A 56,868-nucleotide genomic window follows, 5' to 3' on the forward strand; every position below is an offset into this window, starting at 1 on the left:
ATCCACCCGGTCGACCACCGCGCCGCCCAATGGCGGCGCCAGCACCATCGGCAGCGCGAAGCTGAGGCCGAGCCAGCCAAGGTAGAGCGGGTTATTGCCGGTGAGCTTGTAGATCAGCCAGCTCTGGGCGACGTTCTGCATCCACGTGCCCATGTTCGACACCAGCAGGCCGCTCCAGATCAGCGTGAAGTTGCGATGCCGCAGCGCGGGGTAGCGCACCGGCCGGGCCGATATCGTCGACACAGGGCCTCCTTCAAGGCAAGCGAGAACCGCACTATTGTAGCTGATCGCGCCGCGCGCGCAACCTGCGGCTGGCGCCGATCGCCAAGAAGCGCTATCATGCGCAGCTTCAACGCCACCTAGCGTAGGAGGGCAACACGTATGTGCCGAAGTATCAAGCAGCTGCGCGGCGCGGGCCAGCTCGCGAACGATGCCGAGATCGAGGCGGCCGCGCTGCAGTTCGTGCGCAAGGTCAGCGGCTACCGCGCGCCGTCGCGCGCCAACCAGGCCGCCTTCGACGCTGCCGTCGCCGCCGTGGCGGCGGCCACGCGCGATCTGCTGGGCCAGCTTGGGCCTGGCCGCGCCGCCACGCCGGAGCAGCCATGAGCACGGTGGTCGAGCAGAATCTGCGCGTAGCGATGCGCCGCGAGACGCTCGAAGGGCTGGCGAGCTACGCGCTGCCGCCCGGCTACAGCGCCAGCTGGTACGCGCCCGGCGACGAGCACGCCTGGCTGGCGGTGCAGTCGCGCGCCGAGCGCTACCTGGCGATCGACATGGCGCTGTACCGCGCCGAGTTTGGCGGCGACGCCGCGCCGCTGAGCCAGCGCCAGCTATTCATCCGCGACGCGGCGGGCGCGCCGATCGGCACCGCCACGGCATGGTTTGGCGACGACCGCGGCGGCGAGACGGTTGGGCGGGTGCACTGGGTGGCGATCGTGCCCGAGCAGCAGGGGCGCGGCCTGGCCCGGCCGATGCTGGGGCTGGTGTGCCGGCGGCTGCGCGACCTGGGGCACACACAGGGCTACCTGGTTACGTCAACTGCACGCGTGCCGGCGATCAATCTATACCGCAGCTTCGGCTTCGCGCCCGACATCGCCACCCCCGAAGACGCGGCGGTCTGGCGCGCGCTGACGCCATTTCTCAAGCGCCAGCCGTGAGGCTACACCAGCAGCGCCGCCAGGCTCGCGCCAAGCACAGCCGCGAGGCACAGGTAGTCGGCGCGCGCCAGCGGCCGCTCGTGCAGGCGCGTCGGCGAGCCATCCGGCCGAAAGCCGCGCGCGTCGAGCGCCTCGGCCAGCTCGGCGGCGCGGCGCAGCGCGCCTGTATACACCGGCACGATCAGCGCTGCCAGGCTATCGCGGCGCTCGGCCAGCGAGCCGTGGGTGAAGCTGGCCCCGCGCGAGAGCTGGGCCTTCACCAGCTGCTCGACCTCGTCGGCGAGCGTGGGGATGAAGCGCAACGCCAGCAGCGCCATGAGGGCGAACGCATCGACCGGCAGGCGCAGGCGGCGCAGCGGGCCGAGCAGCAGCGTCAGCCCCTCGATCAGCGCCACCGGGCTGGTGCTGAGCGTCAGCAGCAGCGCCAGCAGGTAGAGCGCCAGGAACGCCACAAGCAGGCGCACGGCCAGCGCCACCGCCTCGTAGGTGACCGCCAGCGGCCCGATGGCGAATAGCGGCGCGCCGTCCGCCTCCAGCAGCAGCACGCCGGGCAGCGTGCCCAGCAGCGTCAGCAGCACCAGCCAGCGCATGCGCCGCCAGATCGGCCCGGCGCCCACGCCCGAGCAGGCCGCCGCCAGCAGCGCCAGCAGCACCAGCGCGATATACGGCGCGGGCCGGGCAAGCTGGTTCGCGGCGGTGGCGTAGCCCACCAGCCACGCCAGCGCCAGCAGCTTGGTGCGGGCGCGCAAGCGGTGCAGCAAGCTTTCGGCCGGGTAGTACACGCCCGGCGCAAACTGCTCGATCATTGGCGGCCCCGCAGTGCCTCGAATGCCTGCTCGAGCGTAGCCACGCCTGCTGGAACGGCAATCCCGCGCAAGCGCAGCTCGGCCATCAATTCGAACAGCGGCGGCGCGGCTAGGCCCCAGGCGGCCAGCGCCCCGGCGTCGGCGAACAGCTCGGCCGGGCGCGCCTGGGCCACCAGCCGCCCGCCGTGCAGCACCAGCGCCCAATCGGCCAGCGCCGCCACCTCGGCCATGTCGTGCGACACCAGCACCACCGTGGTGGCGCGGGCCTGGCGCACCGCCCGCAGGTAGCCGTAGAACTCGGCCCGGCCGCCGGCATCAAGCCCAACCGTCGGCTCGTCGAGCACCAGCACGGCCGGGTCGAGCGCCAGCACGCCCGCGAGCGCGGCGCGGCGCCGCTGGCCGCCGCTCAGGCCGAACGGCGAGCGCATGCCATACTGCTGCGCGGGCAGGCCCACCAGCTCGAGCGCGGCGGCGGCGCGGGCTGCAGCCGCAGGCTGGCTCAGGCCGGCGCGGCGCGGCCCGAACATCACGTCGGCCAGCACCGTCGGCGCGAACAGCTGGGCTTCAGGAAACTGAAACAGCATCCCGATCATCCGCCGCACTGCGCGCAGGTCGGTCGCGCGATCGGCCAGGTCGCGCCCGTTCAGCAGCACGCGCCCAGCCGAGGGCCGCAGCAGCGCGTTGAAATGCTGCACCAGCGTGCTCTTACCCGAGCCGGTCACGCCCACAATCGCCGTGCAGCTGCCGCGCGCGATCGAGAGCGTGATATCGCTCAGCGCGGGCGGACCGGGCGGCGCCGACGGGTAGCGGTACGTCAGCTGCTCAACGGCAATGATCGCTTCGCCTCGACTCACGCTTCGCGCGCCCTATTCTCGACAAGCGTACTCGAAAACTGAATATACGGGAAGCACTCGGGGATGTGCGAGTCCCAGGCGCCGTGCGCGCTCCAGGCCCAGCCGCTCGAGTCCTCGGCTGGCGGCGCCTCGCGGTACTGGTTGAAGCGCGAAAAATCCATGCGCCAGACATCGCCATCGCGCGGCGGCAGCGCGCGGCCGTCGGCATGCGCCAGCCAGCGCATGCCGGCCCACGGAAACGCCAGCTCCACCGTCCAGCCGCGGTCGCGGTCGGAATTGTCGTTGAGCGTGCCGTCGACGAACACTGCCGATTTGAGGCCGGGGAAATCCCAGTTCCAGAAGCCAATGCGCGGCCCGCGCGGGTGCGCGGTGAAGCCCACGCCGTTGAATGGCCGCGCGCCCGGCTGGTCGCGCTGGAACTCGGGCACGCCGGCGTAGCCGCCGCGCGCGTAGGCCTCTTCCCAGATAAAGAACACCTCGTAGATCGTGCCAAGCGCGTTGATCTCGAACTCGTAGTATGCGTCGCGGCCAGCGATAAACACCTCGACATCGTTATCGGTGTAGACAAACGCGTCGCGCTCGGCGAGCGTCGCGGCGACGTGCGGCTCATCGACCCAGAAGCCGACGTACAGGTTTTCGTCGTCCCACAGCAGCGCGGCGCGGGTATCGTGGATCGTCGGCCGGCCGCTGATCAGGTCGACAAAGCGCGGCGAGCGCGGGGCCATGCTCCAGGCCGGCTCGTCGAGCCGCCCGTCGATGGTTGGCGGCGTAGCCACGCGGTAGGCGGTGTAGCGCGCGATGCGCTCGTCGGGCCAGGGAAACTCCGACATGGACTTGGTGTACCTTTCACTCATAGAGCTTCGCGGTCGCCTTTCTTTTTAGCCAGCCGCGAGCATATTCGTGGCGCGACCAGTCAAAAAGAGTTTTCTGGGGGCGGCTTCGCCGCCTCCAGAACCCACCGCACCCTTCGTGTCAATTATACGGGCAGAACGATCCAATGCTTCCAAGGTACAGGACGGGCAGCCTTAGATATGAGCATGTGTCAGGTACTTAAGGATCGGCTCGAGCTGCGGAAGCCCGATCGCACATAGCATAGAGATCAGCACATTCACCCAGACTGGGCCAAGATAGAGCTCCAGATGCAGGCCGTTTTTGTACTGCACCTTGATGTGGAAGCGTGCCGCCTGTACAAGCCGCTCGCGCGAATGCTTGCCGCTGGACTTTGGCTTTTCTCCATCCGGTGCCGGCTTCACCGCGCTCAAACAGGTCGGCGCCTCGCGCTGCCTTTCCCGTGCCTTTGTTCTGGCCATAGTTGTTTCCTCCCAAAGCTCGGCCTCGCAGCGCGCTTGTGCGCAAGCATGCTCAAAGGCCGCGCGCTCATCCTGCGTCATTGCGTCAAGAATGGCCGCATGGTCGTTAACTGTTTGCTCGATCGTCTGCCCTAGTAGGGGCACGCCCGCCGCATTACAATTATTTGGGTAAGGCTGCCGCTGAGCCGGTACCGCTCGCACCTTTTTGCCCTCTGGCATCCCTTTGCCCTCCTATACGATAGGCGAAATAGCTTGCGATCGGGGTCTAGTTGGCGCTGCCCGTGCGAGAGCGATGTATGGACGGACAGTGCAGCTAGGCCACAGCGCAGCGACATACCAGGGCAATATGCGCTCGCCAGCACGGGAACCATTTTGGAGATACACGTATGAAAAACAAAGGACGATTTCGAGCAGCACCATTGCCACTACTATGGAGCGAAAGGTCGAGCAATGCATATCAGCCTCCTTGGTGTGAAAAACAAGGAAAGAAAATCACCAGAGCAACTACGCTCGCTGTTAAAACAGCATCGTTGCACTTTTTTCATAACGCGTCATTTTTCGCAAGAAATTGCGTTCTATATAGAGAGGATGGATTTTTAATGGACTGTAAGATATAAAAACAATAAGTAATAGCAAGCTTGGCCCTGCCTATGGGCAAGACATAGCCAAGTCATTATTCTTTTTGCCAGCATACAGAACAGGTAAAGACGTAATAGATCGGATGTTCTGGTTAAAATCATTATATTTGAAAAAGAACCGATTTCCTATCGAATTTAGAAGTTTTTTAGCGTCGGAGTACTAGGATTTTTTTGCACATGAGCAATTTTTGCGCTCCACGCTTGCGCGCTCTTTCGATCCCCGGCTCACCGGGGGTAGGATCGTCGATGAACATGATTCATGCCAAAACTGGCAACACGCGGAACTCTCTCAGACAGCACCCCGAGCTGCTCGAACATATTACCGACCTGAATCGGGTAATTCTCGACGCAATTGTGCAAGAGCAACACTACAACTCAGGCAGTATTATGTTCAAGCAAGGCGAACCAGCCAACTTTCTGCATATAATCGTCAAAGGTGTTGTGCTGGTCTATATGCAAAGCAACGGCAGCAGCCACACCCGCAGCAGAGCCCAGGACGCTGAGCAAGCACCTACTCAGCTGGTATCGTTTTTAAAGCCTGGCGAGCTGCTAGGCGAGATAGCCTTCATCGATAATTCCGAGCGCTCTGCAACGGCCGAGGCAATCCACGATACAGTGACGCTGGCAATGAGCAAAGAGCACTTCAAAACAATTCGCGCCAACTTTCCGGCGCTGGCGTTTGAGCTCGTAGTTGTCGAACTCGCCAAGCGAGTACGTACCGGCAATGTGCATGCCCAGGTGTTGATGAAGCGCAAGCCGCTGAGTCGGCTTGCGCGGTTTCTTCACGACATGGCGCAGCACCATGGTATTAGCGTGGATGGCGAGGATCTGGTGGATCTGTATGTGAGCCAAAGCCGACTAGAGCGTCTGCTGGGCTTCGCAAACACCAGCGTGAGCAAGATAATGGTTGGATTGAAAGATGAAGGCGTGATCGAGTCGCGGCCAAAGAATCGTGTAAGAATTTGCGACATGCCGAGGCTTGAGGAAATGGCCAACGGCGACGAGTGATGCCTATGCGGCCCCGCTCACCCGCGCCAGTTCGCCCGCGATCGCTTCGGGCGAAAGCGCGGCCGGGTCGATCGGCAGGCCCGCCGCGCGCAGCCGGGCCGCCAGCTCAATCGGCTCGGGCACGGCCAGCCGCAGCCGCCGCAGCCGGGCCAGGTCGGCGAACAGCGCGGCCGGCGGGCCTTCAAGCGCCAGCCGCCCATCCTCGAGCACAGCCACCCTGTCGGCCTGGGCGGCCTCTTCGAGCAGGTGAGTGACGTGGAGGATCGCGATGCCGTGCTCGCGGCACAGCTGGCGCAGCAGCGCCACCAGCCCGCGGCGGGCCAGCGGGTCGAGCATCGAGGTCGACTCGTCGGCGATGATCGCGGCAGGGCGCAGCGCCAGCGCGCCCGCAATCGCCAGGCGCTGGCGCTGCCCGCCCGAAAGGCGCTGCGGCGCGCGCTGGCGCAGGTCGGCAATACCCAGCGCGCCCATGGCCCAGGCGACCCGCTCGCGGATACGGTCGGCCGGCCAGCCGCGCGCCGCCAGCCCCCAGGCCACATCGTCTTCGGCCAGCGTGGCGATAATCTGGTTGTCGGGATTCTGGAAGATTATGCCGACGGCGTCGCGAATAGCCGAGCGCGCCGTCGGGTCGGCGGTATCGTGGCCATCCACCAGCACGCGCCCGGCGTCGGGCAGCAGCAGCGCGTTGCACAGCCGCGCCAGCGTGCTCTTGCCGCTGCCGTTGTGCCCCAGCACCGCCAGGTATTCGCCGCGCGCGAGGCTCAGGCTCAGGCCGCGCAGCGCCGGGGTAGCCGGGCTAGCCTGGCTGCGGCCAGCGCGGGCCGGGTAGGTGAACCCGACGCTCTGGATGTCGATCAATGGCTCGAGCATAGTGCAAAGGCTGCGTCAGGGAGCGCGGCGGCGGCGCAGCCGCAGCGGCAGGCGCGCCAGCCAGGCCATCGCGCGCTCGGCGCGCGCGCCGGGGAACGGCCGAACGTCGTAGCCCAGCAGCCGCGCGGCCATGTTCGTCGTAGTGTACATCAGCACCACCACCGGTGCCAGCGAAAGCCACAGCGCCAGCGGAAACATGGCCCACCAGTACTGCAGCGCCCAGCCAGCCAGCGCGTCGAGCGGCGGGCGCGCCGCTTCGCGCCACCACGCGCCCAGCCCCAGCAGCCCGGCCAGCCAGCCGGCCAGCGCGGCGACGCCCTGGTAGGCGTTCGCAAGCTCGCGGGCGAACGAGCTGAGCGGCAGCCCGGCCGCCAGCGTCAGCAGCACCAGCAGCGCCAGCACCGTAGCGCCGCCGCCGGTCATCCCCAGCACGATCAGCGCGAGGTGTGGCAGGCGCCAGCGCATTGCCGCGCCGAGAAACAGGCCGGCGCCGCACGTCAGCGCCAGTGGCAGCGCGAATGTCAGCCCGGTGAGCGTGCTGACGATAAAGCCGGCCACCGCCGCGCCGAGCAGCGCCACACGAAGGCCCCGCCGCAGCACCAGCACGGCGAAGATCAGCGCGATCAGCAGGCGCGCCGCAAGGTCGAACGGCGGCAGGTACACAGCCACCAGCTGCGCCAGCACGGCGAGGTCGGCCAGCAGCGCGCCTTCGGCGATCTCGATGGCGGAAAAGTGTCGCGACATGCGATCAGGAGTATACCACCAACGCCGCGGCCCCCTCGCTTTCCGGCGAGAGGGCCGCTGGCAACGGTATACTACGCTGTTCGCTTGATGACTGACACTTTGGTGGGGGTTTGGGGGCGGCTTCGCCGCCCCATTTCGTATTGTGTTGCACGACGTGGCGAAGCCACGTTGTGCAACACAATCTCTACGTGATCAAGCGAACAGCGTATACCAACCAGGCGCAGCGCAGGCTACTTCTGGGCCTCGCTCGGCACGATCAGGCCATAGTTGCCATCCTCGCGGCGGTACAGCACGTTGATCTCGTTGCTGCCGGCGTCGCGGAACACAAAGAAATCGTGGCCCAGCAGCTCCATCTGCTCCACCGCCTCGTCGCTGAACATTGGCTTCACCTGGAACTCCTTGGTGCGCACGATCCGCGGATTGCGCGCCTCCTCGGTGGGGGCTGCGGCCTCGGGCAGCGCCTCGACGATCTCGTTGCCCTGGCGGCGCAGCTTGCCCCGCCGCCAGTGCTTATCTTTATAGCGCTCGATCTGGCGCTGCAGGCTGTCGTGCACCACGTCGATCGCCGTCGTCAGGTCGGCCGCGCGCTGCTCGGCGCGCAGCAGAATGCCATGCTCGCCCACCAGCGTCACCTGGGCGCGGTGGGTATTATTGTCGGTGCGCCGCTGTTCCTCCGCGACTTCTACCGTCACTTTGCTAATCTTGTCGAGGTAGCGCTCGAGCTTGCCCAGCTTCTCCTTGATGTAGACCTGGTGGCGGTCGGAGACCTTCCCTGTTCGACTCTTGACGATCAGCTCCATGGTCTTGTTCCTTCCCGCCCGGCCAATGGGCGTTGACCGGGCCTGTGCGGCTACGACAAGCGATATTGCCTCGCCCGATGCACAAAGCCCTCAACCGCGCGGGCGGCCGAGGGCTTCGGAAAAAGCAGTGGTTGTGCGCCATAACCACGATAGCTGCAAACGATGGTTGCCATTCGTTCGCCCTTCTCCAAGCGCGGGGCCGGCGTCGGTGCCAGCGCTGCATGGGTGGCTTATGGTTGTATGGGCATTGTACTATGTGGCCTTGCGGCATGCAAGGGTTATCGGTATAGGTTTGTTAACGTAAAAGATGCAGCTCGTGCACCTGGGTTCGCAGCATGGCGCTGCGTTGTACCGCATCCGGCCAAGCGGTTGGTGCACGTCTGCATCTTCTGTATGCGGTTGCTTCCGCACGCCGCGCGCCCATCGTGCCATTCAAAGTGCAGCCGCATGCTGCGGCGCAAGGCGTGCTGGCCGGCCGCAGGCTGCAGCTCCAGGTGTGCAAGCGACGCCAGCGGGAAGCGGCGCACATTCGCCGCCCCAAGCCAGCCTTCGCCCAGCACCAGCTCGTGATCGGTCAGTATCAGCAGCCCGCCGTGCACGCGCGCCTTCAGCAGCCTGGCCGGGCGCGAGCGCTGCTGCCTTGGCAGAAAAAACTGCGCCACACGCCCCAGTGGCCTCGACACATTATGCTGAGCCGCCATAGGTCACTTCATCAGGGCTTACGCAGTTGGCGTGCTCAGCCTTCGGCAGAGCGGTACTTTCTTTTTGGATGTGTCCATTTTTTGCGCGTAGCGCGGAAAATGGACACACGATGATCAAAAAGTACCATGCTGCCGCAGGCACTATGCACGGCTTTGGGAAGTCGAACAGCGCCAACTGCGTAAGTCCTAATTGTGTTGCACTACGCGAGATGAGCTGGGCTTTTCGAGTCGCTTATCGCTCCACACGCTGCCAGCAGCCAGCGCGGGCGGCCTCGCGCCAGAGGCGCTACGCGTCGGGCAGCACGTAATCCTTGAAGCGCTCGCGCAGCACCTTCTTGTCGAACTTGCCGACGCTGGTTTTCGGCACCGCCTCGATGAAGATCACCTCGTCGGGCAGCTGCCACCTGGCCACGCGCGCGCTGAGGAATTCGAGGATCTCGCCGGGCGAGAGCGTGCCCTGGGCATCGGGCTTGGGCACCACGCAGGCCAGCGGGCGCTCCTGCCAGCGCGGGTGCGGCACGGCGATCACCGCGGCCTCGAGCACCTGCGGGTGCGCCATGATCGCGTTCTCGAGATCGACGGTCGAGATCCACTCGCCGCCGCTCTTCACCAGGTCCTTGGTGCGATCGACGATCTGAATGTAGCCCTCGGCGTCGATCGTCGCGACGTCGCCAGTGCGAAACCAGCCATCCTGAAACGAGTCGGCGCTGCGCTCGTCGTTGTAGTAGCTGCGGATCACCCACGGGCCGCGCACCTGCAGCTCGCCGAAGCTCTGGCCGTCCCACGGCAGCTCGCGGCCGTCGACATCGACCACGCGCGCTTCGACGCCGGGCACGGTGGTGCCCTGGCGGGCGCGCACGGCGAACTGCCGATCGAGCGGCCACTCGCGCATGTGCTGCTTGAGCTGCGAGACGCTGCCGATCGGCGAGAGCTCGGTCATGCCCCAGGCGTGCAGGATGGGTGCGCCAAACTGCTGGTGGTAGCGCTCGATCATGCTCTGCGGCGCGGCCGAGCCGCCCACGGGCATGCAGCGCAGGCTGGAAATATCGTAGGATTCCTTTTCGAGCACCTGCAGGAGGCCCATCCAGATCGTCGGCACGCCGGCGGCCACAGTCACGCGCTCGCCGGCGATCAGCTCGGCCAGGCTTTTGCCATCGAGAAACGGCCCGGGCATGACCTGCTTGGCGCCTACAAGCGTGGCGGCGTAGGGCATGCCCCAGGCGTTGGCGTGGAACATCGGCACCACCGGCAGCACCGTGTCGCGCTCCGAGATGGCTACGGTATCGGCCAGGCACGCCATCATCGAGTGCAGGAACATGCTGCGGTGGCTATACACCGCGCCCTTGGGGTTGCCGGTCGTGCCCGAGGTGTAGCACATCGCGCAGGCGCGATTCTCGTCGAGCGTGGGCCAGGCGTACTCGGGCGACTCGCGGGCCAGCAGCTCTTCGTAGTCGATCACATTCGGCAGGCTAGTGGCCGGCAGCGGGCCATCGGCCATCACCACATAGTGCTTCACCGTGCCGAACTGCGGCGCCAGCTTCTCGAGCGCCGGCAGCAGCGAGGCGTCGACAAACACCACCTGATCTTCGGCGTGGTTGGCGATATAGGCCACCTGCTCGGGGAACAGGCGAATGTTCAGCGTGTGCAGCACGCGGCCCGAGCACGGCGCGGCGAAATACAGCTCGAGGTGGCGCGCGGTGTTCCAGGCGAAGGTGGCCACCCGCCCGTCGCCGCCGATGCCCAGCCGCTCGAATGCGTTGGCGAGCCGCCCGACGCGCTCGTACAGCTGGGCGTAGCTCTGGCGGCGCAGGCCGCCCGCGGTTTTCGTGACGATCTGGTTGCCGGGGAACAGCCGCCGGCTCCGCTCGAGGATGTGCGTCAGCGTCAGCGGGTAGTCCATCATCAGGCCCTGCATGGTATCCTCCTCATTGATCGATACACGGGGCGTCTTTATCGCACCATCGTGCGCTATAACTATGGCTTTGGCATAGCTCAAACATACTCGGGCTTACGCAGCTGGCGTGCTCAGCCTTCGGCAGAAGTGTATGCGGAAAACCTCACGCAGACGAGTGAACCCTGCCTCACCCCGTACGAGGCGCGCCGCGCGCCGTCTGCTCGAGCAGCTTCACGCAGGCGTATAGCGCGTCGATGCGCGGCGTAGGCACTCCAACCAGCCGGCCCAGCTCGGCCACCGCGCCTAGCAGCGCATCGGCCTCGGTAGCGCGGCCAGCCTCAATATCCTGGAGCATCGAGGTTTTATGCGCGCCGACCTCGGCCGCGCCGGCGATGCGCTGCTCGATCGATACGCCAAACTCAACCCCGAGCTGCCCGGCCACCGCTTGGGCCTCGAGCATGGCATCGCGCGCCAGCGCGCGCGCCAGCGGATGCGCGCCGATCTCGGCCAGCGTTGCGCGCGCCAGCGCGCTGATCGGGTTGAACGCCAGGTTGCCCCATAGCTTCACCCAGATCTCCGAGCGGATGCGCGGGCGAATCGGCGCCTTCAGCCCCGCGCTGTTGAACAGCCGCGCCACCTGCTGGATGCGCTCGGTCTTCGCCCCGTCGGGCTCGCCCAGCGAGAAGCGGTTGCCCTCGATGTGGCGCACCACGCCCGGCGCGGCTAGCTCGGCAGCTGGGTACACCACGCAGCCGATCACCCGCTCGATCTCAATATGCGCGGCCAGCAGGCCATCAGGATCAACCGACTCGATCCGCCGGCCCTCGTGGGGGCCGCCGTGTTTGGAGAAATACCACCAGGGGATGCCATTCTGCATGGGCAGCACGGCCGTGTCGGCGTGAAAAAGCGCGCGCATAGCCGGGGCCAGCGCCGGCAAGCTCTGGGCCTTCACTGCGGCGATCACCAGGTCGTGCGCGCCAGCTGCGGCCATGTCGTCGGTGGCGAGCGCCGGGTGGGCCACCTCGCGCGCGCCCTCGGCCGACTCAAGCGCCAGGCCGCGCTCGCGGATCGCCTGGAGGTGCGCGCCGCGCGCGATCAGCGTCACCTCGGCGCCGGCAAGCGCCAGCCGCGCGCCGGCATAGCCGCCAATCGCACCCGCGCCGACGATACATATCCGCATGGGTTGCTCCAGCCGCACTTTACAATTCGCTCAGCCCCAGCTGCTTCGCCAGGTTGATCCGCTGCGGCTTGCCGGTCGCGCCGCGTGGGATCTCGTCGAGAATATGGAACTGGCGCGGCACCTTGAACTCAGCCAGGCGCGCGGCGCAGTGCTCGCGCAGCTCGGCCGGGCTGGCCGGGGCCTTCAGCACCACTGCGGCGTGCACCTCCTCGCCCAGCGTCGGGTGCGGCACCGCGAAGGCCAGCGCCTCGGCCACGGCCGGGTGGCGCAGCAGCACATCGTCGATCTCGAGCGGGGCAATCTTCTCGCCGCCGCGGTTGATCAGCTCCTTCAGCCGCCCGGTAATCGCCAGGTAGCCGTCGGCGTCGATCTCGCCCTGGTCGCCGGTGCGGAACCAGCCGCGCACGAACGCGCTGGCGTTGGCCTCGGGGTTGTTCTCGTAGCCGTCGATCACATTCGGGCCGCGGATCACCACCTCGCCGCGCTGCCCCGGCCCAAGCAGCTCGCCCGCGGCGTCCATGATCGCCAGATCGACGCCCACGCCGTAGCCGACGGTGCCGGGCTTGTGCGGGCGCGGCGGCAGCGGATTCGAGGCCATCTGGTGGGTTGCCTCGGTCATGCCGTATGCCTCGAGCACCGGCGCACCAAACGTGGCCTCGAGCCGCTCGAGCACCACGGGCGGCAGCGCGGCGCTGCTCGAGCGGATGAAGCGGAACGGGTGGGCGGCGATCAGCTCGCGGTTGCGGTCGGCGCGCGCCAGCAGCAGCTGGTGCATGGTCGGCACCGCCGAGTACCAGGTCGGGCGGAACTGCTCGACCCAGCGCCAGAACTCGAGCGCGCTGAAGCCTTCGGGGCACACCACCGTGCCGCCCGAGGCCAGCGTCGCCAGCATCGACGCGACAATGCCGTGGATGTGAAACAGCGGCATCACGCACAGCGCGGTGTCGGCCGGGCCAAGGCGGTAGGTAGCGATGATATTCGCGGCCGAGGCGGCCAGGTTGCGGTGGCGGATGGGCACGCGCTTGGGGCGGCTGGTGGTGCCGCTGGTATGTAGGATCATTGCCACGTCGTCGGGCTGCGCCAGCTCGGCCGGGCGCGCCGGGAGCGCGCCACGCTCGCAGGCAAACGCCAGCACGCCGTCGTCGCCCGGCACGGCCGCGATGATCGCCATATCGGTGGCGGCGGCGCGCGCCAGCGGCATGCTCTCGGGCAGCGTGATCAGCGCCCTGGCGTGAATATCGCCGTAGTAGAACGCGAACTCGTCCTGCTTGTACTTGGGGTTGAGCGGCGCGGCGGTGCCGCAGCTGGCGGCGGCCAGAAACGCCTGGATCAGCTCGGGGCCGTTGGGCATGGCGATGGCGATCCGGTCGCCGCGGCCAAGGCCTAGGCTGTTCAGCTGGGCGGCCAGGCCGGCCACGCCCGCGCGCAGCCGCCTGTACGTCAGCGTTGGGCGGCCGGGCGCCACCAGCGCCGGCTGATCGTCGGCGCCGGCCAGCAGGCCGAGCAGCGTTTTCTCCAGATGGTTGGGCATGTCCCGCCTCCAAGTAACACAGCAGGCTTTATCCTCAGATTTCACAGATTAACGATCGCCGAGCAGCATTCACAGGCAGTTTCTGTGAGGCCTGCATCATCTGTGGCTGCGAACTCCTATGCCGGGGCAATCGCCAGCACCCGCAGCGGGCTGCCGCTGCCGTCGACGATCTTGAGCGGCGCGGCGATCACGACCGCCCCGGTGGCTGGCAGCTGGTCGAGGTTGCACAGGCTCGCCAGCCCGAACTTGCCCGCGCCGTGCATGATCGTATGGTTCGGGAACGGCGGGTCGAACGTGCCGGCCTGCCCTGCGTCGGTGCCAACCGTCTCGACGCCGACGCCGAGGATGTCGCGCTCGGACGCCAGGAACTCCGAGGCCGCCTTGGCGAAGCCTGGGCTGTGCGGGCCATCGGCGCCGACATTCAGAAACGCGGCTGGGTCGGTGCGCTTGCTCCAGTCGGTGCGCAGCAGCACCCAGGCGCCGGTCGGGATGCGGCCGTGCTCGGCCTCCCACGCCAGAATGCGCTCGGGCGTCAGCAGAAAGTCGGCGTCGGCGGCCGCATCGGCGCTCACATCGATCACGCAGGCCGGCCCGACAAACCGCCGCGCCGGAATGGTGTCGCAGCGATTATCGGGCAGGTCTTTGCCGGTGACCCAGTGTACCGGAGCATCAAAATGCGTGCCAGTGTGCTCGCCCAGCTGCAGCGTGTTCCAGTACCAGCCCGGCCCCGGCGCGTCGTAGCGCGAGATCTGCTCGATCGTCACGCCCGGCGACGAGGCGAAGATCGGCGGCAGGCCGATCACCGGCGTGTTTGGCCCAAGCGGCTGCGTCAGGTCGACTACCTTGAGCGTGCCGGCCTGTAGCTCGGCGACAAGCTGGCTCAATAGCTGCGACATCCTTGTTCTCCTTGGCAATAACAGGGCTTACTCGGTCGCCTGCGATCTCGGCTTGCTCTGCCTGCGGCAGCAGGGTACTTCGCTTTCTTTTGTGCTGAGAAGTTGTTTGAAAAGGGTGGTTTGGAGGGACGAAGTCTCTCCAAGTATCCACTTGTTCTGGCGGGTGGCGGCCACATTCGTGGCCGCCACCCGCCAGAAGGAAGTGCGAGGGCATAGCCCTCGCGCACCTTTTCAAACAGGCTCTGAGATGTTGGCGCTTTGCGCCAACATCTCAGCACCATAACCTGAAAAAGTACCGCTCTGCCGAAGGCAAAAACGCACACCGCGTAAATCCTGGGTTATAACAGCAGTTACGCGGTGGCCCGCACTGTACGCCGCACATCCGACTGATCACGTGCTCTATGGTGGGGGTTCGGTGGCGGCTTCGCCATCCTCGAATTTCTTTTGGTATGCCCTGCCGGGCGAAGCAGGGCAGGGCATACCAAAAAGAAAGCAATCACATGGAAGCAGCGCTCAATGTGCGTTCAGCAGCGCCACCGGCGTGTACACCTGCGGGCTGAGCACCGGCGGCGGCCCAACCGTCCAGCCAATGTCGGTGAAAATACCAAGCGTGATCGGGCCGGGGTCGTGGTTCGACTCGCCCATGTCGAACTGCGGAGTCATAAGCGAGTTAGGGTCGCCAGCCGGGTAGGTCGCCTCGTCGAGGTGCGAAAAGCTCGATCCCTGCTCCCAGCTTGCCGGCGCATACAGCTGCGGCGGCTCATTGTTGTTGGCGGCAATGGCGTTCGCGCCGTTGAAGAACAGGTTCTGGCTGGTGAGCTGGGCGGCCAGACCGGCCGAAGGGTTGGCAAACAGGTTGGTGTCGATCAGCAGCTCGCTATTGCCATTGATGCCAAAGCGGTCGTAGGCCAGCGGGCGCACCGGCACGCCCTGCCCAAAATCGCCCCAGCTGCCGATGCCCTGGCTGTCGACGGTCATCGAGCCGGTGAAGCCCAGGCCATGCCCAAGCTCGTGTAGCACCACAGTGACGAAATCGTACTCGCCGGCGGGGGTATTGCCGTCGGTGCCAAAGTACCAGTTCGGGAACACGCTGCTGAAGTTCGCGTCGATATCTTCCTTACCAGGCGCGAGATCCTCGCCGGCCAGCTTGTTCGCCAGCGCCACCGGGTACCAGGTGTTTGCCGCCGGGGCGTTGGGAAAGCCGCTAAAGAAAGTGGCCGGCCCGGCCGAGCCCAGCACACCGGTGTCGAGCGGCTTCCACACCGCGCGCACCTCAATCGGCACCGACGAGCTGATCCGGCCCGACCAGATATCGACGGCGTACTGGAATGCCGCCTGGGCGGCGGGCGAGAAGCCGGTGTATGTCACGTTGATCGTCGCCGTCTGCACGCGCGCGCGACCCGGCGGGAAGCGCGGCGGCACGCGCGTCAGCGAGACATGCGGGCTGGCGCGCAGCACCACCAGCCTGCCGGGAAGCGATTGGAGCCCTGAGGTCGCCGGGCGCTCGTGGCCCAGCGCCGCCGCCGGCAGCAGCAGCGCGAGCACGATCAGCAGTTTCAGCCATACTGTGCGCAACATGTGCATCTTCCTCCGCTGGCGCACACAGGCGCCAGCCATCACACCACCACATACTCAGCCTTTCAGGCCGCGCAGGTGCCGCGCGAACTGAAAGCGATTCTCAAGCATCGACAGGTCGGTCAGAAACACTGGCGGGCCCTTGGCTTCGACTTTAGCCACCAGCGTGGTCAGCTGGTCGGCGGCCAGCGCCGCGCCGAACGCCGCGACAAACTCGCCGATCGTGCCGACGGTAGCGGCGCGCGGCACGCCCGCAGCCCGCGCGATCGCCGCTAGGTCGCTGCCGGTTGCGGTGGCGGTCGGGAAGCCGCCAACCGACAGCAGGCTCTCGTTGTCGAACACCACGTGCGTCAGGTTCGGCGGCCGGTAGCGCGCCAGCGTCGTCAGGCCGCCCAGGTTCATCAGCAGCGATCCGTCGCCGTCGAGCACCACCACGCGCAGCTCGGGGCGGCTGAGCGCGATGCCCAGGCCCATCGACGAGGCCAGGCCCATGGCGTGCTGCAGGTAGAAGAAGCCGGGGCGGTGGCCGATCGACTGCAGCTCGGCCGACACCGCGCCCATGATCGTCACCACGACGCAGCGCTCCAGCCGCTCATAGATCGCCCGCAGCGCGTCGATACGCAGCATATATCCTCCCGTTGCACATTGGAACATTTGAACGTTGCAGGTTATTGGCGCTGTCGTGCGAGAAAATACGAACGTTCAACGTGCTAGCTTGCTAACTGGCTTCTTCCCACATCAGGTCGCGGCAGAGCAGCAGCGCCACCGGGCGCAGCGCCGACTCGGCTAGGGTTTGGGCCTTGTGGATGCGCTGCGCGACGTGCGCCGGGTCGTCGAGGCGCTGATAGGGGATGCGCAGCGCGCCGAGCACCGCCTCGGTCACGCCGCCGCCTTCGGTCTGCCACGGGTCGCGCTCGCCAAACTCGCCGCGGTAGCTGATCAGCATCAGCAGAGGAATGCGGTAGAGCTGCGCCAGCGACACAATGCCATTGACGCTTTGCAGAAAGCCGTGGTTCTGCATAAGCATGGCCGACTTGACGCCGGCGAAGTGCGCGCCGGCCGAGATGCCGACGCCCTCCTCTTCCTTTGCCAGCCGCACCAGCGTCACCTCGGGGTCGTCGTCGGCCATGCGGATCAGGTGCACCAACCATGTCTCGGGCAGCGCCGAGATCAGCCGGACATCACAGGCGCGCAGGGCATCGTAGATCAGGCGCGAGTGCGCAACCGACACAGGCATAGGCTGGGTTCCTTTATATCGCGGCGCGGGGTCACTGGGCTAGCGCGATTCTACATCGGGATGCGGGCGCGGTCAATGATCAGGTTGCCCCGCCAGGGCTGATGCGCAGTCACTGGCTTTCGACCCCACCCCTGCCGCTGCCACCTCTTCCGCGTGCGTGAGAGAGGGCAGGAACAGAAGAATCTCAGCTCCGGGATTGTATCGAGCACAGAGCGACGAAAGATATATGCTACCCCGCCGCGAAAAGCCGAATTCGGCCGATGCGGGTTCATGCATACCAGAACGTAACGCATTGTGTAATCAGAACGTCCTCGCTCTATGTATGCGCCAATGACAATTACTGCGTATTGCTCCGCGATCGAACAATATCGCAACAATCTCCTTCTAGCCAAATCAAAAAGTAGTGATACAATAGAGATTGCACCCGGCGCAAAATAGCTACGTCGGCCGCCGATCAGCCGCTATGTTGCTCTTTTGCGGGTTGGTTGCAGGTAACGGAACATTTCGCGTATTGTAAACCGATTGAATTGGAGGCGAGGATGCCCAGCTTTCGCAAGCTCAACCCGGACGATCTAGGAACACCAAAGCAACGCCCTCTTTCGGATCGCGCCCGCGTGGCGCAGGAGTACGACAACTGCCTGGCCGACTTCGAGATCGGCGATTACGGCCGGGTAGAGCTAGAGGCTGGCGAGCGACGCGCAGTTGTGCGCCGGCGCCTCCAGGCTGCGGCGCGGCGCCGCGGCTTTCTGCTACGCTTTCGCCCCGGCCCCGGCGAAGCCTTGATCTTCCGCACCGAAGAAGCGCGCGCAGCCGCACCCAAAGCTAGCGCCGTGGCCAAACCCGCACCAGCGCCCCAGGCGAGCGGCCGTGCCACAGCGTCGGCCGAGCCAAAGCGGCCAGCTGGCAAGCGCCAGCCAGCCGCCAGCCGCTACGAGAAGGTGCTGCCCCGCTGGATGCGCGATGGCGCTGTGGCCGCTCCCGGCCGCCGCCGCACCGGCGAGTCGCGCCGCGCCAAGTAGCGCAGCCGCACAGCTTGGGCCAGGCACACAGCGCGCTTGCTGTTGAACGAGGTATGGGCAATCTGAAGCCCATACCTCGTTTGGCGTGCGCTAGTGCCCGACGTCGGGTGTGCCGCGGCCAACCGCAGTGCCGCCGCCGCCACCCAGAATGTCGTCGGCGTGGTGCGGCGTGCTGGCTTTCTGGTAGTCGGCCAGCAGGTCGGCCAGCAGCGCGTCGCGCTGGTCGTACAGGCGCTTGAGCGGCCGCGCGCCAACCAGCTCAAGCGCATACGCCGACAGGATAGGCATGGCGATTGTGCTGTCGGCGTAGCAGACGATCGTATCGGGCAGCTGGTCGGGGTCGACCTTGCCCCAGGTCATGGCCTCGCTGGGCGTGGCGCCGCTGAGCCCGCCGGTGTCCGGGCGCGCGTCGGTGAACTGAATGAAGTAGTCGTGGCCTTTCTCGGATATGCCCATGATCTCCTGCAGCTGCGGCTCGGTCTGCAGAATAAAGTTCTTGGGCGAGCCGCCGCCGAAGATCAGCACCGCGCTCTGGCCGCCGCTCTTTTTGGCGCGGTGGACGATCGCGGTCGTCTCGTTCACGTCGCGCTCAACATCAAACTTCAGCTGGTTGCCGGCGAGCGCCAGCGCTGCCACGTTCATGCCGATCGTCGAGTCGCCGGGGCTGGAGGTATACAGCGGCACGCCGCACTCGTACGCGGCGGTGAGGATCGACACGTAGTCGGTGCCGATCGCCTTCTCGCGCGCCTGGGTGTAGCGGCCAAGCAGGTAGTGCAGCTCGGCGGTGCTCATGCTGCGCTGGAACTCGGGGCCGCGAATGCACTGGCGCAGAAACTCATCCGACTCCAGCAGCACGTCCTGGTCGAACAGGATGTCGTAGATGCGGATGATATGCTTCTCGCGCAGCTCGCGGTCGTCGGTGAACGGCGTGGTGCCCCATAGCTCAAACCCCAGCGACCGGTGCATGTCGTGGTACAGGTTCGCCCCGGTGCTGACAACCCAGTCGACCAGGCCGGCGCGGATCAGCGGCACGAGCGCCGCGGTGCCCAGGCCGGTGGGCGTCAGCGCCCCCGAGAGCGTCACGCCGATCGTTACGTCGGGCTGGGCGATCTTGCGCGCGAACAGCTGGCATGCCTCGCGCAGCCGCGCCGCGTTGTAGGCGTACAGGTGGTGATCGACCAGATCGCGCACGCTTAGCCCCGGCCCGATCGGGCGCGGATCGAGCTTGACACCATACGACATAGCGGTTCTCTCCTTGTGCTTCAAACGGTGGTAGGCTTTGCCACGGCGGGCCGCGGCTGAACAAGCGGCAGCAGCACCTCGAACGTCGTGCCCTGGCCGGGGCGGCTGCTCGCACCAATGCTGCCGCCGTGCTGCTCCGCGATCTCGCGGCAGATGAACAGGCCCAGGCCGGTGCCCTGGAAGCCCTGCTCGCTGGCATTCGCGGCGCGGTGGAACCGATCGAAGATCTGCGGCACATCGGCGGCGGGGATGCCAATGCCCTGGTCGCTCACGCTGATGCGCGCCTGCTGGCCTATGCGCTCGACCGCCACCTCGATCGCGCCGCCGCCGGGGCTGTACTTGATTGCGTTCTCGAGCAGGTTGTCGAGCAGGTGCTCGATCTGCACCGAGTCGCACTCGGCGTGGAGCGGCGCGGGCGCCCTCAGCCTGCAGGGATGCGTGGCCGTGGTGTGGCGCGCACACACGGCGCCCGCCAGCGCCGCCAGGTCGGCCAGCTCGTAGCGCAATGCCGCGCGATCCTCGGCCGAGTCGAGCAGGCCCAGTACCAGGCGCTTGAGCCGCTGGCCCTCGCCAACCAGCACCTGGATGCTCGCGAGGTCGGCGGGCGCCTCGGGCTGGCGCCGCGCCCGGCGCAGCTGGAGCTCGGCGCGGCCAAGCACGATCGTCAGCGGCGTCTGCAGATCGTGGGCCACAGCCGCCAGGAAATCTTCTTTCAGCCGCGTGGCCTCGCTGTGGGCGCGCACTCTGGCGGCCTGCTCGATCAGCGCGTGGTTCTCGAAGATCACCGCCGCCTGGTCGGCCAGCAGCTGGAGCAGCGCCAGGTCGTCGCCGGCGAAGATCGGCATGCGCTCGGCCAGCACCACCAGCACGCCGATGCGGCGCTCGGCAACCGCCACCGGGGCGAGCAGCGCTGCGGCCACCTGCGCGCCCGGCGCCAGCGCCGCCAGGCCGGCATCGGCGCCCAGGCCTTGCTCGGCAAAGCTGGCCTGGCGCGTATGCCAGGCGCGCGCCAGCACGCCGCCGCCGTCTACGCGGCACACCAGCGGCGGGCTCGCGCCGCCAAACACCAGCGCCTCGGCGGCGGCATCCCATAGCCCCAGCGCCGCGACGGGGGCGCCAAGCGCGCGGGCAACGCCGCGCTCGAACTCGCGCGCAATCGCCAGCGTGTCGGGCAGGCGCGGCAGCTGCGTCGCACGGCCCAGAAACGCGCGCAGCTCGGGCTCCTGCCAGGCGCGCCGCACCACTCGCGGCGGCGTGAACCCCACGAAATAGCATAGCCCCGCCGCCAGGCCCAGCGTATCGGCCAGCAGCACCAGCACGTCGCGCAGCGCCGGCACCAGCAGCGCCGGTGCCGCCACAGCAAATGTGCCAAGCAGCAACAGCGAGCCAAGCGCCACCACCTGCAGGCGCCGCCGCGTCACCCCGCTGGCGAGCCGGGCGGTGCGCAGAAACGCGAGCGCGCCATAGCTCAGCAGCCCAAACGCCGTGGTCACGCCTACGCCGCCGAGCCAGGGCGCGCCCGGCAGCGCCACCAGCAGCAGCGCCACCAGCAGCCCGGCCGCCCCAATGCCGCGCCGCGCCCACGCGCGCACAATCACCACGTCATCGACCAGGCGAAACAGCAGGGTGGCGATCAGCAGCAGCAGCGCCAGCGAAATGCGGCCAACCGGTATATTCGCCGGCAGCGCGCCCAACGTGCGGGCCAGGCCGAACAGCGCGCTAGCCGCCGGCACGCCAAACAGCAGCGCGACATCGATATTGACGCGCCACGGCCGCCGGATGGCCTCGGCCAGCACCCGCACGAACAGCACCAGAAATACCGACCAGTTGAGGTACAGAACCAGCGTGTTCGCGGTCATTGGCCGCCTGCCCTACTGCCCTGCGATCGACCGCGCTATTATAGCAGATGCCGATCGGCAAAAGCTTGCGCGGCGTGGCGCCGCGCCGCGCTGTGCTACAATAGCCCACGCTCGCCGAACCATAGCAAGAAAGAAACTCGCATGAAATCCGCACTGATCGTCTGGGGCGGCTGGGAAGGCCACGAGCCGCGCGCCTGCGCCGAGCTCTTCGCCCCGTTTCTGCGGAGCAACGGCTACCAAGTGGCCCTTAGCGATACGCTCGACGCCTACCTCGACCCGGCGCTCGACCAGCTGAATCTGATCGTGCAGGTCTGGACCATGGGCACGATCGCCAAAGAGCAGGAGCAAGCGCTGCTCGCCGCGATCGAGCGCGGCGTGGGCTTCGCCGGCTGGCACGGCGGCATGGCCGACTCGTTCCGCAATAGCCCGAACTACCAGTTCATGGTCGGCGGCCAGTGGGTCGCCCACCCCGGCAATATCATCGACTACACCGTCGATATCGTCGCGCACGACGACCCGATCACCCGCGGAATGGCCAGCTTCCGCATGCACTCCGAGCAGTACTACATGCAAGTCGACCCGGCCGTCGAGGTGCTGGCCACCACGACCTTCGGCGGCCAGTACACCCCCTGGATCGACGGCGTGGTGGTGCCGGTGGTATGGAAAAAGCGCTGGGGCGCCGGCCGCGTATTCTACAGCTCGCTCGGCCATGTCGCGCGCGATTTCGACGTGCCCGAGGCGCGCGAGCTCGTGCAGCGCGGCATGATCTGGGCCAGCCGCTAGCTAATAGACTTTATCGGAAACAGGGGAGCCGGAGGGGCTTTGCCCTCCAACCTCCTGGTGGGGCTTGGATGGTAGCAAAGCTACCATCCAAGCCCCACCAAGAGAGGATTCGGGGGCCGCAGGCCCCCAAACCCCCACCATTGTTATTTCCAATAAAGCCTAATGGACGAAAGCGCGGCGCCGTGGTAGCATGAGCCTGCGCGAAAACAACGCGAAAGTCGGTGCAATGATGAACCAGCAGAGTGTCGAGCGGGCCGCCCGGTTGCTCGCCGGCGCCCAGCGCCTCGTGGCGCTTACCGGCGCGGGCTTCAGCCGGCCATCCGGCATCCCCGACTTCCGCAGCGACGCGGGGCTGTGGCATCGGCACGACCCAAGCGCCGTGGCGTCGCTGCGCGGCTTCAGCGCCGACCCGCGCCAGTTCTTTAGCTGGTTCCTGCCGCTCGTCGACGCGATCCTCGCCGCCGGGCCGAACCCGGCCCACCTCGCGCTGGCCGAGCTGGCGCGGCAGGGCAAGCAGGTGGCGATCGTCACCCAGAATATCGACGGCCTGCACCAGCGCGCCGGCTCGCGCGAGGTGTTCGAGCTGCACGGCCATATTCGCTCGGCCAGCTGCCTGCGCTGCGGCAGCCAGGTTCCATCCGCCCCGCTGGTGCCACGGGTGCGCCGCGGCGAAGTGCCGCGCTGCAGCTGTGGCGGCCTGCTCAAGCCCGACGTCGTGCTGTTCGACGAGATGCTGCCGCGCGGCCTGTACTGGCTCTCCGAGCGCGCCACGCGCTGCTGCGACGCTATGATCGTGGCCGGCACGGCGCTCGAGGTGGCGCCGGCCTGCGAGCTGCCGGTGCTCGCGCTCGACCACGGCATACCGCTGATTGTAATCAACCAGAGCCCAACCTTTGTCGACGATCGCGCGACGGTGGTGCTCCACGAGGATGTGGCTGCGGCGCTGCCGGCGATCGTGCAGAGCATGCAGCCTGCGGCAGGCCACGCCGAGCTCGTGGCCCATTGATACGCTGTTCGCTTGATCACGTATAGGCTTTCACGTATAGATTGCGTTGCACTCCGTGGCTTCGCCACGGAGTGCAACACAACAAGAAATTTGGGGGCGGCGAAGCCGCCCCTAAACCCCCACCAAAGTGTCAGTAATCAAGCGAATTTGGTATGACACAACGTATATTCCAAATCCGCCAGGGGCAAGTGCGCCCGGCACACACCATCGCGTCAGCTATTTTGGGAGAGTGATTGTGGAAACAGTAGATCTGGAGGCCCTGCGGGCGCGCTTTGCCAGCGTCCGGGGGCGGCTTTGACCTCGCCGACAAGCAGCGGCAGATCGCCGAGCTCGAAGAGCGCTCGGCCGACCCGACCCTTTGGAGCAACCCCCAAGAGGCCCAGCGCACCATGCAGATGCTCACCCAGCTGCGCGCCGAGCTCGACCGCTGGGCCAACCTCGAAGGCCAGATCGACACGCTGATCGAGCTGCAGGCGCTGGCCGACGCCGAGGACGATAGCTCGCTGCGCGACGAGATCGCCGCCGAGTACACGCGCGCCAGCCAGGCTATGGATCGCCTGGAGGTCGACGTGCTACTCAGCGCGCCCTACGACGACCGCGACGCGTTTCTGTCGATCAAGGCCGGTATGGGCGGCACCGACGCTCAAGACTGGGCCGCCATGATGCTGCGCATGTACAGCCGCTGGGCCGAGCGCCGTGGCTATAAGGTCGCCCTGGTCGATCAGAGCGAGGGCGATGAGGCCGGCATCAAAAGCGCCACCCTCGAGCTGCGCGGCCAGTACGCCTACGGCTTCGCCAAGGCCGAGGCCGGCGTGCACCGCCTCATCCGGCTGTCGCCGTTCAACTCGGGCAATACCCGCCAGACATCGTTCGCGCTGATCGAGGTGCTGCCCGAGGTCGACGACGCACCCGAGGTAGCGATCAAGCCCGACGACCTGCGCGTCGATGTGTTTCGCGCCGGTGGCCACGGCGGCCAGGGCGTCAATACCACCGACTCGGCCGTGCGCCTGACATACAAGCCCGGCACGCCCGAGCAGATCGTCGTGACCTGCCAGAACGAGCGATCGCAGCTTCAAAACAAAGAGACGGCCATGCGCGTGCTGCGTGGCCGCCTGCTCGAGCGCGAGCTGCAGCGCCAGCGCGACGAGCGCGCGCGCCTCAAGGGCGAGCACCGCTCGGCCGAGTTCGGCAGCCAGATGCGCACCTACTACCTGCACCCCTACACGCTGGTGAAGGACCACCGCACCGACCACGAGACCAGCAATGTCCAGGCAGTGCTCGATGGCGAGCTCGACCCGTTCATGGAGTCGTACCTGCGCTGGAGCATCGGGCGCGACGGCGAGGGTTGAGAGAGCAAGCAGGCAGGCGGGCGACGAGCTAGCTGCGCTGGTCTCCCCGCCTGCTTGCCGCGCGTCTTGCGGAGGGGTTTGTATGCAACGCGCCTGGCCGGTCTTGCGCGATTACCTGCTGATCACCATTGGCGCAGTGCTGGTAGCCGCGTCGGTGAATATGTTCCTGACGCCAAACCGCGTGGTGATGGGCGGGCTCACCGGCGGCGCGCAGCTGCTCAACACCTTTCTCGGCACGCCGATCGGCCTGGTCACGCTGATCGCCAACATCCCGCTGTTCGTGATCGGCTTCCGCTCGCTCGGCGGCTTCGTCTTTGGCGTGCGCACGATCTACGCAACCGTGGTCATGTCGCTGGCGATCGACTTGCTCGCGCCATACATGCGGCCAGTCACCGCCGACCCGCTGCTGTATACGCTCTACGGCGGCTTGCTCGATGGGCTGGGCGTGGGGCTGGTGTTTCGGGCGCGCGGCACCACCGGCGGCGTCGACATCATCGCGCGGCTGCTCGAGCGCCGCTTCGCGCTGCGGCCCGGCCGCAGCATTCTGGCGATGAACCTGGTGGTGTTCGGCCTCGCGCTGTTCGCCTACGGCCCCGAGAATGTGCTCTACGCCCTCCTGGTGGCGTTTATCGGCAGCGTCGCGCTCGACTACGTGCTGGCGGCGGGCAGCGGCGCGCGCCAGGCGTTCATTATTACCACGCAGCCCGAGCCAATCACCCAGGCGCTGCTGCACGACCTAGGGCGCGGCGTGACGCTGATCGAAGGCCAGGGCGGCTACACCGGCGCGCGGCGCGCGGTGCTGCTGTGCGTGGTCGCCCGCTCCGAGATCAGCTTCCTCAACGCGCTGGTCAGCCGCGTCGACCCTCACGCTTTTGTGGTGATCGGCGAGGCGCAGGAAGTGGTTGGCGAGGGGTTCGTGCAGCGCGGCTAGTTGCCTTTGGCCGCGCGCTCGGCGATCGTGCGCGCCTGCTGGCGGATCTGCGTGAGGTCGGCGGCGCGCGGCGCCATGCGCGCGTAGCGCTCGAGATCCTCCAGCGCGCCGTTGAGCTGGTTGAGCCGCGCGCGCAGCAGCCCGCGATCGCGCACTTCTTGCGCCTGCCCCGGCTCAATCAACACGATCCGGTCGGTCGCGGCCAGCGCCTCGGCAAAGGCCCCGCGCTCGAGGTACACATTCTTCAAGTTGCGCAGAATCCGCGCCAGTACGGCGCGCAGCGGCGGCGGCTCGAACGCCTGCGCCGCCAGCGGCGGCGTGGCCGCGCCATAAAACGTGGCGATCTGCGTCAGGCACTCCTCACGGCTCCACAGCCGCCCGCGGTTGAATGGGTCGATGAATAGATCTTCCTCCGGGTCGGCGTAGCGCACCAGGAAGTGCCCCGGCAGCGCCGCGCCGCTGAGCGGCAGCCCCAGGCGCCAGCCGACCTCCAGGTACACCACCGAGAGGGTGATCGGCAGCCCGGCGCGGCGCTCGATCACGCGGTCGAGAAAGCTATTCGCCGGGTCGTTGTAGTTCCAGGTGTTGCCGCGAAACCCAACCTCGCCAAACAAAAAGCGGTTCAGCGCCAGCACCACCTCGCGCGCAGGCTGGCCCACCGGCAGCCGGCCGCGCACCGCCGCCGCCAGCCCGTCGAGCTCGCGCAGCGCCGCCAGCGGGTTGCCTACCCCCTGGTCTTCCCAGGCAATATAGAGCGCAGCCTCAGCCAGGCTCTGCTCGGCCACAGGCCGGCGCAAAAGCAGCCGCAGACGCGCGCGGGCTGGATGAATCGTCGGCATGCGCCCATCATAACACAACTATATTCTCACACGGCACGCTCCATGCTATAATCAACAAAGCGCCTGCGAACACCGCCGGCATCGCGGCCGAAGGCCGCAGGCCACGGCTCAAGCAATGAATGGCAAATCAGTGCGGCAGACAATCAAGCGCACCGAGCAGCCGAACGCCGACGAGGCTATGCGGCGCGCTCAGGTGCTCACGAATATACTGCATGTCTCGACTCACCTGATCTCGCTCCTCGACCCGAACGAGCTCATTCTGACGCTGGTCGAGCGGATCGTCGAGGTCATCCCCGATATCCAGGCCGGCATGCTCTGGCTCCCCGATCAGCAGGGCGCGCTGCAGATCCGCTCGCACTATGGCCTCGCGCCACCGCCCGCCCCAGCCCTGCTGGCGCGGCTGCGGCTGCGCCCCGGCGATGGCCTGGTCGGCGCACTCTGGCAGCGCGGCGACGCGCAGATCTTCGAGAGCCGCAGCCAATATCTCGAGCAGGCCGGCCGCGTCAGCCAGCGCGCCCACGACGATATGCGCCAGCTGCTCGCGCACATCCCACGCGACGCCACCATCGTGCTGCTGCCGCTGCGCATCGGCAAGCAGATCATCGGCGTGCTTGAGCTGCTGCAGATCGGCACGCCGTCGCTCCACCCGCCCGACCTGGAGGTGCTCCAGATGTTCGGCAACCTCGCCGCCGGCGCGATCAATAACGCCCAGCTGCACGCCAAAATGCAGGCCCACCAGCACCGCCTCGAAGCCCTCGGCGCTATCGGCACCGTGGTGAGCATGGCCGCCGACCTCGACGAGCTGCTCAGCAATGCGCTCGATGTCATCCTGCGCGTGCTCGAGACATCGGCCGGCATGCTGCTGCTGCACGACCTTTCGACCGCCGAGCTTACCAGCACGGTGCAGCGCGGCCTGCCGCGCCGCTTCGTCGCGCTGCACGACCGCATCGGCGTCGCGCACTCGCCCTACGAGGAGACGGTGCGCTACGGCCAGGCGATCGCCCGCCCGCTGATCGCCGAGGACGGCGAAGAGCTGCTGATCGAGGCCGGCTTCGGCAGCTGCGTCTACCTGCCACTGCTGGCCGGCGGCACCGTCGTCGGCGTGATCAATGTGTACGGCGACGATCTGCTGCGCGAGCGCGTCGATGTGCCCGCGCTGATGACCATGGGCAGCCAGCTTGGCCTGGCGATCGCCAACGTGCGGCTGTACCAGGATACCCGCACCGAGCGCCTGAAGCTTGCCGCCGTGATCAACAGCATCGCCGAAGGCGTGGTGCTGTGCAACGGCGACGGCCGGCTGGTGCTGGCCAACCAATCGGCCATGGAGCTGCTCTCGATCGAGCGGCTGCCGGTCGAGCAGTCGATCAACGAAATGCCCGACTTCTACGCCATCCGCGACCTCGACGGCAACCCGCTGCCGGTTGAGCGGCTGCCGCTGGCGCGCGCGCTCTCGGGCGAGGTGTTCCACGATCACCGCGTGCTCTCGCGCGGCGCAAGCGGCCAGGATACCGTGCTGAGCTTCAGCGGCGCGCCGGTGTACGACGACGAGAATAATGTCGATGGCGCCGTCACGATCTTCCGCGATATCACGACCAGCCAGAAGCTCGAGCGCGCCAAAGACGATTTCCTCGCAGTGGCGGCGCACGAGCTGCGCAGCCCGCTGGCGGCGGTGCGCGGCTATACCGATCTGCTCGTGCGCCGCGAGCAGCGCCGCGGCGACGAAGACTCGCCCGAGCTGCGCGGGCTCACTGTGCTGGCCCAGCAGGTCACCCACATGCTGCGCATGGTCGATAACATCCTCGATGTTTCACGCATCGATGCCGGCCAGGTGAGCCTGCAGGTGCAGCCCGTCAATCTGGTGGCGCTGGCCCAGCAGGTGATCGAGCAGCAGCGCCCGCTTGCCGGCGAGCGCCAGCTCGAGCTCGACAGCGACGGCGCCGAGCTGAACGTCTCCTGCGACTCGCTGCGCATCCGCCAGGTGCTTACCAACCTCGTCGGCAATGCCATCCGCTACAGCCCCAACGGCACCCGTATTGGCGTGCGGCTCTACACCTGCGCCGCCAACGCCATCGCGGCGCGCCACCCCGCCTACGCCGCGCTGGCCGGCGCCGACACGCACAGCATGCACGCAATGGTGATCGTGGAAGATCAGGGCGCTGGTATCTCGGAAGAGCAGCTCGGCCGGCTGTTCCGCCGCTACGCGCGCGGCAGCGAGCGGCGCGGCGAGGGCCTCGGCCTGGGGCTGTATCTCAGCCGCGAGTTCGTGGCACGCCACGGCGGCCAGATCTGGGCCGAAAGCCGCGAGGGCCAGGGCAGCGCCTTCTTCTTTACGCTGCCGCTCGAAGCCGAGCAGCAGCTCGGCCTGAACGAGCAAGCTTAGCCCAACGAGCAGCTGCCGCAGACGCACATCTCGCCATCGCGAAGGTTCTCGCTTCTGCATAGAAGGATCCTCATGCACTTCAAAGATTACATCGCCACGCTGCCGCCCTACAAGCCGCCCAAGCTCATCCGCAAGCAGCCCGCCGGGGTCGTCAAGCTCTCGTCGAACGAAAACCCGCTCGGCCCGTCGCCGCGCGCGCTGGCTGCCATCCAGGCCGCCGCCAGCCAGGTGCATCGCTACCCCGACGCGGGATCGCTGGCGCTGCGCGAGGCGATCGCGGCGCGCTTCGAGCTGGCCCCCGAGATGGTGCTGTGCACCAATGGCTCCGACGAAATGGTGTTCCTGCTGGCGCTGGCATTTCTGCGCGAGGGCGACGAGGCGATCATGGCGCAAGGCTCGTTCATCAGCTACTACCTGCGCACAATCGAGATGGGCGGCCAGGCGCTGCGCGTGCCGCTGCGCGATTTCGCCCACGATCTCGAGGCCATGGCCGACGCGATCACCGAGCGCACCCGGCTGCTGTTCCTGTGCAACCCTAATAATCCCACCGGCACCACCAACACCGCCGGCCAGGTGCGCCGCCTGCTGGCGCGCGTGCCCGACGACGTGCTGGTGGTGGCCGATGAGGCGTATATCGAGTTCGTCGAGCGCGCCGACTACCCCGATCTGCTGGCCGAGCTGCGCGGCGGGCGCCAGAATCTCATCCTGCTGCGCACATTCGCCAAGATCTACGGCCTGGCCGGCCTGCGCCTCGGCTACGCCTTTGGCCACCCCGACGTGACTGGCTACCTCGAGCGCGCTCGCCCGACCTTCAACGTCAATGCGCTGGCACAGGCCGCTGGCATCGCCGCGCTCGCCGACGACGAGCACGTCGCCCGCAGCCGCGCGCACGCCAACGCCTGCCGCGCGCGCTTCGCACACGAGCTGGCCGCGCTTGGCCTCGCGGCCATCCCCAGCGCGACGAACTTCATCGCCGTGGAGGTTGGCGACGATATGGCCGTGACCACCGCGCTCATGGATCAGGGCTTCACCGTCACTCCGCTCTCCGGCTGGGGCATCCCTGGCTATATTCGCATCTCGTTCGGCGCCGACGATGAGAATACGCGCTTTTTCGCGGCACTGCGCAATGTGCTAGCCCATTGATCTATCCGCACCCTGCGGCCAAATACCACCGGTATACGTCATGAAAGTAAACATGCCCGCAAAGAGGGGGTTCTTCCATGCCACAATGCCCAAACTGCCACGCCGAAGTGAAGCCCGAAGAGCGCTTCTGCGGCAACTGCGGCACGCGCCTGCCCGAGCAACCGCCACCCACGCCGCCGCGCCCCCTGACCGGTAAAGAAACTGTGGTGCTGCCGACGGTTCCCGAGCTTCCGCAGCAGCCCGCCGCCAGCACGCCCGATAAGACGGTGATCGCCGGGCCGTCGCCAATACCACCTTCGCAGTTTCCGCCAGCCGCGCAGCAGTACCCACAGACACCCCCGCAGCAGCTGCCAACCACGCCGCTGCCGCCGCCAGGCGCCTACCAGGCGCCAAATATTCCCGGCGCCAACTTGCCGCCCGGCGCAGCCGCCCCGCCGCCAAAGTCGGGCAGCAACCTGTGGAAGATCCTTGGCATCATCGCCGCGATCGGCCTGGTGGCCTGCATAGCCCTCGCGGCCGGCGTGTTTATCTTGTTTCGGCGCGCCTCGGATCAGGCCGGTAGTGTGCTGGCCACCGCCGCCGCCGGCGTCTCGACGGTGCAGGCATTCCCTACGCCCGAAGCGCTCGCTACGCTGGAGGCCTTCGCCACACCCGAAGACCTGGCCACCCCCGCGCCCGAGCCGACCGCCGTGGCCGAGCCGACCGCCGTGGCCAATGGCGATAGCGGCGCGGGCGGCGCGGTGCTGCTGCGCGACACGTTCGATAGCCCCAGCGGCAGCAGCTTCGACGAGGGCGAAACCGACAACGCGATCTACAAGTTTGTCGATGGCACCTACACCGTGCAGTGCAAGCAGCCCAAGCTGATCCTCTGGCAGACCATGCGCGGCGATTATGGCAATGCCGCGATCTCGGTCGACGCAACCCTCGACGGCCCGAAAGACAGCGCCACCGGCCTGATCTTCCACTATCAGGATGATAAGAATTTTTACATCTTCACCATCGCCGGCGATAGCAGCTACAGCCTCGATCTGTACAAAGACGACCAGCTGACCAAGCTGATCGACTGGACGAACTCGCCGACAATCAAGGGCGCCGGACAAACCAACACGCTTCGCGTCGAAACCGAGGGCGATACAATTCGCCTGTATGCCAACGATGAGCTGCTCGACGAAATCAGCGACGCCACGTTCTCTCGCGGTAAAGCCGCCATTGCCGTCAATACATTCGACGACCCCAAGCTCACCGTGACATTCGACAACCTGCTGATCCGGGCGATCAAGTAGCGCCCGGCCGCAGCCGGCACGCGATCGTGCGATGGCATGCAGCGCCGCAAGCGCTGCATGCCATCGCAGTCTTGGAGGAAGCACCAATGATGATCGAAAGATTAAGAAACTGAAAACTACCAACCTACATACATTAATATCTTTTCGGCCGGTTATGCGGTATCATGCTGCATGAGCGCGTTCGCAACCCCCTCAATGCCGATCGGGGACATCTAACATCAGCCATGGCGATGGCCCGATCACCTGCAGTGTGCCGCCCTAACGCTTGGCTTCGCCGCTAGATATCTCAAAAGGAGATCCAATGAAAATCATTGTTGCCGGTACTGGATTTGTAGGTTTGACTCACGCAGCTGTCTGCTCGGAGTACGGCCATGAAGTGTATGCCTACGACATCGACGAGCGCAAGCTGAACGCTTACCGCTCGGCCGAGGCTGATCAGATCAACCACTACGTGAACGAGCCTGGCCTGGCCGACATTATCGCGGAAAATAAAGACCGCTACCTGTTCTTCTCGAGCGACCTCGAGACGATTATCGAGGGTACCGACGCGATCTTTCTGTGCCTGCCGACCCCGCCAAACGTCGATGGCTCGTCGGATCTGAGCTACTACTTCAAGGCGGTCGACCATATCTGCACGCTGCTGGCCAAGCGCGCCGACACGCGCCGGATCGTGCTGGTGAACAAGAGCACCGTGCCGATCGGCACCGCGCGCCAGCTCGAGCGCAAGCTGCGCGAGTACGAGGTGCCGAACGCCGGCGTGGCCTCGAACCCCGAGTTCCTGCCCGAGGGCGATGCCGTCGAGAAGTCGCGCCGCCCCGACCGCGTGGTGGTCGGCGCCGATACCGAAGAGGATTTCCGGATCATCCGGCGGATCTACTCGCAGTTCGTCAACCACGTGCGCATCCGCTATATCGAAACCACCCCCGAGACGGCCGAGTCGATCAAGTATGTGGCCAACACGCTGCTGCTGACATATATCTCGTTCTGGAACGGCGTGGGCGCGCGCCTGGGCGAAACATTCTCGAACATCCGCATGGAAGACCTGAAGCGCGGCGTCACGGCCGACAACCGCATCAGCACCTGGGGCTCGTACGTCTCGAACGGCGCCGGCGGCTCGTGCTTCGGCAAAGACATCCAGTCGCTGATCTACCAGCTGAAGACCTCGGGCCAGCCGACCGATATGCTCCAGTCGGTGTATAACATCAACGAGTACCAGAAGACCTACCTGATCGACCGGGCCAGCCGCGAGGCCGGCGCGCGCTTCAACCAGAAAAAGGTCGCCCTGCTCGGCCTGGCCTTCAAGCAGCGCACCAACGATATGCGCGACGCCTCGTCGCTCAAGGTGGTCGAGACGCTGCTGGCGCGCGGCGTGAGCGAGATCCGCGCCTACGACCCGGTGGCGATTGACGAGGCGCGGCGCTTCTTCAACCCCGAGAACAACCACCTGTTCGAGAAGATCAGCTACCACAAGACCGCCAAAGACGCCCTGGCCGGCACCGATATGCTGTTCATCTCGACCGACTGGGAAGAGTTCCGCGGTCTCTCGCGCACGATCGAGCAGGCGGTGAAGCCGCCGTACCTGGTGCTCGACGGCCGCCGCATGATCCCCGACTACAACGAGCTGACTGAGCGCGGCTACGGGTATATCGCGGTCGGCTCGCCCTACATGCCGCCGAAGTAGGCCGGCCAGGCGCTTTTGCCCCCACGGCATCGGCGCGCACGAAGACGAAGCGGCGCGTGGCTTTGCCACCGCGCCGCTTCGTCTTCTGTTACCGGCGATGGCTTATCTCAACTCCGTCGAATCACTTTCGCGGCATTGCCACCCCCAAGCCCCCACCATACGGCACGTGACCCGCCGGATTTGGTATTATACCAACTCCGTTTGATTACTTGTGTTTTCAGGCGCCCGGCTTTGCCGGGCGCCGCACAAGAAAAAGAATGCGGGGCGGCTGGCCGCCCCCGAACCCCCACCATAATCCAAGCGATCAGCCGGATTTGGGATTACTGCGCCCAGGCCGGCCAGCGATCCTCGGCGCTGTTGTTCGTGAGCGCCGCCTGGCCGCTGCCGTCGGCGTTCATGACGTAGATCTCAAAGTCGCCGTCGCGGTTGCTGGCGAAGGCCAGCTGGCTGCCAGTGGCATTCCACGTCGGCGCCTCGTCGTCGGCGGGGCTGCTGGTGAGCCGTCGCAGGCTGCCGCCATTGGTGTCGATCGTGTAGATCTCGGCGTTGCCGTCGCGATACGAGGTGAAGGCAATCGTCTTGCCGTCGGGCGAGACGCGCGGGTAGCGGTTGTCGGCGCCCTGGTCGGTCAGCTCGCGCACATTCACCAGCGTGGCCCACACGCCGTAGCTCGCGTCTTCATCGTACTTCAGCTCGCCGCGCATCAGCGTGAACTTGCCGCCGCTGCACTGGCGCTCCCAGAATAGCGTGCGGCCGTCGGGGCTCCAGCTGGGGTACTGGCTCACGCAGCGGTCGCTCGTCAGCCGCGCAGGGGTGTTGCCGGCCGACCACATCAGGAATAGCTCGGGCACGCCGTAGCGATCCGACACAAACGCGACCTTGGTGCCGTCGGGCGACATGCTAGGGTTGTAGTCGCTGCCGGGCTGCACGGGGATGTCGGCCGGGCCGTTCGTGGCCGCTACGGGGGTGCTGTCGGTGATCGCCAGCCGGCTGGGCTGGCAGGTGTCCACGAATGAGCCCGAGAAGCCATAGGCCTGGATCGGCTGCTGATAGAGCTGGCGGTGCTGGCCGTCGCCACGGCGCGAGTCGAGCAGCACGCAGTTCTGGAGCGGATCGAAGCTGCGCCGCTGCGAGAACGGCACGCTCTCGGCGCCGCCGCGCGTGGGGTGCAGCATGTCGCCAGTGATCTGCGCGCTTCCGGTCACCAGGTAGACCCAAGCCTCGAGCTGGCTGCCGCTGAGCGCGTTCGAGGCGAATAGCAGCGACGGCTGCGGGTCGGTGGCGGCCCAGGGCTGGCCCATTGTGGGGTAGCGCCACTGGAAGTAGTGCTGGCCAACATTGCCCATCTCGACCTGGTAGCCAGCCGGGTTGTCGGGCACGTACGTCAGCACGCGCCGCTCAAACAGCTGCACCAGCACATCTTTCTCCGCCGTGCCGATCTTGGCGCGCGTCCAGTAGGCGTCGGTGATCGGCAGCCCCATGGCAAATAGCCAATCGACCACCGGGCGCGTGTGCACTGCGCCGCCCTCGACCACCGGCCCCTGCGCGGTCATGAAATCCCAGAATACCTTGGGGATATTGTGCCCGGTGAGCGTGTTGTACTGCACGATCGTCGTCTCCGGGTGGGCGTCGAATAGATCCTGGCGGAACGAGACGTTCGCGGCGCGGTCGAGCCAACTGCCGATGCGCTGGTTCAGGCGGTTGGCGTCGCGGTAGCCGTTGTTGTCGTAGGTCGCCAGGTTGGTAAATGTGGCGTACGATGGGCTGTTTGGGTTATCGGCACGCGGGTTGCCGGCCACCGGCACGTCGGCGGGCGTGCGCATGTCGAAGTCGTAGGGATCGTTGCCTTTTTTCAGGTGGCCCGACACCAGCTCGACCACCAGCAGGCCATTGGTGGCGCCGCCCTGAAAGCTGCGGTCGTTGGGGTTGTTGATCTCCATGCGCGCTTTGTCGAAGTACTGCACGGTGCGCAGGCCGTTGATGCCCTGGCGGTAGAACTCGGCGTAGTCGAACCAGGGCTGCGGGCCCCAGTACCACGTGCGGCCGCCGCGCACCTGCGGCGCGTCGGTGCGCGACCACACGCTGCCGAAGGCGGCGTCGGCGAACTGGGCGCGCCGGCCGTCGAAAGGCGCGGCCTGGGCAGGCAGTGCGGCAAGCGCCAGCGCCGCAAGGCCCACCAGCGCGGCCCCCAGCCGCGCGCCGCGGGTGAAAAATGTATGCCTCATCGCTGTAACCTCCTCGGTACCTCCGCTTGGCACGTCGATAGGGCAATTCTAAAACGCTCGCGGTCGCGGCGGAATGAAGCGCGTCTGAATGCGCAATGAGGCCAACGCGATAGCCGCGTGGCCGCACATCAGGCGGGCATCAGCATGGTGGAAGCTCAGCCGAAGATCGCCGCCAGCAGCGCCTCGGTGTCGGACACATCGGGCAGCGCGGTGTCGGGGGCGTGGGCGCGCAGGTCGTCCAGGCTAAATGGGCCGGTGGCCACGGCGATCGTGCGCGCGCCGACCGCGCGGCCGCAGTCGATGTCGTTGGGTGTGTCGCCGATCACCACCACATCGGCGTGCGCGAAGCGGTGGCCGTAGCGCTGCTCGGCGCGCGCCACCGCGAACGGCACCAGCTCGGCGCGGCGGTGGTGGTCGCTGCCATACGCGCCCACGCTCAGGTCGAGGAAGCGCGATAGCTCCATCAGATCCAGCTTGATCTTGGCGATCGGCTGGAGGTTGCCGGTGAGCACCGACTGCACCGCCGGGGCTTGCGCCAGCCGCGCCAGCGCCTGGGCGACGCCGGGCAGCACGCGGCAGCGCGCCAGAAACTCGGCGCGGCGGCTCGTCAGCTCGTCGATGTAGGTGCTGGTGAACTGGTCGAGCGTCGCGAGCAGCGCGTCGTGCCCGAGGTCGGCGAATGTCTCGAGAATAATCTGCCGGTCGGTCTTGCCGGCGTACGAGTGGCGCGCCTCGGTGGAGCTGCGGCCGTATACGCGCGCCATCGCCGCGCGCATGGCCTCGCCGGCGACGCCACCGCTGTACAGCAGCGTGCCGTCGACATCCCAGAGTATCAGTTTGTTCATGATTGTTGGGGGCATGCGCCAGCCAGCCTGCGGCGGCTGGCGCGCGCTTGCTACTTCGGAACCTGCGGCGGCGGCGGCTTCTGAACGTCGGGCAGATCGACTACGTCGCGCACCGGGTACACCAGCCGGTCGACGACATTGCCAAGGCGTTGGAACTGGGGCGCCAGCTCGGTGTCCTTCATCGCGATATCCACCGGCACGTTCAGCTTGATCGGGATCGTCACGGCGTCGAGCGGGATGTTCATCTTCAGCGCGATATTAAGCGGCGTGCCCCTGGGCAGCACCAGCGCGATATTCTGCGCGCGCAGCCGGTTGCCTGCGCCAAGGTCGATATCGGCGCCGGCCAGGTTCAGCGGCACATCGCTCGTCAGCGTCACCTGCGTCTCCTGGTCGACCGGCACCACCACGCCCAGGCCCTTCAGCGGCAGCGGCTGGTCGAGCGGGATGTTGGTGCGGATATGCGCGGCCTGGAGCTGCTGCACGACGTCGCGCAGCTCGGCGACATTGCCGCGCGCAAAGCCCTGGGCGTTCAGCAGCGTGCCGCCGAGCGTGGGCCGCCAGGCCAGCAGAAAGTACACCACGCCCACCAGCAGGCCGATCAGCAGCAGATTGATTGCGAAGGAGGTGATGATCATCGCCTTCCAGAGCAGCGGCAGCTGTACGAACAGCGGCTGTGGGTCGTTCGGCCCGGCCGAGTTGCGTGTAAACAGGCGCATTGGCGCGCGGCGCGCTTGGGAACTGGCCATGCCGGCCTCCTTGTGGTGCCCTCGTGCAACTGCTCAGCGCAGATCGCCGGTGGGGACGGGCGTATTCGAGCAACCCCTCGCAACCCTTCGATCGGTGCCGGATTCCGCGATTCGGCGGCATTGCCCCGCCGAACGGCACCGCGTACGCAGGCAGTATATACCACTGCCGGTGGTAATGCAAGACACTTTTTATTGCGGAATGGCTTCAGAACAGGGTTTGCGCGCGCTTGGTTGTCGGGCTAGGCGCCGCCGAAGTAGCGCAGCGCCAGGCGCAGGCGGTCCTCGATCGCGGCGGGCGCGTCGGCGGGGAGCGCGGCGATGGCGGCGTTGGCCTCGGCGGCGCTAAAGCCCAGGCTCACGAGCATCTCGGCCAGCTCGGCGTTGGCGGCGATTGCGGCCGGGGTGGCGCCAGCGAGCGGCACGCCGCCCTTGACATCGAGCTTGCCACGCAGCTCGAGCACCAGGCGCTCGGCGGTCTTCTTGCCGATGCCGGGCACGCGCGCCAGCCGCGCGGTGTCGCCGCCGGCAATCGTGGCGCGCAGCTCGTCGGCCGGCGACGACGAGAGCAGGCTGAGCGCGACCTTGGGGCCGATGCCGCTGACGCCCAGCAGCGTCTCGAACAGGTGGCGCTGGTCGGTCGAGGCGAAGCCGTACAGCGCCAGCAGGTCCTCGCGGATGTGCAGGTGAGTATACAGGCGCACCTCGGCGCCGATCTCGCCGAGGTTGCCCAGCACATTGCGCGGCGCAAAGATCTGAAAGCCAACCCCGCCGGTCTCGATCACCGCGTGGTCGACGCCGATAAACAGCAGCGTGCCGCGAACTGATGCGATCATGCCCGCCTCCTGTGGTGCGCTCGGTGCCAGCCGATTATATACGATCCTGCGGAACTCTGGCGAGGCTGCCGCGCCATTCGCCTTCCTCCCGCGCTTGGAGAGCGGGGAGTATTGCCGGCGTGGAAGGGCAGGAAGTTGAAAGGCTTTGCACAAGCCCTATAGCGCATCCAGGGTTTGTGCAACGTCTTTTGACCCCTCCCCTGACAGGGGAAGGGGAAACACATCTGGCTGTGTGGTGCGGTCGCGGCGGCGACCGCCGACTTTGCACGAGCCCTATAGCGCATCGCGTCATGTTGACGCGATGCGGCGGCGCCTGCTATAATCGGCCATTCCTCCGAAAACCTTCACTGAATGAGATAGCGCGAGCCGCACCCGGCCGCCACGAAAGGAACCCGACAATGGAGTACGAGCTTCCCGAAGACATTCAGATGTTACGCCAGGCCATTCGCGAGTTCGCGGCGAAAGAGGTAGCGCCGATCGCGCGCGAGATCGACGAAGAGGAGCGCGTGCCGTTCGACGTGCTGAAGAAAGCCGGCGACCTCGGGCTGCTGGGCGTGCCGTTCCCCGAGCAGTACGGCGGCGCCGACGCCGGCGTGGTGGGCTACTGCGTGCTGATGGAAGAGATCCAGCGCAAGTGCGCCTCGACGGCGACGATCATCGGGGCGCACGCCCAGCTGTGCGCGATGTCGATCTACCTCAGCGGCAGCGAGGCGCAGAAGGATCGCTACCTGCGGCCGCTGTGCGAGGGCAAGCAGCTCGGCGCCTGGGCGCTGACCGAGCCAAACGCCGGGTCCGACGCCGCGCACATCAGCACCGTCGCCACGCGCGACGGCGACAGCTGGCTGCTGAACGGCTCGAAGATGTGGATCACCAACGGCTCGTTCGCCGATGTGCTGGTGGTGTTCGCCGCCACCGACCGCAACCTGGGCGCGCGCGGCGGCATCACCGCGTTTATTGTCGAGAAAACCTTCCCCGGCTTCAAGGTCGGCAAGGTCGAGCCGAAAATGGGCCTGCGCGCCTCGCACACCGCCTCGCTGTTCTTCGAAGACTGCCGCGTGCCGCAGGAGAATGTGCTCGGGCAGGTGGGCGCTGGCTTCGCCACGGCGATGCAGACGCTCGACATCGGCCGGTGCGGGCTCGGCGCGTCGAGCCTGGGCTCGGCCAAAGAGGCCTACGAGCTGTCGGTGAAGTATGCGATCGAGCGCCAGCAGTTCGGCCGGGCGATCGCCGACTTCCAGGCGATTCAGTTCAAGCTGGCCGACATGGCCGTGAAGATCTACGCCATGGAGCGCATGGTCTACGACTGCGCCAAGCAGGTCGACCGGGGTGAGAGCGCCACGCTTGAGTCGAGCATGGTGAAGCTGTTCTGCACCGAGGCGGCCTCGCAGGTGATCGACGAGGCCATCCAGATCCACGGCGGCATGGGCTTCTCGCGCGAGCTGCCGCTGGAGCGCATGTACCGCGACGCGCGCGTGACGCGGATCTTCGAGGGCACCAACGAGATCCAGCGCCACGTGATCGCCAGCGAGCTGCTGAAGCGCGCCGGGCACAAGATCAAGCTATACTAGCCCGTACAATCGCGGCAGGCGCACAAAGGCGGCCCGCTGGGCCGCCTTTGCGCGCCTGCCGGCCGAGAGACAAGGAGCGACCCTGATGAATACCGAGCAACAGAACCTTCCGAGCGCGGCGCGCGCATTCGTCGCGGCGCTGGTGGCGCGGCTGCGCCCGGCGGCGCGCGAGTACAACCTGGCGCAGTGGAACCTGGCGACCACCGGCGCGCCCGAGCACCGCGACGCGCTTGAGCGGCTGGGCGCGGCCTATACGCGCGTGCTCACCGACGACCCGGCCGAGTGGCAGGCGATCCAGCAGCTCTACGCCGGACGCGCCGCGATCGACGACGCCGGGCTGCGGCGCGAGGTCGAGCTGCTGTACACCAGCTTCGCGGCGGCGCAGGTGGCGCCCGAGCAGATCGACCGGCTGGCCGCGCTCGAGGCCGGCCTGACCGACCTGTACGCCAACTTTCGCGGCACGATCGACGGCGCGGCGGTGCCGAACAATACGCTCAACACCACGCTGCGCGAATCCGACGACTCGGAGCTGCGGCGCGAGGCCTGGGAGGCCAGCAAGCAGATCGGCCCGGCTGCACGCCCCGGCCTGCTCGAGCTGGTGGAGCTGCGCAACGCCAGCGCCCGCGCGCTCGGCTTCCGCGACTATTACGCCAAGTCGCTGGCGCTGCAAGAGATCGACGAGGCCGAGCTGTTCGCGCTGCTCGACGACCTCGAAGCCCGCACGCGCGAGCCGTTCCGCGCGCTGAAGCGCCAGCTCGACGCCGCGCTGGCCGAGCGCTGCCACGTGCCGCTGGCCGAGCTGCGCCCCTGGCACTACAGCGATCCGTTCTTCCAGGAGGCGCCGCGCACCGGCGCGGCCGACCTCGACGGCCTGTTCGCCAGCCAGGATCTGCTGGCGCTGGCAACGCGCACCTTCGACGGCATCGGGCTAGAGGTGCGCGTCGTGCTGGCGCGCTCGGATCTGTTCGAGCGCGATAACAAAGACCAGCACGCCTTCTGCACGCATATCGACCGGCTGAGCGACGACGTGCGCGTGCTGTGCAACCTGCGCCCCGACGCCCGCTGGATGGATACGCTGCTGCACGAGCTTGGCCACGCGGTGTACGACACCTACCTGGGCGCCGATCTGCCGTACCTGCTGCGCACCGCCGCGCATATCAACACCACCGAGGCGATCGCCATGCTGATGGGCCGCCTGGCGATCAACCCCGAGTGGCTGGCGCGCGTGCGCGGCCTCGACGAGGCGACAGTGCGGGGTGTGGCGGCGGCGGCGCGCGACGAGCAGCGCGTCGCGCAGCTGGTGTTTCTGCGCTGGGGGCTGGTGATGGTGCACTTCGAGCGCGCGCTCTACGCCGACCCGCGCCGGCCCGATCTGAACGCGCTGTGGTGGGATCTGGTCGAGCGCTTCCAGATGGTGCAGCGCCCCGACGGGCGCGACGAGCCCGACTGGGCCGCGAAGATTCACCTGGCGATTGCGCCGGTGTACTACCACAACTACATTCTGGGCGAGCTGACGGCCAGCCAGCTTAGCCACGCGATCGCCGCGCGCACCCCCGAGGGCCGCCTGGTCGATAGCCCGGCGGCCGGGGAGCTGCTGCGCGAGCTGTTCGGGCTGGGGGCGCAGCTGCCCTGGAACGCGACGCTGGAGCGCGTGAGCGGCGAGCGCCTGAGCGCGCGCTACTTTGTCGATGATTTTGTGGCGGCGCCGTAGGTTCAATCGCTCGAAGTATGGCGGGGTTCGGGGGCGGCAATGCCGCCCCCGAGATCTCGGCGTGATGCTGCCCTGCCCGGCTTCGCCGGGCAGGGCAGCACACGCCGAAAGCGATCACACGGAGTTGGTGTGGCGAGCAGTGCTCAGGCGCTGTTGAATCAGTGCTGCCCTCTCGTGCAGACCGCGCCGGATGCTCACCTCAAGCTGTAGCTCCAACGGGGGCACGCGAATGGGCTGCCCATACCACAGTACCGTCTCCAGGCGCTGTGCCGCCACGGGGCCAAAATCGCTAACCTCAGGCTGGTCGGCCCGTGCATCGGCGCCGCCAACCCACTCGAACCGCGCGTGCAAAAATGCGCGCCCCCACCAATTACAGAACCATCCCTGCACCGGCAAAACTGGTTCGATCAGATGGCCCGCTAAGAGCGCCCCCAGCCGCTGCGCGCTTGCGTCGTCAACAATCAGGTCGAAATCGCGAGGCGTGATTGGCAGGCCGCGAACGGCCAGCGCAGCGCTGCCGCCCAGCCACCAATCAAGCGGCTCACCCGCGATGCGCTCAAGGAAAGCGTGCAGGGCCTGCTCCCACGGCACCGGCACGGCCTGGGCGGTCTGCAAAATCATTGGCTCGGCCCACTGCGCAAAATTGCGGTAGATGTGCTCGAGGCCCGGGGTATCCGCCGGGTAGGTCTTGGCAAAGCCATCGGGGGTAGGGGTGTACACGAGATCGCGAGCGGCCTGGTGATAGGCTGGGTCGAGATCGGCAATGACGAAGCTCGTTTGCGCGCCGACCGTCTGGCATAGTGTTCGCATGGTCTCACTCTACAAGTCCGAAGTGCCACCAAGGGCCTGTGCAAAGTCGACCCTCGCCACCTTCCCTCGCCTATCAGGTCGCCAGCCACACGCCCACCAGCGCCACCGCGCCGCCGGCCAGCTGCAGCGGCAGGATCGGCTCGCCCAGAAAGGCCACCGCCACCACCACGCCAATGATCGGCACGAGGTTGATGAACGCGGCCGCCTGGCTGGCGTCGAGCAGCGTCAGCGCGCGGTTGTACACCAGGTTGGCCACGGCCGACGAGAGCAGCCCGAGGTAGAGCACCGCCAGCCAGCCCTGCGGCGAGATCGCCGGCGGCGCCTGCCCGTAAGACTCGGCCAGCGCCAGCGGCACGAGGAACAGCGTGCCGAATATGCTGCTGTACGCGGTGACGGCCAGCATGTCGACGCCGACCAGCTGCTTGGCCAGCACGGTGTAGGCGGCCCACATCAGCACCGAGCCGAGCATGATCGCGCCGCCGAGCAGCGGGTTGCTGGCGTGCTCGCTGGGCGCGGCGGCAAGCACCAGCACGGCCACGCCGAGCAGCGAGAGCACAATGCCGGCGATCCGCCGCACGGTCGGGCGCTCGTTCAGCACCAGCAGCGCCAGCGCCATCGTCGCCACCGGGATGACGCTCTGGATCAGCGAGCCCTGCGTGGCGGTCGTGTACGCCAGCGCATAGTTCGCGCCGGCCTGAAACAGCGTGAAGCCGCACAGTCCCATCGTGGCGACGATCAACCACTCGCGGGCGCCACGGATGGGTCGGGCGGTGGGGCTGCGGCGCGCCAGCGCCAGCGGCAGCAGCACCAGCGAGGCCAGGCCGAAGCGCAGCAGCGCCAGCAGCGCCGGCGGCAGGGCCGCAGCCTTCGTGACGGTAAACGCGCTGCCCCAGATGCCCGTCACGAGGATCAGCGAAACGATCGCGAATGTGCGGCGCGTCATCCCTGGCCCCATTGCTCCAGCAGGCGCGCCTCCGAGAACTTCAGGTGCGCGCGCACCGCCTCGGCCGCCGCCGCGCCGTCGCGGGCGCGGCAGGCCGCCAGAATGGCCCGGTGATCGGCGTGCAGCGTCGCGGCGCCACTGGCCGATGCGCCGGCCAGCATGTAGCGCCGGCAGCGCCGCCACAGCGCCTCGATCGTCTCCATCCAGCGCCGGCTGCCGGCCGCGCGGTAGATCACCCGGTGAAACTGCATGTCGATATCCAGAAAGCCCTGCCAGCCGCCCACGAAGGCCTCGAGCGCGGCCAGCAGCCGGTCAAGCTCGGCCGTGTCGGCGTCGGCCAGCCGTGGCGCGCCATGCAGCGCCGCCAGCGCCTCGATCGCCGAGCGGATGGCGTAGAGCTCGAGCAGCTCCTCGCGATCGAGCGCGGCCACCGTCGCGCCGCGATGCGGGTGCTGCACGATCAGGCCCTCGCTCTCGAGGATCGAGAGCGCCTCGCGGATCGGCGTCATGCTCACGCTGTAGCGCTGGCTGAGCTCTTCGAGCACCAGCCGCGTGCCTGGCGCCAGCTCGCCACCGACGATCGCCTCGCGCAGCAGCTCGACCGCGACGTCGCGCTTGGTTCGGTAGCCTGTCGTTTCGGCCATAGCAGTAGTCGCGGCATATATGCCGCCGGTCTATTGTTTGATATTTTATAAAATATAGCCGAGGCGCGAACTTCTGTCAACGCGCCCTGGCTTGACCAGAGGCAGGCGCGCCTCTATACTGGCGCGCATCCGCCACGTGCACGAGCAAACCCAAGGGAGGAACCATGACAGAGCGCATCGGCTTTATTGGCCTGGGGATCATGGGCCGCGGCATGGCCCGCAACCTACTGAAGGCCGGCTTCGAGCTGCGGGTGTGGAACCGCACCGCCGCGCGCATGGACGAGCTGGCCACAGAAGGGGCCACGGCCACGCGCGGCCCGGCCGACCTGGCCGCGCAGAGCGATATTGTAATATCGTGCGTCAGCGATACCCCCGATGTCGAGGCGGTGCTGCTGGGCGCGGGCGGCGCGATCGAGGGGCTGCGCCCCGGCGCGCTGGTGATCGATATGAGCACGATCAGCCCGCAGGCCACTGAGGCGATCGCCGGAAAGCTGGCCGAGCGCGGCGTGCACCTGCTCGACGCGCCGGTGAGCGGCGGCAGCGAGGGCGCGGCCAGGGGCACGCTCAGCATCATGGTCGGCGGCGACGCGGCCGATGTCGAGCGCGCCATGCCGGTATTTCAGGCCATGGGCAAGACGATCACGCACGTTGGGGGCACCGGCGCGGGCCAGACGGTGAAGCTGGTGAACCAGATCCTGGTGGTCGGCAACATGCTGGCTGCGGCCGAGGCGCTGCTGTTCGCCCAGGCCGGCGGCGTCGACCTGCAGAAGGCGCTGGCGGCAGTGGTGGGCGGGGCGGCCGGCAGCTGGATGCTCAGCAACCGCGGCCCGCAGGTGCTCGCGCGCGACTGGCGGCCCGGCTTTACGATCGACTTGCAGCAGAAGGACGTCCGGCTGGTGCTGGCGGCCGCCGATAAGCTGGGGGTGCCGCTGCCGGGCACCAGCCTGATCTTCCAGCTCTACCGCACGCTGCAGGCCCAGGGCCTCGGCGCCGAAGGCAACCACGCGCTCGTCAAGGCGCTCGAGCACCTGGCTGGCTTCGAGATCGGCGGCGCGTAGGCGTGGCATTGTGCCCCCGCAATCGTGCATTCCATCTCACACGCGCGGCACGATGCCGCCCGCACAATCAATATGTCGACCGCCATCCCACACGCGCGGCACGATGCCGCGCCTACAATTAACACCGGCGTGGGCGTACGGGACGGCATACGCGGCATACATTGCCGCCCGCCATCGCGCATTCCATCCCACACGCGCGGCACGATGCCGCCCGCACAATCAATATGTCGACGCCATCCCACACGCGCGGCACGATGCCGCGCCTACAATCAATATGTCGACCGCCATCGCACGCGCGGCGTATTGCCGCCCGCACAATCAAAAGGATAAACTCCCGCATGGCACAAGACGACATAGACACAGAAGCCAGGCGCCGCCAGCTCCGCGCAACCTTCGACGAGGACGCGCTGCTGTACGACCAGGCCCGGCCGGGCTACCCGCCGGCGATGCTCGACGATATCGTGGCCCTGTCGGGCATGCCGCCGGGCGGGCACATCCTCGAGATCGGCCCGGGCACCGGGCAGGTGACGCTGCCGTGGGCGCGGCGGGGTTACCGCGTCACCGCGATTGAGCTGGGCGCGAGCATGGCCGCGGTGGCGCGCCAGAAGCTGGCTGGGTTCGCGGGCGTCGAGATCGTTACCGGCACCTTTGAGAGCTGGCCGCTCGCGCCCGGCACGTTCGACCTGGTGTTCTCGGCCACGGCCTTTCACTGGATTGAGCCGGCGGTGCGCTACCGCAAATCCGCCGAGGTGCTCGCGCCGGGCGGCACGCTGGCGCTGTGCTGGAACAAGCACGTGGATGTGCCCGATAGCGGCGGCTTCTTCGAGGCCACCGAGCCGTTCTACCAGGAGGCTTTCCCCGGGCACGTGTACCACGGCGCCCGCATGCCGCCGGAGGATCAGCCGGCACCCGAGCAGATCGAGATCGAGGAGTCGGGGTTGTTTGGCCCGGTGGCCGCGCGCCGCTACATCTGGCAGCAGGCGTACGATGTCGAGAGCTATATTGCCCTGCTGAGCACCTACTCCGACCACCGCAGCCTGCCGCCGGATCGCCGGGCGCGCCTGTTTGAGCAGATCGCCGGGCTGATGCGCGCCGACTACGGCGGGCGGATCGTCAAGGGCTACCTGACGGCGCTGTTCTGCGCGCGCTCGCTCTCTGTATGAGGGATTTCGGGGGCTGCGCGCGCTCGCTCTCCGTATGAGGGCTTTCGGGGGCTGCGCGCCCCCGTGCCCCGCGGCAGAGGGCGGCCGCCCGCCCTCTGCACTCCCCCGCTGGGGCTTCGCCCCAGGCCCCGTAAAAGAATGCCGCCGCGTATGCACCGCTGGTGGCGCCTGCCTCGTGGCAAACCGACACGTCACTCCGCACCATGGGGCATGTGCATCTGACGTTGCAACTAGTACGGTCTTTCCCGTAGGGCGCGCATCGTGCGCGCCTTCTCCCTCTCGAGTGAGCCGGGGGCTACGCGACCCGTAAAAGAATGCCGCCGCGTATGCACCGCTGGTGGCGCCTGCCTCGTGGCAAACCGACACGTCACTCCGCACCATGGGGCATGTGCGTCTGACGTTGCAACTAGTACGGTCTTTCCCGTAGGGCGCGCATCGTGCGCGCCTTCTCCCTCTCGAGTGAGCCGGGGGCTACGCGACCCGTAAACGAATGCCGCGCATGTGCACCGCTGTTGGCGCATGCCTCGTGGCGCGGATTCGGGTGTGGGTTCGCCCTGAGGCATAATGCTCCCCCGCTCTCCGCTCAACCGCTCAACCGCTCTCCGCTTTCCGCTCCCCCGCTCAAGCCTAGCCCTCGGCGACGCGCGTGACCACGAAGATAAACGCCGCGCCGAGCACCGTCATCACGATCGTCATCGACGAGCGCCGACGCGAGTGGGCCTCGGGCAGAATGTCGGCGGCGCTGATATACAGCAGGAACCCGGCGAAGAAGCCCAGGTACAGCGACAGCACGCCCGCCGGCAGGCGGAAGAACAGCGTCGAAAGCGCGCCTACCAGCGGCGCCAGCGCGTCGAGCGCCAGCAGCAGCAGCGCGCGCCGGGTGGTGTTGTTGTGCGCTAGCATCAGGCTCATGGTGTTCAGGCCGTCGGCGAAGTCGTGCGCGATCACAGCCACCGCCACCGCCACGCCAATCGCGTTCGACACCTGGAACCCCAGGCCGATCCCCACCCCGTCCATGAAGCTGTGGCCCACCAGCGCCAGCGCCGACATCAGCCCGACCTGCGGGTGGTGGTGCTCGGCGTACTGGTCTTCCTGCGCGTGGTGGATCAGCGTGAGCTTTTCGGCGCTGTGAAACAGCAGAAAGCCCACCACCAGCGCGATCATGGCGTGGCCCGGATCGAGCGCGTGCTCGCCCGCGAGCGCGAACAGCTCGGGCAGGATATCGAAGCTCACCACGCCCAGCAGCACGCCAGCGGTGAACCCCAAGATCAGGTGCAGGTGATCGCGAAAGCGCAGCGCAAGCAGCCCGCCGGCCGACGTACAGATAAACGCGGTCAGCGAGAAGATCAGAACGTTCATTGGCTCTCCAGTGTCGCGGGCGAGTAGCCCATAGTATACCAGAGAGCTAATGTTGCTTGGATGGCCGCGCGGGGCTCGCCGCTAGCCGTCGGCGGGCGGCATTGGGCGCGGCGGGCCATGGCCGGGGTAGACTGTCCGCGCGCCTGCGGCGCGGATGGCGCGCCAGCTGCCGGTCACCACATCGCCGAATGCGCCGTCGAACGACGGCCCCGGCAGGTCGCCGGTGAAGGCCTCGCCGCTCGCCAGCACCAGCGTGACGCTGTCGTCGGAGTGGCCGGGGGTGCCGATGATCGTGCCGGCGATGCCGATGCCGCGCAGGAAATCGGCGCTCGCCGCCGCGCTCAGCCGTATGGTGTCGCGCAGCGTAATCTCGCTGAAGGGCGTCTGTGGCTTGATCAGGCTTCTCAGCAGCGGAATGGCCGCAACCTGCTGGTCGAGCACGATCAGCCGCACGCCGCGCAATTTCAGATCCTCGGCCAAGCCGGCGTGGTCGGGGTGGTAGTGCGTGGCCAGCGCGTAGCGAATGCTTTCAAGCGCGATGCCCTTGCGCTTGAGCACGCCCAGCAGCCGGGGCAGCGTCGCCGGCCAGCCGATGTCGACCAGCAGGCGCGCGCTGTCGGGGCCAAGCAGGTAGTAGTTCGTCGCGTCGTAGCCGACGTTGACAATATTCATTAGCTGTACTGCTCGATCAGCATATCGCGCATCGGCAGGGCGCTGGCGGCGGCGGCGGCGCACAGCGCAGCCCGGCTCAGCGGCACGCGCCGCAGCTCGACGCCGATCGCGCCGCCGCGCGCATCGACGATCGCGTACTCGGCGTGGGCCAGCAGCCGTGGCTCGCGGCCATTCACAAACTCCTCGAAGGGCATGCCCACGCTGCCGGCGTTCACCACCAGCATGCCGCGGTGCTGGCGCAGCATCTGGATGTGGGTGTGGCCGCCGGCCAGCACGCCGGCGTGCTGCCCCGCCAGCATGGCGTCGAGCTGGCCGGCCGTGGTGGTGGCGAGTATGTTCTCCATGTGCGATCGCGGCGAGCCGTGGAACAGCAGCAGCTCGGCGCCGCCCTCGAGCGTGAGCGAGATCGTCGGCTCGAACGTGCCCAGAAACGCCAGGTCGCCCTCGCTCAGCTGCGCGCGGCACCAATCGACCGACTCAACCACGGCGGGGGCGGTCGAATAGCTGCCGATCAGGTCGGGATCGAGCAGAAACGCATCGTGGTTGCCGACGACGCAGCGGCAGCCCAGGTCGCAGAGCGTACTGAGCACGGCGCGCGGGTCGGGGCCGAGCGTGGCCACATCGCCCAGGCAGATCAGCTCGTCGACCCCCTGGCGCGCGATATCGCCAAGCACGGCCTGCAGCGCCACATCGTTGCCATGGATATCGGAGATCAGGGCGACCCGCATAGCAATGCGCTCCTCTCGCTTGAACCAGGCGTTATCGGGGTATATCAGGTATTGTACCGTAAACAGGCGCCGCGCGCTGAAGCGCCATATACCAGCACAGGGGCAAAGAAGGCTTGAGGTTGCAAGCTCCCGCCGCCACGCGCAATCTATACCAATTGCGATTTCGCAGCATCTTCGCGCGCCCTGCATGATTGCAAAATGTATTCATCTTCGCCACCGTTACGCTACTGATCAAACGGCACCACGCCCCACGGCCGGCACGGTAAATATGACGTGCAGTAGCACAGCGCGCTGGCGGCAGTGGGCCACCAGCGCCACTTTATCGGAGGATACCCGCAGCCATGGGACGCAAACGAAAAATCGCACATCCGGCGCCTACCAAGATGCAAGCCCCTCAGGGCACTTTACAAGCCCCTCAGGCCACTTTGCAAGCCCCTCAGGCCACTTTGCAAGCCCCTCAGAGCACTTTGCAAGCCCCTCAGAGCACTTTGCAAGCCCCTCAGAGCATTTTGCAAGCCCCTCAGGCCACTTTGCAAGCCCCTCAGGCCACTTTGCAAGCCCCTCAGGCCACTTTGCAAGCCCCCACGCTGCCAAGCAACAGCCACAGCCATCATTCCAGGCCGAAGAACACCATCGATCGGCGCCTGGTAGCGGCGCGTATCACGCTCGAGGCGGTGCTAAACGACAGCAGCACGCAGGATGTGCTGGCGACCTATGGCTACAGCCGCGCCGAGCTGCTGCGCGGCCAGGCACTACGCGAGCAAGCGCAGGCGCTGGAGCTGCAGCTAGGTGCCCGCAACGCCGAGCAGATCACGGCACGGCATACGCGCAACAACGCCCACCTGCAGGCGCACACGATCTATATGCGCCACCTGCGCATCACGCGAGTGGCGCTGCACCGCGAGCCAGCGCTGGCCGAGACGCTCGACCTGGGCGAGCGCAAGCGCCCAATCACGAGCTGGGTCGGGCAGGCGCGCCGGTTCTACTCCAACGTGCTGGCCGACTCGGCGATCCTTGAGAAGCTGGACGCGCGCGGCATCACACTCACGGCGCTGCAAGCGGCCCAGGCGCAAGTCGAGGCGGTGGAGGAGCTGTTTGTGGAACACACGCACTGCCAGCGCATCGCCCGCACGACCTCCAGCGAGCGCGTTGCAGCGCTGCGCGCGCTGAATGCGTGGATGAGCGAGTTCAAGCAAATCGCGCGCGTCGCGCTCGCCGACCAGCCGCTGACGCGTGAGCGGCTGGGCATATAGGCAAGCTAGCGCACCAGCCCGCGCAGGTGCTCCAGCTCGGCGATCACCTCGTCGAGCACGGGCGGGTTCTGCACGCCATCCATGGTCAGCACCGTCGGCTGGGCGCGGCCGGCCACGCTGATCTCGTACACAAACTGGTCAGCCCCAGGCACCTCGGCGCGCGGCGGCAGCGCGGCAAACTCGGCGCTGCCGAGCAGCTCGACCAGGCGGTGTAGCGCCGCCTGGTCGACCTTGGTGGTGCTGGGGCCGCCCTTGCGCGACGTAAGCGTCAGCGTCCCGTCGGCCGCCACCGTCAGCGTATCGTTGATCCCCATAATCCCACCGCTCTTGTGGTACACCACCAGCGTGCCGGTTGCCGGCAGCGGCGCCGCAGTAGGCGCCGCCGTTGCGCCGGGCGTAGAAACCGCAGTAGGCGCAGCCGTTGCCTGCGGCGTGGCCGGCGCCGCCGTGGGAGCCGTAGCCGGAGCACCGCCGCCGCAGGCCGCCAGGCCCAGCAGCAGCGCCAGTACAACAAGCCATCGCAATTTCATGATCATTGTCCTTAAGTGTTATGTACGTGCGTCATCGGCTTCCGAAAGCTACGCTTTTTTTGCCTGCGGCAGCATAGTACTCGTCATCTTTGAGTGTGCGGTTTTTTCGCGCCGGGCGCGGCAAAACCGCACACAGCAGCACCGCTATATCTGCCAACGCTGCGCAGCCGCGAATAGTTCCGCGGCTGCGCGCTATAATTTTCGCCCCCACCCCCTGCCCCCTAAACCTGGCAGGGGAAGAGGCAGGGGGTGGGGTCAAATAACCTTGTACAAACCCTAGCAATTGCAGCTCTCACCCTTCATGCACGGCCTAAAACGGTTATAATACCCCGTGGCATAGAAAGAGGAGGGCGGCATGCGCATCCTGGCGATCGACATTGGCACCGGAACACAAGACATCCTGCTGTTCGACAGCGCCGGCCCAATCGAAAACAGCCCGCAGCTGGTGATGCCCGCGCCGACCCAGATCGTCGCGCAGGCGGTGCGCACCGCTACCCAGGCGCGCGTGCCGATCGCGCTGACCGGCGCGCTGATGGGCGGCGGCCCGTGCCACTGGGCGGTTGAAGATCACCTGCGCGCGGGGCTGCCGGTGTACGCCACGCCGAGCGCGGCAGCCACCTTCAACGACGACCTCGACTGGGTAGCGCGCGAGATGCGCGTCCGCCTGGTTGGCGAGGACGAGATCGCCGGGCTAGACCGGGTTGTGCGGCGCATTCGGATGGCCGATGTCGACCTCGACGCGATCAACATGGCCCTGGCGGCCTTTGGCGTCGACCCGGCCTACGACGGCGTGGCGGTGGCGGTATTCGACCACGGCAACGCGCCGCCGGATGTCAGCGACCGGGTGTTTCGCTTTGAGTACCTGGCCGAGCGCTTCGCCAGCGGGCGCGGCCTGCTGGCGCTGGGCTTTCGGCGCGCCGACGTGCCGCCGGCCATGACCAGGCTGCGCGCCGCGGCCGACAGCATCCCGGCCGACCTGCCGGTGCTGCTGATGGACACCGCGCCCGCCGCAGTGCTCGGCGCGCTCGACGACCCGCGCGTGGCCGAGCAGGACGACCTGGTGGTCGCGAATGTCGGCAACTTCCACTGCCTGGCGTTCCACCTGGTTGGCGGCGCGATCGCCGGCTGCTTCGAGCACCACACCGGCGAGCTGAGCGCGGCCCAGCTTGAAACGCTGATCGAGCGGCTGGGCAGCGGCGCGATTACCAACCAGGAAGTATTCGACAGCATGGGCCACGGCGCGCTGGTGCTGCGGCCCACCCCCGACTCGCGGCCGTTCCTGGCCGTCACCGGGCCGCGCCAGGCGATGCTGCGCAAATCGGCGCTGGCGCCCTACTTCGCGGTGCCGCACGGCGATATGATGCTGGCCGGCTGCTACGGGCTGCTGCGCGCCTACGCCGCGAGCTACCCCACGGCCACCGGCACGATCGAGCACGCGCTGGCTGGCGCATCGCGCTGATATACCGTCCTTCTCCCCCATCCCCTTGCCCCTCCTCTGGCAGAGGCGAGGGATTTTTGTTCTTGACATTGCCTCGTATTCCTCGTAGTATAAAAGCTCCTCGGCTTCACCCGACGGCGCTCGCCCCTCGAACGCCGTAGCAGCACCGCGGGCACTCGCGAGCCGGCCGCCGGCCGACCGCGCGCCGTCGCGGGGCACATCAATAGCGTCCGAACGCGCCCGTTCTAACCTGCAACCCACACGACACACGCGAGGAGCAACGCATGAGACCAAAGCCCTACCGGCCACGCATTCTCATACTCGGCCTGCTGCTGGCGCTCCTTGGCGGCCTGCCGGCATCCGCCGCCGTGCTCGCCCAGCCAGGGCCGGCGCAGCTCAGCGCCCGGCCAGCCACGGCAGTAGCGCGCTACCGCATGGGCGGCGGCTGGGATGCGCGCGCGCAGGCCAAGACGGCGGCCGGCGACGGGCTGATCAGCGTGATTGTGAAGCTCGACGACGCGCCGCTGGCGGCCTACGCCGGCGGAGTGGCCGGCCTGCCCGCCACCGCGCCCGGCGCCACCGGCGCGCGGCGGCTCGACACCGCCGCGCCGGCCAGCCGGCGCTACCTGGCCTACCTCGACCAGCGCCAGCGCGAGTTTGCCGCGCGCGCGCGCGCCGCCATCCCGCAGGCCCGCCTGGCCGCGCAGTACCGCACCGTGCTGGGCGGCGTAGCCATGATCATCCCGGCCAGCCAGATCGACCACCTAGCCGCGCTGCCGGGCGTCGCCTGGGTGCAGCGCGACGAGCTGCGCCAGGCCGACACCGACCGCAGCCCCGAGTTCATTGGCGCCGACGTGATCTGGCGCGCGCTCGCGGCCGACCCGGCGCTCGGCGACGGCGGCGAGGGCGTGGTGGTCGGCGTGATCGACACCGGCATCTGGCCCGAGCACCCCTCGTTCGCCGACGACGGCAGCTACCCCGCGCCGCCGCCGCGCTGGCACGGCGCCTGCGAGGCACCCAACGATGGCTCGCAGCCGCTCGCCTGCAACCACAAGCTGATCGGCGCACGCGAGGCGCTCGACGTGTATAAATTCCTGATAGGCCTCACGCCCGGCGAGTTCGACTCGGCGCGCGACAACTCGGGGCACGGCACCCACACCGCCAGCACCGCGGCCGGCAACGCCGGCGTAGCCGCCGCGATCTTCGGCCAGCCGCGCGGCACGATCTCGGGCATTGCGCCGCGCGCCTACGTGGCGGCCTACAAGGGGCTCGGCAACTCCGGCGGCTTCACCGCCGACCTGGTGACGGCGATCGACCAGGCGGTGGCCGACGGCGTCGACATCATCAACTACTCGATCGGCAGCGTCGCCGCCGCCGACCCGTACCGCAACGCCGACGCGCTGGCGTTTCTCGACGCCTACCGCGCCGGGGTGTTCGTGGCGGTATCGGCAGGCAACGCCGGCCCCGGGCCAGGCACGATCGGCGCGCCGGCCAACGCGCCGTGGGTGATGAGCGTGGCCGCCAGCACCACCGACCGGCGCTTCAGCGGCCAGCTCGCGCTGCGCGCCGGCGCCGACCAGCTGACGCTGAGCGGCGCGTCGATCACCACCGGCATCACCAACCGCCCGGTGGTCGACGCGGCCTGGTTTGGCGTACCGCAGTGCGACGCGGCCCTGCCGGCGGCCGCGAGCGGCGCGATTGTGATCTGCAAGCGCGGCGGCAACGCGCGCGTCGACAAGAGCCTGGTGGTGCAGCGGAGCGGCGGCGCGGGCATGGTGCTATACAACCCCACGCCGCTCGACGTGCTGACCGACAACCACTGGGTGCCGTCGCTGCACATCGACGCGGCGGACGCCGCGCAGCTGCTGGCGTTCACCAGCGCGCACTCGAACACCGCCATCCTCGGCGATATCGCGCCAGGCCAGCGCGTGATCGACCCGCAGCTCGGCGACATCATGGCCGCCTTTAGCTCGCGCGGCCCGCTGCCGGGCAGCCAGGCCGGCGTGATCAAGCCCGACATCGCCGCGCCGGGCGTGCAGATCCTGGCGGGAAATACCCCGGCGCCGGCGCTCAGCGACGACGGCCCGCCCGGCCAGCTGTTCCAGGCGATCGCCGGCACCTCGATGGCCGCGCCGCACGTGGCCGGCGCCGGCGCGCTGCTGAGGGCGCTGCACCCCGACTGGACGCCCGGCCAGATCAAGTCGGCGCTGATGACCAGCGCGCGCAGCCAGGTGCTGAAAGAAGACCGGCAGACCCCGGCCACGGCCTTCGACATGGGCGCGGGCCGGATCGACCTGACGCGCGCCGGCGACCCAGGGCTTACGCTCGACGTGCCGGCCGACGACTACGCCGGCGGCAAGGATCGGCTGGCGGCGCTCAACTACCCCAGCATCGCGCTGCCGTCGTTCCCCGGCCGGCAGAGCGTCGCGCGCAGCCTGCGCAGCGTGCTCGATCACGATAGCAGCTGGGCGCTCACGGCCAGCGCGCCGGCCGGCGCGGCGATCAGCCTCACGCCAGCGGTGCTGAACATACCGGCGCACGGCACCGCCAGCTTCACCGCCACGATCGACGCCGGCAGCCTGCCCGAGGGCAGCTACTTCGGCAGCATACTGCTGCAAAGCGGCGAGCGCAGCGTGCGCCTGCCGCTCAGCTTCACCCGCCGCCAGCCCAGCGTCACGCTCGAGCAGCAGTGCGTGCCCGGCACAATCATCCTCGGCCACGACACCAGCTGCCGGATCGTCGCGCGCAACACCGGCGCGGCCGACGCGAACATCCACGTCGGCGCCTACACCCCGCAGGGCCTGATGCTGCGCCAGAGCACGCTGGTGAACGCGGCCTACAACCACGCGACGCGCGAGCTGAGCTACACCGGCCAGCTGCCAGCCTACCAGCCGCCGTCGATCGCGATCACGCCCGACCCCGGCGGGCTGCCGTTCGGCTACGTGCCGCTGGCGAGCCTGGGCGTGCCGCCGAGCAGCTGCGACAGCACCTGCGACGACGTATCGATCAGCTATGTCACGCCGGCATTCAGCTACAACGGCGCCACGTACGACCACGTCACCGTCGTCTCGAACGGCTACCTGATCGTCGGCGATCACCGAGAAATCAGCATCTTCAACCAGAAGTTCCCCGACAAAAACGCGCCGAACAATGTCGTGGCGCCCTACTGGGCCGACCTGGACCTCGACGGCACTGCGCCGAACGACTCGGGCGGCGGCACCTGGTACGCGGCCTACGTCAGCGCCGGCGCGGGGTCGCCCACCTGGTTTGTGGCCGAGTGGGCCGACGCGGCGCTCTACAACCGCCCGCCCGATCAGTCGCACCACTCGTTCGAGGTATGGATCGAGGGCGGCAGCGGCCGCATTCACCTGGCGTACGGGCCAAACAGCCCGGCCGAAGACCGGCTGACCGTCGGCGCCGAGAACATCGACGGCAGCTCCGGCGGCAACTATTATGTCGACACGCTGAGCGGCGACGGCGCGAATGGCAAAGGCACGCCGCCGGCCGAGGGCGACGTGCTGAACGTCGCGGCGGTGCCCGAGCAGCTGAGCGGGCACACGATCTCGTTCCTGCTGCGCGGCAAGCGCCTGGGCGCGTACGAGTACGCCGTGGAGCTGACGGCAGACACCTTTGAGGGTGTGAATATTGCGACGCAGCCGCTGACGGTCGTGCCGGCGCCGCGATAGAGGTACTACCAGATCCGTCTGCGATAGCCTGCCCGGCTTCGCCGCCCCCGAAGCCCCGCCATACGGCACGTGGGCAGGCGGATGACAAGGACGCGGTATGGAAACACAGATTCGGCCAATCGAGCCGGGCGACTACGACGCCACGGCGGCGCTGCTGAACGGCGCCGAGCCCGAGCGGCGCTGGCAGGCCGCGCGGTGGCGCCAGGCCGACGCGCGTGCCGGCGACGACCGCACCGTGCGCTATGTCGCCGTCGCCGGCGCGCCGCCGCAGATCGTGGGCTACGGCGCATTCTGGCGGGTGCGGCTGAACAAATACCGGCTGGAGCTGCTGGTGGCGCCGGGCCGGCGGCGCCAGGGGCTGGGCGGCCGGCTAATGCGCCAGCTGCTCGACGGGCTGGCGCTACGCGGCGCTGCCACCGTGCAGGCGCGCACCAGCGAAGACGACCTGGAGTCGCTGACGTTTCTGTGGGGCAAGGGGTTTGTCGAAACCCAGCGGATGTACCGGCTGCGGCTGGCGGTAGGCGCGGCCAGCGTCGAGCCGTGGCGGCTGGCCGAGCCGCGCCTGGCCGCGCAGGGCATCGCCATCGGCACGCTGGCCTACGAGCGCGCCCACGAGCCGGCCTGCCTGCACAAGCTCTACGAGCTGCACCTGGCGGCGCTGCCCGACTGGCCCGACCCCGACCCCAGCCCGCCGGCGCAGCCGGCGTTCGCCGAGTACGCGCGCCGCTTCGAGCGCGACGAGATCATGCCCGAGGGATTTTTCATCGCCAAGCAGGGCGAGCGCTACGTCGGCTACAGCGGGCTCGCGGCCGACCCGGCGAGCGCCGGGGTGCTGATCGCCGCCGGCACCGCAGTGCACCCGGCGTGGCGCGGGCGTGGCATTGGCATGGCGCTGAAGCTGCGCACGGTGCTGTTCGCCCAGCAGCAGGGCTACGGGACGGTCATCGCCCACACCGCCAACCCGACGATGCTGGCGATCAACGTGAGGCTCGGCTTCCGGCGCGAGCGCGCCGAAGTGCGGCTCGTGCTGGCGCTATAGCCGCGCCCGGTATCAGAGCTTTTCGGCGGCCTGAGGCGCCGGGCGCAGCAGCCCGGCCCAGCGCGCCAGCGGTATGCGCCGCCCCCACACCAGCGTCAGCATGGGCGGAAGGTAGATCAGCGCCGAGGCCAGCGCATTCCAGGCGGCGCTATCGCCATACCAGCCAAGCGCCGCCAGCAGGTAGACCCAGATCAGGTAGCTGAGCATCGCCGTGCAGCCAAACACCGTCACCACCCGCGTGGCGGCGGCGCGCCACGGCTGAATCGCCAGCAGCGCCACCGCCCACAGCAGGTACCAGGGCTGAAACCAGGTATTGCACAGGAACAAAAACCACAGCAGCAGCCACAGCGCGTGGCGCGCCAGGTCGCGCGGCGCCTCCCACGAGCGCCAGCTGGCCCACAGCACCCCGGCCACCAGCAGCCCCAGGCCCAGGCTCACCGTCAGCGACTGCACCATCTGGGGCGGGGCCAGCATGCTCAGCAGGTTCGGCGCGCCGGTGCGCGGCGCGTCGGCGCGCAGACTCAGCGGCGCCTGCAGCACCGCCAGCCACGAAGTCGTAAACAGCGTGCCGCGGTCGCTGAAGTTGCGCAGCGTGCCGGCGCCGACCCAGAACGGCGCGTAGGCCAGCACCACCAGCGCCACGCACGCCGCGCCGCCGATCAGCACCAGCCTCACGCGCGCGCGTGCCGTCGGCTGCTGGCGCAGCGCCGCGCCCAGCAGCAGCGGGCCGAACAGCAGCGCCAGGTACTTCACCAGGCCGCCGAGCGTCAGCACCAGAAACGACACCAGCCACGGCGAGCCGCCCGCGCGCTGCGGGGCCGCCTCGCGCGCTGCGGCCTGCTCGCGCGGCGCCAGCAGTCCCACCGCCAGCACAATCAATCCGGCCATCCAGGCGTCGTTG

Annotated in this window: 50 protein-coding genes (2 of these 50 running past the window's edge); 20 read left to right on the plus strand and 30 right to left on the minus strand. The window is 67.5% G+C overall.

The genetic code is table 11. From position 1 onward, the window contains the following. A protein-coding gene (locus U0177_RS18555) for an MFS transporter (protein ID WP_409572149.1) crosses the window boundary here: on the minus strand, window positions 1-243 show its start. 1,017 nt of this gene lie to the left of the window's left edge; 243 of the gene's 1,260 nt are visible here — the first part of the coding sequence; it begins with the start codon at window positions 241-243; the stop codon falls past the left edge of the window. A 138-nt stretch (window positions 244-381) separates the two neighbouring features. Between U0177_RS18555 and U0177_RS18560 the strand changes: the two genes are divergently transcribed. Then, window positions 382-606 (plus strand): DUF2277 family protein, encoded by a 225-nt coding sequence (locus U0177_RS18560; RefSeq protein WP_409572150.1) that lies wholly within the window; start codon window positions 382-384, stop codon window positions 604-606. Continuing rightward, the gene (locus U0177_RS18565) at window positions 603-1,157 is read left to right on the plus strand and encodes a GNAT family N-acetyltransferase (RefSeq protein WP_409572151.1); all 555 of its coding nucleotides are present in this window, start codon (window positions 603-605) and stop codon (window positions 1,155-1,157) included. The genes U0177_RS18560 and U0177_RS18565 overlap by 4 nt, the downstream gene beginning before the upstream one ends. Window positions 1,158-1,159: 2 nt before the next feature. Here U0177_RS18565 and U0177_RS18570 read toward each other — a convergent pair whose 3' ends face one another. From U0177_RS18570 to U0177_RS18585, 4 genes are all read right to left on the minus strand, one after another. Next, on the minus strand, window positions 1,160-1,963 hold the full coding sequence (locus tag U0177_RS18570; protein WP_409572152.1) for an energy-coupling factor transporter transmembrane component T family protein: 804 nt from the start codon (window positions 1,961-1,963) through the stop codon (window positions 1,160-1,162). Beyond that, window positions 1,960-2,817 carry an ATP-binding cassette domain-containing protein gene (locus tag U0177_RS18575; RefSeq protein WP_409572153.1) on the minus strand — a complete coding sequence of 286 codons (858 nt, stop codon included), beginning with the start codon at window positions 2,815-2,817 and terminating at the stop codon, window positions 1,960-1,962. The genes U0177_RS18570 and U0177_RS18575 overlap by 4 nt, the downstream gene beginning before the upstream one ends. Further along, window positions 2,814-3,647 (minus strand): carbohydrate-binding family 9-like protein, encoded by an 834-nt coding sequence (locus U0177_RS18580; RefSeq protein WP_409572154.1) that lies wholly within the window; start codon window positions 3,645-3,647, stop codon window positions 2,814-2,816. Before U0177_RS18580 ends, U0177_RS18575 begins: the two co-directional genes overlap by 4 nt. Window positions 3,648-3,842: 195 nt before the next feature. Beyond that, on the minus strand, window positions 3,843-4,346 hold the full coding sequence (locus U0177_RS18585) for a hypothetical protein (RefSeq protein ID WP_409572155.1): 504 nt from the start codon (window positions 4,344-4,346) through the stop codon (window positions 3,843-3,845). 665 nt (window positions 4,347-5,011) lie between these two features. Between U0177_RS18585 and U0177_RS18590 the strand changes: the two genes are divergently transcribed. Continuing rightward, the gene (locus tag U0177_RS18590) at window positions 5,012-5,773 is read left to right on the plus strand and encodes a Crp/Fnr family transcriptional regulator (protein WP_409572156.1); all 762 of its coding nucleotides are present in this window, start codon (window positions 5,012-5,014) and stop codon (window positions 5,771-5,773) included. 3 nt (window positions 5,774-5,776) lie between these two features. On the opposite strand, the gene U0177_RS18595 is transcribed toward U0177_RS18590, so the two are convergent. The 10 genes from U0177_RS18595 to U0177_RS18640 all read right to left on the minus strand — a co-directional run bounded on the left by U0177_RS18595 (window position 5,777) and on the right by U0177_RS18640 (window position 17,201). Continuing rightward, a complete protein-coding gene (locus U0177_RS18595; protein ID WP_409572157.1) occupies window positions 5,777-6,643 on the minus strand; it encodes an ATP-binding cassette domain-containing protein in 867 nt (288 codons plus the stop codon). Window positions 6,644-6,658: 15 nt separating this feature from the next. After that, window positions 6,659-7,387, minus strand: coding sequence for a DUF2232 domain-containing protein (locus tag U0177_RS18600; RefSeq protein WP_409572158.1), 729 nt, complete (start codon window positions 7,385-7,387; stop codon window positions 6,659-6,661). A 230-nt stretch (window positions 7,388-7,617) separates the two neighbouring features. Continuing rightward, window positions 7,618-8,187: a ribosome hibernation-promoting factor, HPF/YfiA family gene (gene hpf, locus U0177_RS18605; RefSeq protein ID WP_409572159.1), complete on the minus strand. Its 570-nt coding sequence runs from the start codon at window positions 8,185-8,187 to the stop codon at window positions 7,618-7,620. 987 nt (window positions 8,188-9,174) lie between these two features. Further along, on the minus strand, window positions 9,175-10,803 hold the full coding sequence (locus tag U0177_RS18610) for a long-chain fatty acid--CoA ligase (protein ID WP_409572160.1): 1,629 nt from the start codon (window positions 10,801-10,803) through the stop codon (window positions 9,175-9,177). Between the two features lie 166 nt (window positions 10,804-10,969). After that, complete coding sequence (locus U0177_RS18615; RefSeq protein WP_409572161.1) at window positions 10,970-11,962, minus strand: 2-dehydropantoate 2-reductase; 993 nt, start codon at window positions 11,960-11,962, stop codon at window positions 10,970-10,972. Between the two features lie 19 nt (window positions 11,963-11,981). Continuing rightward, the gene (locus U0177_RS18620) at window positions 11,982-13,493 is read right to left on the minus strand and encodes an acyl--CoA ligase (RefSeq protein WP_409572162.1); all 1,512 of its coding nucleotides are present in this window, start codon (window positions 13,491-13,493) and stop codon (window positions 11,982-11,984) included. A gap of 116 nt (window positions 13,494-13,609) precedes the next feature. Beyond that, the gene (locus U0177_RS18625; RefSeq protein ID WP_409572163.1) at window positions 13,610-14,389 is read right to left on the minus strand and encodes a cyclase family protein; all 780 of its coding nucleotides are present in this window, start codon (window positions 14,387-14,389) and stop codon (window positions 13,610-13,612) included. 513 nt (window positions 14,390-14,902) lie between these two features. Further along, window positions 14,903-15,967, minus strand: a complete 1,065-nt coding sequence (locus tag U0177_RS18630) for a hypothetical protein (RefSeq protein ID WP_409572164.1) — start codon at window positions 15,965-15,967, stop codon at window positions 14,903-14,905. A gap of 54 nt (window positions 15,968-16,021) precedes the next feature. Further along, complete coding sequence (locus tag U0177_RS18635; RefSeq protein WP_409572165.1) at window positions 16,022-16,591, minus strand: thiamine pyrophosphate-dependent enzyme; 570 nt, start codon at window positions 16,589-16,591, stop codon at window positions 16,022-16,024. Window positions 16,592-16,682: 91 nt separating this feature from the next. Continuing rightward, entirely contained in the window at window positions 16,683-17,201 is a 519-nt protein-coding gene (locus tag U0177_RS18640; protein WP_409572166.1) for a thiamine pyrophosphate-binding protein, read from the minus strand. 539 nt (window positions 17,202-17,740) lie between these two features. Between U0177_RS18640 and U0177_RS18645 the strand changes: the two genes are divergently transcribed. Continuing rightward, entirely contained in the window at window positions 17,741-18,220 is a 480-nt protein-coding gene (locus U0177_RS18645; RefSeq protein ID WP_409572167.1) for a hypothetical protein, read from the plus strand. Between the two features lie 90 nt (window positions 18,221-18,310). Here U0177_RS18645 and U0177_RS18650 read toward each other — a convergent pair whose 3' ends face one another. After that, a complete protein-coding gene (locus tag U0177_RS18650; protein WP_409572168.1) occupies window positions 18,311-19,462 on the minus strand; it encodes a homospermidine biosynthesis protein in 1,152 nt (383 codons plus the stop codon). Window positions 19,463-19,482: 20 nt separating this feature from the next. Next, window positions 19,483-21,321 (minus strand): sensor histidine kinase, encoded by a 1,839-nt coding sequence (locus tag U0177_RS18655; protein ID WP_409572169.1) that lies wholly within the window; start codon window positions 21,319-21,321, stop codon window positions 19,483-19,485. Window positions 21,322-21,462: 141 nt separating this feature from the next. Between U0177_RS18655 and U0177_RS18660 the strand changes: the two genes are divergently transcribed. From U0177_RS18660 to U0177_RS18675, 4 genes are all read left to right on the plus strand, one after another. Next, the gene (locus tag U0177_RS18660; protein ID WP_409572170.1) at window positions 21,463-22,104 is read left to right on the plus strand and encodes a ThuA domain-containing protein; all 642 of its coding nucleotides are present in this window, start codon (window positions 21,463-21,465) and stop codon (window positions 22,102-22,104) included. 226 nt (window positions 22,105-22,330) lie between these two features. Beyond that, window positions 22,331-23,110: an SIR2 family NAD-dependent protein deacylase gene (locus U0177_RS18665; RefSeq protein ID WP_409572171.1), complete on the plus strand. Its 780-nt coding sequence runs from the start codon at window positions 22,331-22,333 to the stop codon at window positions 23,108-23,110. 229 nt (window positions 23,111-23,339) lie between these two features. Continuing rightward, window positions 23,340-24,459 (plus strand): peptide chain release factor 2 gene (gene prfB / locus U0177_RS18670; RefSeq protein WP_409572172.1). Its coding sequence is split into 2 segments (ribosomal slippage): window positions 23,340-23,405 and window positions 23,407-24,459, totalling 1,119 coding nucleotides; the frame shifts between segments, so codons are not numbered across the junction. An 82-nt stretch (window positions 24,460-24,541) separates the two neighbouring features. Next, on the plus strand, window positions 24,542-25,390 hold the full coding sequence (locus U0177_RS18675) for a YitT family protein (RefSeq protein ID WP_409572173.1): 849 nt from the start codon (window positions 24,542-24,544) through the stop codon (window positions 25,388-25,390). Here U0177_RS18675 and U0177_RS18680 read toward each other — a convergent pair. Further along, on the minus strand, window positions 25,387-26,229 hold the full coding sequence (locus U0177_RS18680; protein WP_409572174.1) for a SirB1 family protein: 843 nt from the start codon (window positions 26,227-26,229) through the stop codon (window positions 25,387-25,389). The genes U0177_RS18675 and U0177_RS18680 overlap by 4 nt on opposite strands. A 115-nt stretch (window positions 26,230-26,344) precedes the next feature. On the opposite strand from U0177_RS18680, the gene U0177_RS18685 reads away from it, so the two are divergent. From U0177_RS18685 to U0177_RS18700, 4 genes are all read left to right on the plus strand, one after another. Continuing rightward, window positions 26,345-28,609 (plus strand): ATP-binding protein, encoded by a 2,265-nt coding sequence (locus U0177_RS18685; RefSeq protein ID WP_409572175.1) that lies wholly within the window; start codon window positions 26,345-26,347, stop codon window positions 28,607-28,609. Between the two features lie 72 nt (window positions 28,610-28,681). Then, on the plus strand, window positions 28,682-29,752 hold the full coding sequence (hisC, locus tag U0177_RS18690; RefSeq protein WP_409572176.1) for a histidinol-phosphate transaminase: 1,071 nt from the start codon (window positions 28,682-28,684) through the stop codon (window positions 29,750-29,752). Between the two features lie 77 nt (window positions 29,753-29,829). Next, the gene (locus U0177_RS18695) at window positions 29,830-31,035 is read left to right on the plus strand and encodes a zinc-ribbon domain-containing protein (protein WP_409572177.1); all 1,206 of its coding nucleotides are present in this window, start codon (window positions 29,830-29,832) and stop codon (window positions 31,033-31,035) included. A 301-nt stretch (window positions 31,036-31,336) separates the two neighbouring features. Beyond that, window positions 31,337-32,716, plus strand: a complete 1,380-nt coding sequence (locus U0177_RS18700) for a UDP-glucose dehydrogenase family protein (protein ID WP_409572178.1) — start codon at window positions 31,337-31,339, stop codon at window positions 32,714-32,716. Between the two features lie 320 nt (window positions 32,717-33,036). Here U0177_RS18700 and U0177_RS18705 read toward each other — a convergent pair whose 3' ends face one another. From U0177_RS18705 to ruvA, 4 genes are all read right to left on the minus strand, one after another. Next, the gene (locus tag U0177_RS18705; protein ID WP_409572179.1) at window positions 33,037-34,941 is read right to left on the minus strand and encodes a hypothetical protein; all 1,905 of its coding nucleotides are present in this window, start codon (window positions 34,939-34,941) and stop codon (window positions 33,037-33,039) included. Window positions 34,942-35,096: 155 nt separating this feature from the next. Further along, the gene (locus tag U0177_RS18710) at window positions 35,097-35,786 is read right to left on the minus strand and encodes an HAD family hydrolase (protein ID WP_409572180.1); all 690 of its coding nucleotides are present in this window, start codon (window positions 35,784-35,786) and stop codon (window positions 35,097-35,099) included. Window positions 35,787-35,836: 50 nt separating this feature from the next. Beyond that, on the minus strand, window positions 35,837-36,532 hold the full coding sequence (locus tag U0177_RS18715) for a hypothetical protein (RefSeq protein ID WP_409572181.1): 696 nt from the start codon (window positions 36,530-36,532) through the stop codon (window positions 35,837-35,839). Window positions 36,533-36,771: 239 nt separating this feature from the next. After that, a complete protein-coding gene (gene ruvA / locus U0177_RS18720; protein ID WP_409572182.1) occupies window positions 36,772-37,365 on the minus strand; it encodes a Holliday junction branch migration protein RuvA in 594 nt (197 codons plus the stop codon). A gap of 398 nt (window positions 37,366-37,763) precedes the next feature. Between ruvA and U0177_RS18725 the strand changes: the two genes are divergently transcribed. Together U0177_RS18725 and U0177_RS18730 are read left to right on the plus strand one after the other, a co-directional pair. Then, on the plus strand, window positions 37,764-38,933 hold the full coding sequence (locus U0177_RS18725; protein WP_409572183.1) for an acyl-CoA dehydrogenase family protein: 1,170 nt from the start codon (window positions 37,764-37,766) through the stop codon (window positions 38,931-38,933). 85 nt (window positions 38,934-39,018) lie between these two features. After that, window positions 39,019-40,644: a M2 family metallopeptidase gene (locus tag U0177_RS18730; protein ID WP_409572184.1), complete on the plus strand. Its 1,626-nt coding sequence runs from the start codon at window positions 39,019-39,021 to the stop codon at window positions 40,642-40,644. A gap of 114 nt (window positions 40,645-40,758) precedes the next feature. On the opposite strand, the gene U0177_RS18735 is transcribed toward U0177_RS18730, so the two are convergent. The 3 genes from U0177_RS18735 to U0177_RS18745 all read right to left on the minus strand — a co-directional run bounded on the left by U0177_RS18735 (window position 40,759) and on the right by U0177_RS18745 (window position 43,041). Further along, the gene (locus tag U0177_RS18735) at window positions 40,759-41,454 is read right to left on the minus strand and encodes a hypothetical protein (protein ID WP_409572185.1); all 696 of its coding nucleotides are present in this window, start codon (window positions 41,452-41,454) and stop codon (window positions 40,759-40,761) included. Between the two features lie 73 nt (window positions 41,455-41,527). After that, window positions 41,528-42,397, minus strand: coding sequence for a DMT family transporter (locus tag U0177_RS18740; protein WP_409572186.1), 870 nt, complete (start codon window positions 42,395-42,397; stop codon window positions 41,528-41,530). Beyond that, on the minus strand, window positions 42,394-43,041 hold the full coding sequence (locus tag U0177_RS18745) for a GntR family transcriptional regulator (RefSeq protein ID WP_409572187.1): 648 nt from the start codon (window positions 43,039-43,041) through the stop codon (window positions 42,394-42,396). The genes U0177_RS18740 and U0177_RS18745 overlap by 4 nt, the downstream gene beginning before the upstream one ends. 164 nt (window positions 43,042-43,205) lie before the next feature. Between U0177_RS18745 and U0177_RS18750 the strand changes: the two genes are divergently transcribed. Further along, window positions 43,206-44,099 carry an NAD(P)-dependent oxidoreductase gene (locus tag U0177_RS18750; protein WP_409572188.1) on the plus strand — a complete coding sequence of 298 codons (894 nt, stop codon included), beginning with the start codon at window positions 43,206-43,208 and terminating at the stop codon, window positions 44,097-44,099. Window positions 44,100-44,437: 338 nt separating this feature from the next. After that, a complete protein-coding gene (locus U0177_RS18755; RefSeq protein WP_409572189.1) occupies window positions 44,438-45,262 on the plus strand; it encodes a class I SAM-dependent methyltransferase in 825 nt (274 codons plus the stop codon). 627 nt (window positions 45,263-45,889) lie between these two features. Here the strand turns inward: U0177_RS18755 and U0177_RS18760 are convergent. The 3 genes from U0177_RS18760 to U0177_RS18770 form a co-directional block, all read right to left on the minus strand. Continuing rightward, window positions 45,890-46,621, minus strand: coding sequence for a ZIP family metal transporter (locus tag U0177_RS18760; protein WP_409572190.1), 732 nt, complete (start codon window positions 46,619-46,621; stop codon window positions 45,890-45,892). Window positions 46,622-46,702: 81 nt separating this feature from the next. Then, window positions 46,703-47,293, minus strand: coding sequence for an MBL fold metallo-hydrolase (locus U0177_RS18765; protein WP_409572191.1), 591 nt, complete (start codon window positions 47,291-47,293; stop codon window positions 46,703-46,705). Then, window positions 47,293-48,021 carry a metallophosphoesterase family protein gene (locus tag U0177_RS18770; protein WP_409572192.1) on the minus strand — a complete coding sequence of 243 codons (729 nt, stop codon included), beginning with the start codon at window positions 48,019-48,021 and terminating at the stop codon, window positions 47,293-47,295. Before U0177_RS18770 ends, U0177_RS18765 begins: the two co-directional genes overlap by 1 nt. Window positions 48,022-48,593: 572 nt before the next feature. Between U0177_RS18770 and U0177_RS18775 the strand changes: the two genes are divergently transcribed. Continuing rightward, window positions 48,594-49,274, plus strand: a complete 681-nt coding sequence (locus U0177_RS18775) for a hypothetical protein (RefSeq protein ID WP_409572193.1) — start codon at window positions 48,594-48,596, stop codon at window positions 49,272-49,274. A gap of 5 nt (window positions 49,275-49,279) precedes the next feature. Here U0177_RS18775 and U0177_RS18780 read toward each other — a convergent pair whose 3' ends face one another. Then, complete coding sequence (locus U0177_RS18780; protein ID WP_409572194.1) at window positions 49,280-49,804, minus strand: hypothetical protein; 525 nt, start codon at window positions 49,802-49,804, stop codon at window positions 49,280-49,282. 355 nt (window positions 49,805-50,159) lie between these two features. Between U0177_RS18780 and U0177_RS18785 the strand changes: the two genes are divergently transcribed. The 3 genes from U0177_RS18785 (at window position 50,160) to U0177_RS18795 (ending at window position 55,967) form a co-directional block, all read left to right on the plus strand. Next, window positions 50,160-51,263, plus strand: a complete 1,104-nt coding sequence (locus tag U0177_RS18785) for a DUF1786 domain-containing protein (RefSeq protein WP_409572195.1) — start codon at window positions 50,160-50,162, stop codon at window positions 51,261-51,263. Window positions 51,264-51,526: 263 nt separating this feature from the next. Beyond that, window positions 51,527-54,928 (plus strand): S8 family serine peptidase, encoded by a 3,402-nt coding sequence (locus tag U0177_RS18790; RefSeq protein ID WP_409572196.1) that lies wholly within the window; start codon window positions 51,527-51,529, stop codon window positions 54,926-54,928. 97 nt (window positions 54,929-55,025) lie between these two features. Further along, complete coding sequence (locus U0177_RS18795; protein ID WP_409572197.1) at window positions 55,026-55,967, plus strand: GNAT family N-acetyltransferase; 942 nt, start codon at window positions 55,026-55,028, stop codon at window positions 55,965-55,967. A gap of 12 nt (window positions 55,968-55,979) precedes the next feature. Here the strand turns inward: U0177_RS18795 and U0177_RS18800 are convergent, their stop codons facing one another. Further along, window positions 55,980-56,868: the 3' portion of a hypothetical protein gene (locus tag U0177_RS18800; RefSeq protein WP_409572198.1), read on the minus strand. The gene runs 749 nt beyond the window's last position; 889 of the gene's 1,638 nt are visible here — the last part of the coding sequence; its start codon lies off the right edge, out of view; it ends in the stop codon at window positions 55,980-55,982.

It is taken from the genome of Kouleothrix sp. (assembly GCF_046328425.1).
Taxonomy (GTDB): domain Bacteria; phylum Chloroflexota; class Chloroflexia; order Chloroflexales; family Roseiflexaceae; genus Kouleothrix.

Bases quoted from the DNA above. Each gene is read 5' to 3' on its own strand.
- U0177_RS18565 (WP_409572151.1), top strand. From the start codon at position 603: ATGAGCACGGTGGTCGAGCAGAATCTGCGCGTAGCGATGCGCCGCGAG.
- U0177_RS18750 (WP_409572188.1), top strand. From the start codon at position 43,206: ATGACAGAGCGCATCGGCTTTATTGGCCTGGGGATCATGGGCCGCGGC.
- U0177_RS18580 (WP_409572154.1), bottom strand. From the start codon at position 3,647: ATGTCGGAGTTTCCCTGGCCCGACGAGCGCATCGCGCGCTACACCGCC.
- U0177_RS18715 (WP_409572181.1), bottom strand. From the start codon at position 36,532: ATGGCCAGTTCCCAAGCGCGCCGCGCGCCAATGCGCCTGTTTACACGC.
- hisC (WP_409572176.1), top strand. From the start codon at position 28,682: ATGCACTTCAAAGATTACATCGCCACGCTGCCGCCCTACAAGCCGCCC.
- U0177_RS18660 (WP_409572170.1), top strand. From the start codon at position 21,463: ATGAAATCCGCACTGATCGTCTGGGGCGGCTGGGAAGGCCACGAGCCG.
- U0177_RS18790 (WP_409572196.1), top strand. From the start codon at position 51,527: ATGAGACCAAAGCCCTACCGGCCACGCATTCTCATACTCGGCCTGCTG.
- U0177_RS18740 (WP_409572186.1), bottom strand. From the start codon at position 42,397: ATGACGCGCCGCACATTCGCGATCGTTTCGCTGATCCTCGTGACGGGC.
- U0177_RS18625 (WP_409572163.1), bottom strand. From the start codon at position 14,389: ATGTCGCAGCTATTGAGCCAGCTTGTCGCCGAGCTACAGGCCGGCACG.
- U0177_RS18730 (WP_409572184.1), top strand. From the start codon at position 39,019: ATGAATACCGAGCAACAGAACCTTCCGAGCGCGGCGCGCGCATTCGTC.
- U0177_RS18610 (WP_409572160.1), bottom strand. From the start codon at position 10,803: ATGCAGGGCCTGATGATGGACTACCCGCTGACGCTGACGCACATCCTC.
- U0177_RS18600 (WP_409572158.1), bottom strand. From the start codon at position 7,387: ATGTCGCGACACTTTTCCGCCATCGAGATCGCCGAAGGCGCGCTGCTG.
- U0177_RS18710 (WP_409572180.1), bottom strand. From the start codon at position 35,786: ATGAACAAACTGATACTCTGGGATGTCGACGGCACGCTGCTGTACAGC.
- U0177_RS18665 (WP_409572171.1), top strand. From the start codon at position 22,331: ATGATGAACCAGCAGAGTGTCGAGCGGGCCGCCCGGTTGCTCGCCGGC.
- U0177_RS18685 (WP_409572175.1), top strand. From the start codon at position 26,345: ATGAATGGCAAATCAGTGCGGCAGACAATCAAGCGCACCGAGCAGCCG.
- U0177_RS18640 (WP_409572166.1), bottom strand. From the start codon at position 17,201: ATGCCTGTGTCGGTTGCGCACTCGCGCCTGATCTACGATGCCCTGCGC.
- U0177_RS18675 (WP_409572173.1), top strand. From the start codon at position 24,542: ATGCAACGCGCCTGGCCGGTCTTGCGCGATTACCTGCTGATCACCATT.
- hpf (WP_409572159.1), bottom strand. From the start codon at position 8,187: ATGGAGCTGATCGTCAAGAGTCGAACAGGGAAGGTCTCCGACCGCCAC.
- U0177_RS18560 (WP_409572150.1), top strand. From the start codon at position 382: ATGTGCCGAAGTATCAAGCAGCTGCGCGGCGCGGGCCAGCTCGCGAAC.
- U0177_RS18590 (WP_409572156.1), top strand. From the start codon at position 5,012: ATGAACATGATTCATGCCAAAACTGGCAACACGCGGAACTCTCTCAGA.
- U0177_RS18585 (WP_409572155.1), bottom strand. From the start codon at position 4,346: ATGCCAGAGGGCAAAAAGGTGCGAGCGGTACCGGCTCAGCGGCAGCCT.
- U0177_RS18765 (WP_409572191.1), bottom strand. From the start codon at position 47,293: ATGAATATTGTCAACGTCGGCTACGACGCGACGAACTACTACCTGCTT.
- U0177_RS18725 (WP_409572183.1), top strand. From the start codon at position 37,764: ATGGAGTACGAGCTTCCCGAAGACATTCAGATGTTACGCCAGGCCATT.
- ruvA (WP_409572182.1), bottom strand. From the start codon at position 37,365: ATGATCGCATCAGTTCGCGGCACGCTGCTGTTTATCGGCGTCGACCAC.
- U0177_RS18780 (WP_409572194.1), bottom strand. From the start codon at position 49,804: ATGAAATTGCGATGGCTTGTTGTACTGGCGCTGCTGCTGGGCCTGGCG.
- U0177_RS18705 (WP_409572179.1), bottom strand. From the start codon at position 34,941: ATGAGGCATACATTTTTCACCCGCGGCGCGCGGCTGGGGGCCGCGCTG.
- U0177_RS18785 (WP_409572195.1), top strand. From the start codon at position 50,160: ATGCGCATCCTGGCGATCGACATTGGCACCGGAACACAAGACATCCTG.
- U0177_RS18615 (WP_409572161.1), bottom strand. From the start codon at position 11,962: ATGCGGATATGTATCGTCGGCGCGGGTGCGATTGGCGGCTATGCCGGC.
- U0177_RS18645 (WP_409572167.1), top strand. From the start codon at position 17,741: ATGCCCAGCTTTCGCAAGCTCAACCCGGACGATCTAGGAACACCAAAG.
- U0177_RS18570 (WP_409572152.1), bottom strand. From the start codon at position 1,963: ATGATCGAGCAGTTTGCGCCGGGCGTGTACTACCCGGCCGAAAGCTTG.
- U0177_RS18770 (WP_409572192.1), bottom strand. From the start codon at position 48,021: ATGCGGGTCGCCCTGATCTCCGATATCCATGGCAACGATGTGGCGCTG.
- U0177_RS18620 (WP_409572162.1), bottom strand. From the start codon at position 13,493: ATGCCCAACCATCTGGAGAAAACGCTGCTCGGCCTGCTGGCCGGCGCC.
- U0177_RS18735 (WP_409572185.1), bottom strand. From the start codon at position 41,454: ATGCGAACACTATGCCAGACGGTCGGCGCGCAAACGAGCTTCGTCATT.
- U0177_RS18695 (WP_409572177.1), top strand. From the start codon at position 29,830: ATGCCACAATGCCCAAACTGCCACGCCGAAGTGAAGCCCGAAGAGCGC.
- U0177_RS18650 (WP_409572168.1), bottom strand. From the start codon at position 19,462: ATGTCGTATGGTGTCAAGCTCGATCCGCGCCCGATCGGGCCGGGGCTA.
- U0177_RS18745 (WP_409572187.1), bottom strand. From the start codon at position 43,041: ATGGCCGAAACGACAGGCTACCGAACCAAGCGCGACGTCGCGGTCGAG.
- U0177_RS18680 (WP_409572174.1), bottom strand. From the start codon at position 26,229: ATGCCGACGATTCATCCAGCCCGCGCGCGTCTGCGGCTGCTTTTGCGC.
- U0177_RS18630 (WP_409572164.1), bottom strand. From the start codon at position 15,967: ATGTTGCGCACAGTATGGCTGAAACTGCTGATCGTGCTCGCGCTGCTG.
- U0177_RS18760 (WP_409572190.1), bottom strand. From the start codon at position 46,621: ATGAACGTTCTGATCTTCTCGCTGACCGCGTTTATCTGTACGTCGGCC.
- U0177_RS18595 (WP_409572157.1), bottom strand. From the start codon at position 6,643: ATGCTCGAGCCATTGATCGACATCCAGAGCGTCGGGTTCACCTACCCG.
- U0177_RS18655 (WP_409572169.1), bottom strand. From the start codon at position 21,321: ATGACCGCGAACACGCTGGTTCTGTACCTCAACTGGTCGGTATTTCTG.
- U0177_RS18755 (WP_409572189.1), top strand. From the start codon at position 44,438: ATGGCACAAGACGACATAGACACAGAAGCCAGGCGCCGCCAGCTCCGC.
- U0177_RS18700 (WP_409572178.1), top strand. From the start codon at position 31,337: ATGAAAATCATTGTTGCCGGTACTGGATTTGTAGGTTTGACTCACGCA.
- U0177_RS18635 (WP_409572165.1), bottom strand. From the start codon at position 16,591: ATGCTGCGTATCGACGCGCTGCGGGCGATCTATGAGCGGCTGGAGCGC.
- U0177_RS18795 (WP_409572197.1), top strand. From the start codon at position 55,026: ATGGAAACACAGATTCGGCCAATCGAGCCGGGCGACTACGACGCCACG.